55 protein-coding genes, 1 pseudogene and 1 riboswitch (1 of these 57 only partly in view) are annotated in these 56106 nt (G+C 69.8%); of the genes and pseudogenes, 33 read left to right on the forward strand and 23 right to left on the reverse strand.

Going from position 1 to position 56106, the window contains the following annotated elements; genetic code table 11:
* Positions 1-109: 109 nt before the first annotated feature.
* From AQJ46_RS44805 to AQJ46_RS44850, 10 genes are all read left to right on the forward strand, one after another.
* Positions 110-718 carry a CDP-alcohol phosphatidyltransferase family protein gene (locus tag AQJ46_RS44805; RefSeq protein WP_057610497.1) on the forward strand — a complete coding sequence of 203 codons (609 nt, stop codon included), beginning with the start codon at positions 110-112 and terminating at the stop codon, positions 716-718.
* A gap of 115 nt (positions 719-833) precedes the next feature.
* A complete protein-coding gene (locus AQJ46_RS44810; protein WP_059211127.1) occupies positions 834-3329 on the forward strand; it encodes a mannose-1-phosphate guanyltransferase in 2496 nt (831 codons plus the stop codon).
* Between the two features lie 96 nt (positions 3330-3425).
* Positions 3426-4331, forward strand: a complete 906-nt coding sequence (locus tag AQJ46_RS44815; protein ID WP_107117453.1) for a DUF881 domain-containing protein — start codon at positions 3426-3428, stop codon at positions 4329-4331.
* Positions 4328-4660, forward strand: a complete 333-nt coding sequence (locus tag AQJ46_RS44820; RefSeq protein WP_003988855.1) for a small basic family protein — start codon at positions 4328-4330, stop codon at positions 4658-4660. Before AQJ46_RS44815 ends, AQJ46_RS44820 begins: the two co-directional genes overlap by 4 nt.
* 5 nt (positions 4661-4665) lie before the next feature.
* Positions 4666-5496, forward strand: a complete 831-nt coding sequence (locus tag AQJ46_RS44825; protein WP_059211128.1) for a DUF881 domain-containing protein — start codon at positions 4666-4668, stop codon at positions 5494-5496.
* Positions 5497-5557: 61 nt separating this feature from the next.
* Positions 5558-6463: an FHA domain-containing protein gene (locus AQJ46_RS53315; protein ID WP_079072730.1), complete on the forward strand. Its 906-nt coding sequence runs from the start codon at positions 5558-5560 to the stop codon at positions 6461-6463.
* An 18-nt stretch (positions 6464-6481) separates the two neighbouring features.
* Entirely contained in the window at positions 6482-7219 is a 738-nt protein-coding gene (gene ftsR / locus AQJ46_RS44835) for a transcriptional regulator FtsR (RefSeq protein WP_057610501.1), read from the forward strand.
* 77 nt (positions 7220-7296) lie between these two features.
* Positions 7297-7770 carry a bifunctional nuclease family protein gene (locus AQJ46_RS44840; RefSeq protein WP_004002801.1) on the forward strand — a complete coding sequence of 158 codons (474 nt, stop codon included), beginning with the start codon at positions 7297-7299 and terminating at the stop codon, positions 7768-7770.
* 263 nt (positions 7771-8033) lie between these two features.
* Positions 8034-8693 (forward strand): MerR family transcriptional regulator, encoded by a 660-nt coding sequence (locus AQJ46_RS44845; RefSeq protein ID WP_079072731.1) that lies wholly within the window; start codon positions 8034-8036, stop codon positions 8691-8693.
* A 58-nt stretch (positions 8694-8751) separates the two neighbouring features.
* On the forward strand, positions 8752-10179 hold the full coding sequence (locus tag AQJ46_RS44850; RefSeq protein WP_059211129.1) for a DNA polymerase IV: 1428 nt from the start codon (positions 8752-8754) through the stop codon (positions 10177-10179).
* On the opposite strand, the gene AQJ46_RS44855 is transcribed toward AQJ46_RS44850, so the two are convergent.
* The gene (locus AQJ46_RS44855; RefSeq protein WP_057610504.1) at positions 10095-10472 is read right to left on the reverse strand and encodes a PRC-barrel domain-containing protein; all 378 of its coding nucleotides are present in this window, start codon (positions 10470-10472) and stop codon (positions 10095-10097) included. The two genes, AQJ46_RS44850 and AQJ46_RS44855, sit on opposite strands and share 85 nt — an antisense overlap.
* A gap of 123 nt (positions 10473-10595) precedes the next feature.
* A riboswitch (glycine riboswitch) is annotated at positions 10596-10691 on the forward strand.
* A gap of 176 nt (positions 10692-10867) precedes the next feature.
* Here AQJ46_RS44855 and gcvP point away from each other — a divergent pair.
* Positions 10868-13753, forward strand: a complete 2886-nt coding sequence (gcvP, locus tag AQJ46_RS44860) for an aminomethyl-transferring glycine dehydrogenase (RefSeq protein ID WP_059211130.1) — start codon at positions 10868-10870, stop codon at positions 13751-13753.
* Between the two features lie 42 nt (positions 13754-13795).
* Here gcvP and AQJ46_RS44865 read toward each other — a convergent pair whose 3' ends face one another.
* Together AQJ46_RS44865 and AQJ46_RS44870 are read right to left on the reverse strand one after the other, a co-directional pair.
* Positions 13796-14215 (reverse strand): TOBE domain-containing protein, encoded by a 420-nt coding sequence (locus AQJ46_RS44865; protein ID WP_059211131.1) that lies wholly within the window; start codon positions 14213-14215, stop codon positions 13796-13798.
* A gap of 91 nt (positions 14216-14306) precedes the next feature.
* A complete protein-coding gene (locus AQJ46_RS44870; RefSeq protein ID WP_059211132.1) occupies positions 14307-16259 on the reverse strand; it encodes an APC family permease in 1953 nt (650 codons plus the stop codon).
* A 978-nt stretch (positions 16260-17237) separates the two neighbouring features.
* Here AQJ46_RS44870 and AQJ46_RS44875 point away from each other — a divergent pair.
* From AQJ46_RS44875 to AQJ46_RS44890, 4 genes are all read left to right on the forward strand, one after another.
* Positions 17238-18533 (forward strand): extracellular solute-binding protein, encoded by a 1296-nt coding sequence (locus AQJ46_RS44875; RefSeq protein ID WP_059211133.1) that lies wholly within the window; start codon positions 17238-17240, stop codon positions 18531-18533.
* A gap of 6 nt (positions 18534-18539) precedes the next feature.
* The gene (locus AQJ46_RS44880) at positions 18540-19538 is read left to right on the forward strand and encodes a carbohydrate ABC transporter permease (RefSeq protein ID WP_059211134.1); all 999 of its coding nucleotides are present in this window, start codon (positions 18540-18542) and stop codon (positions 19536-19538) included.
* A gap of 65 nt (positions 19539-19603) precedes the next feature.
* Positions 19604-20368, forward strand: a complete 765-nt coding sequence (locus AQJ46_RS44885) for a carbohydrate ABC transporter permease (protein ID WP_404828531.1) — start codon at positions 19604-19606, stop codon at positions 20366-20368.
* A gap of 54 nt (positions 20369-20422) precedes the next feature.
* On the forward strand, positions 20423-21457 hold the full coding sequence (locus AQJ46_RS44890) for an endo-1,4-beta-xylanase (RefSeq protein WP_059211136.1): 1035 nt from the start codon (positions 20423-20425) through the stop codon (positions 21455-21457).
* A gap of 707 nt (positions 21458-22164) precedes the next feature.
* Here the strand turns inward: AQJ46_RS44890 and AQJ46_RS44895 are convergent.
* From AQJ46_RS44895 to AQJ46_RS44905, 3 genes are all read right to left on the reverse strand, one after another.
* Entirely contained in the window at positions 22165-23202 is a 1038-nt protein-coding gene (locus tag AQJ46_RS44895) for a LacI family DNA-binding transcriptional regulator (protein ID WP_059211137.1), read from the reverse strand.
* 178 nt (positions 23203-23380) lie between these two features.
* On the reverse strand, positions 23381-23575 hold the full coding sequence (locus AQJ46_RS44900) for a DUF5999 family protein (RefSeq protein WP_057610513.1): 195 nt from the start codon (positions 23573-23575) through the stop codon (positions 23381-23383).
* A 389-nt stretch (positions 23576-23964) separates the two neighbouring features.
* Positions 23965-24531 (reverse strand): hypothetical protein, encoded by a 567-nt coding sequence (locus AQJ46_RS44905; protein WP_059211138.1) that lies wholly within the window; start codon positions 24529-24531, stop codon positions 23965-23967.
* Between the two features lie 526 nt (positions 24532-25057).
* On the opposite strand from AQJ46_RS44905, the gene AQJ46_RS44910 reads away from it, so the two are divergent.
* Positions 25058-26575 carry a glutamate-cysteine ligase family protein gene (locus AQJ46_RS44910; protein WP_059211139.1) on the forward strand — a complete coding sequence of 506 codons (1518 nt, stop codon included), beginning with the start codon at positions 25058-25060 and terminating at the stop codon, positions 26573-26575.
* A gap of 21 nt (positions 26576-26596) precedes the next feature.
* On the opposite strand, the gene AQJ46_RS44915 is transcribed toward AQJ46_RS44910, so the two are convergent.
* The gene (locus AQJ46_RS44915) at positions 26597-28378 is read right to left on the reverse strand and encodes a substrate-binding and VWA domain-containing protein (protein WP_059211140.1); all 1782 of its coding nucleotides are present in this window, start codon (positions 28376-28378) and stop codon (positions 26597-26599) included.
* Positions 28379-28565: 187 nt separating this feature from the next.
* On the opposite strand from AQJ46_RS44915, the gene AQJ46_RS44920 reads away from it, so the two are divergent.
* Entirely contained in the window at positions 28566-29366 is an 801-nt protein-coding gene (locus tag AQJ46_RS44920) for a CPBP family intramembrane glutamic endopeptidase (RefSeq protein ID WP_059211141.1), read from the forward strand.
* Here AQJ46_RS44920 and AQJ46_RS44925 read toward each other — a convergent pair whose 3' ends face one another.
* On the reverse strand, positions 29367-30179 hold the full coding sequence (locus AQJ46_RS44925) for a PhzF family phenazine biosynthesis protein (protein ID WP_059211142.1): 813 nt from the start codon (positions 30177-30179) through the stop codon (positions 29367-29369).
* Between the two features lie 285 nt (positions 30180-30464).
* On the opposite strand from AQJ46_RS44925, the gene AQJ46_RS44930 reads away from it, so the two are divergent.
* Both AQJ46_RS44930 and AQJ46_RS44935 read left to right on the forward strand, forming a co-directional pair.
* Positions 30465-31355 carry an alpha/beta hydrolase gene (locus tag AQJ46_RS44930; RefSeq protein ID WP_059211143.1) on the forward strand — a complete coding sequence of 297 codons (891 nt, stop codon included), beginning with the start codon at positions 30465-30467 and terminating at the stop codon, positions 31353-31355.
* Between the two features lie 401 nt (positions 31356-31756).
* Positions 31757-32389: a PadR family transcriptional regulator gene (locus AQJ46_RS44935; RefSeq protein ID WP_079072732.1), complete on the forward strand. Its 633-nt coding sequence runs from the start codon at positions 31757-31759 to the stop codon at positions 32387-32389.
* Between the two features lie 91 nt (positions 32390-32480).
* Here AQJ46_RS44935 and AQJ46_RS44940 read toward each other — a convergent pair whose 3' ends face one another.
* Positions 32481-32924 (reverse strand): type II toxin-antitoxin system Rv0910 family toxin, encoded by a 444-nt coding sequence (locus tag AQJ46_RS44940; protein ID WP_059211144.1) that lies wholly within the window; start codon positions 32922-32924, stop codon positions 32481-32483.
* Between the two features lie 275 nt (positions 32925-33199).
* Between AQJ46_RS44940 and AQJ46_RS44945 the strand changes: the two genes are divergently transcribed.
* The 3 genes from AQJ46_RS44945 to AQJ46_RS44955 all read left to right on the forward strand — a co-directional run bounded on the left by AQJ46_RS44945 (position 33200) and on the right by AQJ46_RS44955 (position 35918).
* Entirely contained in the window at positions 33200-33766 is a 567-nt protein-coding gene (locus tag AQJ46_RS44945) for a Clp protease N-terminal domain-containing protein (protein ID WP_059211145.1), read from the forward strand.
* 52 nt (positions 33767-33818) lie between these two features.
* Positions 33819-34814 (forward strand): EamA family transporter, encoded by a 996-nt coding sequence (locus AQJ46_RS44950; RefSeq protein WP_059211146.1) that lies wholly within the window; start codon positions 33819-33821, stop codon positions 34812-34814.
* 192 nt (positions 34815-35006) lie between these two features.
* The gene (locus AQJ46_RS44955) at positions 35007-35918 is read left to right on the forward strand and encodes a DMT family transporter (protein WP_059211147.1); all 912 of its coding nucleotides are present in this window, start codon (positions 35007-35009) and stop codon (positions 35916-35918) included.
* Positions 35919-35957: 39 nt separating this feature from the next.
* On the opposite strand, the gene AQJ46_RS44960 is transcribed toward AQJ46_RS44955, so the two are convergent.
* Positions 35958-36590, reverse strand: a complete 633-nt coding sequence (locus AQJ46_RS44960) for an FMN-binding negative transcriptional regulator (protein WP_059211148.1) — start codon at positions 36588-36590, stop codon at positions 35958-35960.
* Positions 36590-37273 (reverse strand): pyridoxamine 5'-phosphate oxidase family protein, encoded by a 684-nt coding sequence (locus AQJ46_RS44965; RefSeq protein ID WP_059211149.1) that lies wholly within the window; start codon positions 37271-37273, stop codon positions 36590-36592. Before AQJ46_RS44965 ends, AQJ46_RS44960 begins: the two co-directional genes overlap by 1 nt.
* A 35-nt stretch (positions 37274-37308) precedes the next feature.
* On the opposite strand from AQJ46_RS44965, the gene AQJ46_RS44970 reads away from it, so the two are divergent.
* Complete coding sequence (locus AQJ46_RS44970) at positions 37309-38640, forward strand: aminotransferase class I/II-fold pyridoxal phosphate-dependent enzyme (RefSeq protein WP_059211150.1); 1332 nt, start codon at positions 37309-37311, stop codon at positions 38638-38640.
* On the opposite strand, the gene AQJ46_RS44975 is transcribed toward AQJ46_RS44970, so the two are convergent.
* On the reverse strand, positions 38637-39590 hold the full coding sequence (locus AQJ46_RS44975) for a DMT family transporter (RefSeq protein ID WP_225887589.1): 954 nt from the start codon (positions 39588-39590) through the stop codon (positions 38637-38639). The two genes, AQJ46_RS44970 and AQJ46_RS44975, sit on opposite strands and share 4 nt — an antisense overlap.
* A gap of 74 nt (positions 39591-39664) precedes the next feature.
* On the opposite strand from AQJ46_RS44975, the gene AQJ46_RS44980 reads away from it, so the two are divergent.
* Positions 39665-40567, forward strand: a complete 903-nt coding sequence (locus AQJ46_RS44980) for a LysR family transcriptional regulator (protein WP_059211152.1) — start codon at positions 39665-39667, stop codon at positions 40565-40567.
* 46 nt (positions 40568-40613) lie between these two features.
* On the opposite strand, the gene AQJ46_RS44985 is transcribed toward AQJ46_RS44980, so the two are convergent.
* Positions 40614-41081, reverse strand: coding sequence for a pyridoxamine 5'-phosphate oxidase family protein (locus AQJ46_RS44985; RefSeq protein ID WP_057610529.1), 468 nt, complete (start codon positions 41079-41081; stop codon positions 40614-40616).
* A gap of 139 nt (positions 41082-41220) precedes the next feature.
* Between AQJ46_RS44985 and AQJ46_RS44990 the strand changes: the two genes are divergently transcribed.
* Positions 41221-41871, forward strand: coding sequence for a cysteine hydrolase family protein (locus AQJ46_RS44990; protein ID WP_059211153.1), 651 nt, complete (start codon positions 41221-41223; stop codon positions 41869-41871).
* Positions 41872-41875: 4 nt separating this feature from the next.
* Here AQJ46_RS44990 and AQJ46_RS44995 read toward each other — a convergent pair whose 3' ends face one another.
* Positions 41876-42316 (reverse strand): Rieske (2Fe-2S) protein, encoded by a 441-nt coding sequence (locus tag AQJ46_RS44995; RefSeq protein ID WP_059211154.1) that lies wholly within the window; start codon positions 42314-42316, stop codon positions 41876-41878.
* A 91-nt stretch (positions 42317-42407) separates the two neighbouring features.
* Here AQJ46_RS44995 and AQJ46_RS45000 point away from each other — a divergent pair, with 91 nt between their 5' ends.
* The 7 genes from AQJ46_RS45000 to AQJ46_RS45030 all read left to right on the forward strand — a co-directional run bounded on the left by AQJ46_RS45000 (position 42408) and on the right by AQJ46_RS45030 (position 48459).
* Positions 42408-43163, forward strand: a complete 756-nt coding sequence (locus tag AQJ46_RS45000; protein WP_059211155.1) for a HipA family kinase — start codon at positions 42408-42410, stop codon at positions 43161-43163.
* The gene (locus AQJ46_RS45005) at positions 43160-43576 is read left to right on the forward strand and encodes a DUF3037 domain-containing protein (RefSeq protein ID WP_059211156.1); all 417 of its coding nucleotides are present in this window, start codon (positions 43160-43162) and stop codon (positions 43574-43576) included. The genes AQJ46_RS45000 and AQJ46_RS45005 overlap by 4 nt, the downstream gene beginning before the upstream one ends.
* A 154-nt stretch (positions 43577-43730) precedes the next feature.
* Positions 43731-44492 carry a 3-oxoacyl-ACP reductase FabG gene (gene fabG, locus AQJ46_RS45010; RefSeq protein WP_057610534.1) on the forward strand — a complete coding sequence of 254 codons (762 nt, stop codon included), beginning with the start codon at positions 43731-43733 and terminating at the stop codon, positions 44490-44492.
* 12 nt (positions 44493-44504) lie between these two features.
* Positions 44505-45269 carry an SDR family oxidoreductase gene (locus tag AQJ46_RS45015; protein ID WP_059211157.1) on the forward strand — a complete coding sequence of 255 codons (765 nt, stop codon included), beginning with the start codon at positions 44505-44507 and terminating at the stop codon, positions 45267-45269.
* Positions 45270-45459: 190 nt separating this feature from the next.
* Complete coding sequence (locus tag AQJ46_RS45020; protein ID WP_059211158.1) at positions 45460-47040, forward strand: ABC transporter substrate-binding protein; 1581 nt, start codon at positions 45460-45462, stop codon at positions 47038-47040.
* A gap of 91 nt (positions 47041-47131) precedes the next feature.
* Positions 47132-47815 carry a uracil-DNA glycosylase gene (gene ung / locus AQJ46_RS45025; protein WP_059211159.1) on the forward strand — a complete coding sequence of 228 codons (684 nt, stop codon included), beginning with the start codon at positions 47132-47134 and terminating at the stop codon, positions 47813-47815.
* Positions 47816-47937: 122 nt separating this feature from the next.
* Positions 47938-48459 carry a hypothetical protein gene (locus tag AQJ46_RS45030; protein ID WP_059211160.1) on the forward strand — a complete coding sequence of 174 codons (522 nt, stop codon included), beginning with the start codon at positions 47938-47940 and terminating at the stop codon, positions 48457-48459.
* 12 nt (positions 48460-48471) lie between these two features.
* Here the strand turns inward: AQJ46_RS45030 and AQJ46_RS45035 are convergent, their stop codons facing one another.
* Together AQJ46_RS45035 and AQJ46_RS45040 are read right to left on the reverse strand one after the other, a co-directional pair.
* Positions 48472-48927: a hypothetical protein gene (locus AQJ46_RS45035; RefSeq protein WP_225887590.1), complete on the reverse strand. Its 456-nt coding sequence runs from the start codon at positions 48925-48927 to the stop codon at positions 48472-48474.
* Between the two features lie 199 nt (positions 48928-49126).
* Complete coding sequence (locus AQJ46_RS45040; RefSeq protein ID WP_057610539.1) at positions 49127-49639, reverse strand: DinB family protein; 513 nt, start codon at positions 49637-49639, stop codon at positions 49127-49129.
* Positions 49640-49760: 121 nt separating this feature from the next.
* Here AQJ46_RS45040 and AQJ46_RS45045 point away from each other — a divergent pair, with 121 nt between their 5' ends.
* Positions 49761-50666, forward strand: a complete 906-nt coding sequence (locus AQJ46_RS45045; RefSeq protein ID WP_059211162.1) for a Gfo/Idh/MocA family protein — start codon at positions 49761-49763, stop codon at positions 50664-50666.
* On the opposite strand, the gene lnt is transcribed toward AQJ46_RS45045, so the two are convergent.
* From lnt to AQJ46_RS57880, 7 genes and pseudogenes are all read right to left on the reverse strand, one after another.
* Complete coding sequence (lnt, locus tag AQJ46_RS45050) at positions 50590-52149, reverse strand: apolipoprotein N-acyltransferase (RefSeq protein ID WP_059211163.1); 1560 nt, start codon at positions 52147-52149, stop codon at positions 50590-50592. The two genes, AQJ46_RS45045 and lnt, sit on opposite strands and share 77 nt — an antisense overlap.
* Positions 52150-52214: 65 nt before the next feature.
* Complete coding sequence (locus tag AQJ46_RS45055) at positions 52215-52700, reverse strand: nuclear transport factor 2 family protein (protein WP_059211164.1); 486 nt, start codon at positions 52698-52700, stop codon at positions 52215-52217.
* A 137-nt stretch (positions 52701-52837) separates the two neighbouring features.
* Positions 52838-54010 carry an FAD-dependent monooxygenase gene (locus AQJ46_RS45060; protein WP_059211165.1) on the reverse strand — a complete coding sequence of 391 codons (1173 nt, stop codon included), beginning with the start codon at positions 54008-54010 and terminating at the stop codon, positions 52838-52840.
* Between the two features lie 50 nt (positions 54011-54060).
* Positions 54061-54240: a hypothetical protein gene (locus AQJ46_RS45065; protein ID WP_057610544.1), complete on the reverse strand. Its 180-nt coding sequence runs from the start codon at positions 54238-54240 to the stop codon at positions 54061-54063.
* Between the two features lie 45 nt (positions 54241-54285).
* On the reverse strand, positions 54286-54603 hold the full coding sequence (locus tag AQJ46_RS54850; RefSeq protein ID WP_208617095.1) for a hypothetical protein: 318 nt from the start codon (positions 54601-54603) through the stop codon (positions 54286-54288).
* Between the two features lie 57 nt (positions 54604-54660).
* Positions 54661-54789, reverse strand: a pseudogene (locus AQJ46_RS53320) (undecaprenyl-diphosphatase); the annotation flags it as partial.
* 978 nt (positions 54790-55767) lie between these two features.
* Positions 55768-56106: the 3' portion of an AAA domain-containing protein gene (locus tag AQJ46_RS57880; RefSeq protein WP_404828528.1), read on the reverse strand. 1374 nt of this gene lie beyond the right edge of the window; the window shows 339 of its 1713 coding nt (coding positions 1375-1713); its start codon lies beyond the right edge, outside the window — the gene reads right to left on this strand; it ends in the stop codon at positions 55768-55770.

Genomic DNA, 56106 nt, shown 5'->3' on the forward strand with positions numbered 1-56106 from the left:
TCCTTTTAGAGCTCTGGCTCTTGGGCACGCAGCCCAAGAGCCAGAGCTTTTTTGCGTTGAGGTAGGGTCAGGGAGCATCGTTGGCACGTTTCCCACAGGAGGCCCCCGGGTGGAGGTCCAGGAGACCCGCGTCCAGACGGACCGGGTCCTCACCATCCCCAACATCCTCAGCATGGCGAGGCTCGTTGGGGTGCCGCTCTTCCTGTGGCTGATCCTCAGGCCCGAGTTCGGAGGGCCGAAGAGTGACACCTGGGCGTTGCTGGTACTCGCTCTGAGCGGGATCAGCGACTACCTGGACGGCAAGCTCGCCCGACGGTGGAACCAGATCAGCAGCCTTGGCCGGCTGCTGGACCCCGCGGCCGACCGGCTCTACATTCTCTCGACTCTGGTCGGTCTCACCTGGCGCGAGATTCTGCCAATCTGGTTGACGGCTGCACTGCTCCTGCGAGAGCTGGTTCTCCTGGTGATGGTGGGCATCCTCAGGCGCCACGGTTATCCCCCACCGCAGGTGAACTTCCTTGGCAAGGCTGCCACCTTCAACCTGATGTACGCCTTCCCGCTGCTCCTGCTCAGTGACGGATCTGGATGGATCTCGTCACTCGCTGCTATTTTCGGATGGGCGTTCGCAGGATGGGGTACAACGCTGTACTGGTGGGCAGGAGTGCTCTACGTGGTACAAGTCCGCCGCCTGGTCCGTGCGGACGCCAAGGCCGACTGAACCCCGCCCATTGGCACGGCCGTGGCGGCTCGATGGCCCCCGGCAGAAAAGTGCGGGACAATCTGGACGGGTGAAGTCGGCTAGACCGTCGTCTCTTAAGGAGGACGCTTCCGACATGAAGGCCGTCGTGATGGCCGGAGGCGAAGGCACACGCCTTCGTCCCATGACCTCGAGCATGCCCAAGCCGCTCCTGCCGGTGGTAAACCGGCCGATCATGGAGCACGTGCTGCGGCTGCTCAAAAGGCATGGGCTCAACGAGACCGTCGTCACCGTCCAGTTCCTGGCCTCACTGGTCAAGAACTACTTCGGTGACGGTGAAGAGCTCGGAATGGAGCTCTCCTATGCCAATGAGGAGAAGCCACTCGGTACCGCCGGAAGCGTCAAGAACGCCGAAGAGGCGTTGAAGGACGACGCTTTTCTCGTCATCTCCGGTGATGCTCTGACCGACTTCGACCTCACCGAGCTCATCAACTTCCACAAGGAAAAGGGTGCGCTGGTCACCGTCTGTCTGACGCGTGTGCCCAATCCGCTCGAATTCGGCATCACCATCGTCGACGAGGAAGGCAAGGTCGAGCGCTTCCTGGAGAAGCCCACCTGGGGGCAGGTCTTCTCGGACACCGTGAACACGGGCATCTACGTCATGGAGCCCGAGGTCTTCGACTATGTCGAGCCCGATGTGCCCGTGGACTGGTCCGGCGATGTCTTCCCGCAGCTGATGAAGGAAGGCAAGCCGATCTACGGCTATATCGCAGAGGGCTACTGGGAGGACGTCGGCACGCACGAGAGCTATGTGAAGGCGCAGGCCGACGTCCTGGAGGGCAAGGTCGACGTCGAGATCGACGGCTTCGAGCTCTCCCCGGGCGTGTGGGTGGCCGAGGGTGCAGAGGTGCATCCCGACGCCGTTCTCCGTGGTCCGCTGTACATCGGGGACTACGCGAAGGTGGAGGCCGGCGCCGAGATCCGCGAGCACACCGTCGTGGGCTCGAACGTCGTCGTGAAGAGCGGCGCCTTTCTGCACAAGGCCGTCGTGCACGACAACGTGTACGTCGGGCAGCAGAGCAATCTGCGTGGCTGTGTCGTCGGGAAGAACACCGACATCATGCGCGCGGCTCGTATCGAGGACGGCGCGGTCATCGGTGACGAGTGCCTCGTCGGCGAGGAATCGATTATCCAGGGGAATGTGCGGGTCTACCCGTTCAAGACCATCGAAGCCGGTGCCTTCGTCAACACCTCGGTCATCTGGGAGTCCAGGGGCCAGGCGCATCTCTTCGGCGCCCGGGGAGTCTCCGGCATCCTGAACGTCGAGATCACCCCGGAGCTCGCGGTACGGCTCGCCGGCGCCTACGCGACGACCCTCAAGAAGGGGTCGACCGTCACCACCGCCCGTGACCACTCCCGTGGCGCGCGGGCACTGAAGCGGGCGGTCATCTCCGCTCTGCAGGCCAGCGCCATCGACGTACGCGACCTGGAAAACGTACCGCTGCCCGTGGCGCGGCAGCAGACCGCTCGCGGGAGCGCCGGCGGCATCATGATCCGGACCACGCCCGGGGTGCCCGACTCCGTCGACATCATGTTCTTCGACGGGCGGGGCGCGGACCTTTCTCAGGGCAGTCAGCGGAAGCTGGATCGGGTGTTCGCGCGACAGGAGTACCGGCGTGCGTTCCCTGGTGAGATCGGAGACCTGCACTTCCCGGCGAGTGTTTTCGATTCGTACACCGGTTCACTGTTGCGGAACGTCGACATCACCGGGATTTCCGAGTCGGGGCTGAAGGTCGTCGTCGACGCGTCCAACGGCAGTGCCGGTCTGGTGCTGCCCAGCCTGCTCGGGAAACTCGGCGTGGACTCGCTGACCATCAACCCGGGGCTCGACGAGTCCAGGCCGACGGAGACGGCCGACGCCCGCCGGTCGGGTCTGATGCGGCTGGGTGAGATCGTGGCGTCCGCGCGGGCCGCGTTCGGGGTGCGGTTCGACCCCGTCGGTGAGCGGCTGTCCCTCGTGGACGAGAAGGGGCGGATCATCGAGGATGACCGGGCGCTGCTCGTCATGCTCGATCTCGTCGCTGCCGAGCGGCGCAGCGGCCGTGTGGCGCTGCCCGTGACCACCACGCGGATCGCCGAGCAGGTGGCGGCGTACCACGGCACGCAGGTGGAGTGGACGACCACCTCGCCCGACGACCTCACCCGGGTCGGACGCGACGACTCGACGATCTTCGGTGGTGACGGCAAGGGCGCCTTCATCATCCCGGAGTTCAGCAGTGTCTTCGACGGTGCGGCGGCCTTCGTACGGTTGATCGGGCTGGTGGCGCGGACGCAGCTCACGCTCAGCCAGATCGACGCACGGATTCCGCGGGCGCATGTCCTCAAGCGGGACCTGGCGACCCCGTGGGCCGTCAAGGGACTGGTGATGCGCAGGGTCGTGGAGGCGGCGGGCGATCGCTTTGTCGACACGACCGACGGTGTCCGGGTCGTGGAGACCGACGGACGCTGGGTGATGGTGCTGCCGGACCCGGCGGAGGCGGTCACCCATCTGTGGGCCGAGGGGCCCGATGACGCGTCCGCGCAGGCCCTGCTGGACGAATGGTCGGCGGTCGTGGACAGCGCCGGCCGCTGAGGCCCGCACGCGCGCGTGCCGGACAGATGTCCCCAAGGGGGGCCTGTCCGGCACGCCGATGGGGCCATTCGGAGGTAGGGGTCGCGACGTGCGACGATGTGCGGCATGCCGCAGCAGCCCCCCATTCGGAGCACCCCCACGCGCCCCGCGCGCCCGGACGCCTCCATGTCGCTGCTCACCAACGTCATGGACCACAGCCTCGACGACGGGTACGCCGAGGCTGCGGCCCGCAAGAAGGCCGCCGGTGACGGCGGGCTGCCCAAGACCTTGCGGGCGAGGCTGGGGCTCGCTGTCGGCCTCGTCCTAGCCGCTCTTGTGGTCACCGTGGGTGCGGCGCAGGCGCGGGTGGCGGCTCCGGTCGTGGCCAAGGAGCGCGAGGAGCTCATCGACCGTATCGACCGCGAGACCGAGGCGGCGGACAAGCTCGAGGAGAGCGTCGACCAGCTGCGCGACGACGTGAGCACGCGGCAGCGCGAGGCGCTCAGGCAGAGTGGCGACAGCGGCCAGGCCGACCTCGTGGGCATCCTGTCGGGCGCGGTGGAGGTGCACGGCCCGGGCGTCAAACTGGTGGTGAACGACGCCAAGGAGGCCAGCACGGGCGGCGACGGGAATCCGCGTGAGACGTCGGGGTTCTCCGACACCGGCCGGGTGCGCGACCGTGACATGCAGCGGGTGGTGAACGGGCTGTGGGAGTCGGGCGCGGAGGCCGTCTCCATCAACGGGCAGCGGCTGACCGCGCTGTCGGCGATCAGGGCAGCGGGTGACGCGATACTGGTCGACAACAAGCCGCTGGTTCCGCCGTATACGGTGCTTGCGGTGGGGGACGGGCAGCGGCTGAGCACCAGGTTCCAGGACAGTGCCGACGGGCTGTATCTGCACGCCCTGCAGGAGAACTACGGCATCCGGACCGCCATCTCCGTGGAGGACGACCTCCGGCTGCCGGCCGCACCGAGTGTGATCGTACGTACAGCAGAGCCGAGAACTGAGAAGGGCACATCGTGATCGCCGTACTGGGCCTCGTCGTGGGAGTCGTGGCCGGCCTCTTGGTCCGGCCTGAGGTTCCGGCGGTCGTCGAGCCTTATTTGCCGATCGCCGTGGTGGCGGCGCTCGACGCCGTCTTCGGGGGCCTGCGGGCCATGCTCGACGGCATCTTCGACGACAAGGTCTTCGTCGTGTCGTTCCTGTCGAACGTGGTCGTGGCCGCGTTGATCGTGTTCCTGGGCGACAAGTTGGGCGTGGGCGCCCAGCTCTCGACCGGTGTCGTCGTCGTGCTCGGCATCCGGATCTTCTCGAACGCCGCGGCGATCCGTCGACACGTCTTCCGGGCGTGAGGCCGATGAGCGAGCAGGAAGAGACTCCCGGCAACAGGCTGCGCAAGGAACTGCCCGAGGAACTCCCGGAGACCCCGTCGGAGGAGGCGGAGACCACGGCGTCTGAGCCAGGGCTGACCGGCCGTCAGCGACTGGTGAAGGGGTTGTGGCCGCCGCGCGCGACCCGGGCCCAACTCATCGTCGCGGTGCTGTTGTTCGGCCTCGGATTCGGCCTCGCCGTCCAGGTGGCCTCGAACAGCGACAGCGACAGTGCGCTGCGGGGGGCGCGGCAGGAGGATCTCGTGCGCATCCTCGATGAACTGGGCGACCGTACTCAGCGTCTTCAAGACGAGAAGCAGGGCCTCGAGAACCAGCGGGACGAGCTGGAGAACAGCTCCGACCAGGCCGAGGAGGCCCGCAAGCAGACGGTCGAGAAGGAGCGGCAACTCGGCATCCTCGCGGGCACGGTGGCCGCGCAGGGGCCGGGCATCACGATGACGATCGACGACACCAGGGGGGCGGTCGAGGCGGACATGCTGCTCGACGCGATCCAGGAGCTGCGCGCGGCTGGCGCGGAGGCGATCCAGGTGAACGGTGTACGGGTCGTCGCCAACACCTTTCTGTCGGACTCGGGCAAGAGCGTGAGTGTCGACGGGAACAAGATCACCGCACCTTTTCGTTTCAAGGTCATCGGCAATCCGCAGGACCTCGAACCGGCGCTCAACATCCCTGGAGGCGTGGTGCAGACTCTTGAGAAGGAGCAGGCCACCGTTACCGTCGAGAGGTCGGACAAGATCGTCGTGGATGCCTTGCGAGCGGCGAAGCGGCCTGACTACGCTCGGTCGTCCCCCCGGTGAACCGGGGGTGCATGGGGGGCGTCCGGCCAGGGCATGAGGTTGCGGGGGGTCGCCGCACCGAATGGGTGGTGCGTGGTGGAAACTGTCTGGTGGAAACGGACGTTGTGAGGATGTCCGGGTCGACCGGTGTGTTCAATCAGGGTTCGTCCTGCCCCACGGGCGGGTCTGTTTCGGTCAAGGGGAATCGCCCGTGAAGTTGTTTGCGAAGTTGTTCGGCAAGAGCGCGCGAGAAGGTAGCGACAACGCGACCGCTCGTCACCGCGCACAGCCCGACGCCGAGGGCCAGCGCCCGCTGTTCCGGGACCAGGTGGGCGGCCCGGGTGGCGACGTTTCCGGAGGTCAGGGCGTGCCGTCTGTTGACCCTGCCCAGTCCGGCGGCATAGGTTTCGGGCAGCCGTCAACCTCAAGTACGGGTGGAGGGTTTTCCCCTATGTCGGCCCTGGTGTGTACGAGGTGCGGTAACCGCAACGCGGAGAACAGCCGCTTCTGCTCCAACTGCGGCGCCCCGCTGCGGGCGGGGGCCGTGCCCGAGCGTCCCTCGGAGACGACCTCCACCATCTCCATCTCGGGACTCGAGGCGTACGACTCCGAGGTCACCGGCCAGACGCAGATGCCGGCGCTCTCCCCGGAGGCGCAGGCTGCCGTCGACGCGCTGCCGCTGGGCTCGGCGCTCCTGGTCGTGCGTCGTGGGCCGAACTCGGGCAGTCGCTTCCTGCTGGACGGCGAGCTGACCACGGCCGGCCGTCACCCGCAGAGCGACATCTTCCTCGACGACGTCACGGTCTCGCGCCGGCATGTGGAGTTCCGCCGCGGCCAGGACGGCTCGTTCACGGTGTCGGACGTGGGCAGTCTCAACGGCACGTACGTCAACCGTGAGCGGATCGACTCGGTCGCTCTGAACAACGGCGACGAGGTGCAGATCGGCAAGTACCGGCTGGTCTTCTACGCGAGCCAGCAGGGCTACTGACCCTCCCAGGGAAGGTCCATGCTTCAAACACCGAGCGGCGGTGCCGGACACGGCACCGCCGCGACGGACAGTGGGCTGATGAGCATCGGCACGGTGCTGAACGTGCTGCGCGACGAGTTCCCCGAAGTCACGATCTCCAAGATCCGTTTTCTGGAGTCCGAGGGCCTCATAGAGCCGCAGCGGACCCCCTCCGGGTATCGCAAGTTCAGCGAGCGGGATGTCGAGCGCCTCGGTCATGTCCTGAGGATGCAGCGGGACCACTATCTGCCGCTCAAGGTGATCAGAGAGCATCTGGACGCCATGGAGCGGGGCGAGGCCGTCGCGCTGCCCACCGTCGGCCGCCAGCGGGACGGGGAGACGGTCCTGGAGGTCCCTGAAGGCCCCACAGCCGTCCGGATAGGCCGGGCCGAGTTGCTGGCCGCCGCCGAGATCGGCGAGTCGGAGCTGGCGGAGTGGGAGTCGTACGGGCTCATCACGCCTTTTCCGGACGGGGCCTACGACGCCGAGGCGGTCACCGTGGCCGCGCTTGTCGTCGAGCTCGGCAGATTCGGGATCGAGCCGCGGCATCTGCGTGCGATGAAGGCCGCCGCAGATCGTGAGGCCGGGCTGGTGGACCAGGTCGTGGCCCCGTTGAAACGCCACCGCAACCCGCAGACCCGCGCACACGCGGAAGCGCGCGCCAAGGAACTCGCCGGGCTGACGGTGAAGCTGCACGCGGCGCTCGTGCAGACCGCGCTCGGGGTACGCCTGCCCTGAGGGTGGCCGGGCACCGGATCGTCCCCCGTTTCCTGCCCGACTACCCAAACGTCCCGGGCACGGCCTAGGGTTGCTGTGTGAACGAGCTCGATGTCGTAGGTGTCCGGGTCGAAATGCCCTCCAACCAACCGATCGTGCTCCTGCGTGAAGTGGGAGGCGACCGCTACCTCCCCATCTGGATCGGGCCGGGGGAGGCGACTGCGATCGCCTTCGCGCAGCAGGGCATGGCCCCCGCACGACCGCTGACCCACGACCTGTTCAAGGACGTGCTGGAGGCGGTCGGCCAGGAGCTCACCGAAGTGCGCATCACGGATCTGCGTGAGGGCGTCTTCTACGCGGAGCTGGTGTTCGCCAGCGGGGTCGAGGTGAGCGCGCGGCCGTCCGACGCCATAGCGCTGGCCCTGCGCACCGGGACGCCGATCTACGGCAGCGACGGAGTGCTCGACGACGCCGGCATCGCGATTCCGGACGAGCAGGAGGACGAAGTGGAGAAGTTCCGCGAGTTCCTCGACCAGATCTCCCCCGAGGACTTCGGCACCAGCAGTCAGTGAGGCGGCCGCGGCCGATCCGGCGGATCAGTGGTCCGCGACGGGTCGGCCGTGTCCGGTCGTCACTGAAATGCTGGCATTTGCCACCGGCGCGTGAGAGCGTCCTGCGGCCCGCCAGGAGCGCATTCGGCTAGCCTTTCCCCGCGGTGGGGTACGGGAAACCACTCCTAGGGTGATTATCACTCGGCGTGCCGAGTGTGGCGATCGTTGACGCACCCCTGGTGACTGCCTACCGTCGAGAAGGCAGGTCAAGGACGGAGGTCGGCGTGAGAAGCAGCGGCGACGGTACGGCTGGGGGTGCCCCCGGACGGAGTCTCGGGGCAGGCGGCCCGTACCCGCTTCACGGCAGCCCGTTTCAGGGCAGCGCGGCCGATCACGCTCCGCAGCGACCGGCGGCCGTGCCGAGCAGCGGAGGGGCGACGTCCATGGCGTCCGAGCAGATCGGCTATCGCGGCCCTACGGCGTGCGCGGCGGCAGGCATCACCTACCGGCAACTCGACTACTGGGCGCGCACCGGCCTCGTCGAGCCGAGCGTGCGGCCCGCCCACGGGTCGGGGACGCAGCGGCTCTACAGCTTCAGGGACGTCGTCGTCCTGAAGATCGTCAAGCGGTTCCTCGACACCGGTGTGTCGCTGCAGAACATCCGCACCACGGTCCAGCACCTGCGTGAGCGGGGATTCCAGGACCTGGAGCGGATGACGCTCATGAGCGACGGCGCCACGGTCTACGAGTGCACCTCGCCCGATGAGGTCCACGCGCTGCTCCAGGGCGGCCAGGGCATCTTCGGGATCGCCGTGGGTGTCGTGTGGCGGGACGTCGAGAGCGCCCTTTCACAGCTGCACGGGGAGCGCATCGACACCGGGGAGACACTCGTCGGGCACAACCCCGCGGACGAGCTGGCGCGGCGGCGCAACCGGGCGGTCTGAAGCCTGCCCCGCTCGCTCGGGCGGAGCATTGTCAGTGGCGTAGGGCAGCATCGGACATGTGAGAAAAGCGCCCACGATCCTGCATCTCGACATGGATGCCTTCTACGCCTCGGCGGAGCAGGCGTCCAAGCCGAGTCTGCGCGGGAAGGCTGTCGTCGTGGGCGGGCTGGGGCCGCGGGGTGTGGTGGCCACCGCCTCCTACGAGGCCCGGGTGTTCGGGGTGCACTCGGCGATGCCCATGGGCCAGGCGAGGCGGCTCGCGCCGAATGCCGCGTATCTGGTGCCGCGCTTCGGTTTCTACAAGGCGATCAGCGAGCAGGTGATGCGGCTGCTGCGGGAGCTGTCGCCGCTGGTGGAGCCGCTGAGCCTGGACGAGGCGTTCGTGGATCTGGAGGCCGGGGGAACGGCCTGGGACGAGGCGTCGGCGCGGCTGGCCGGGGCGAAGCTGCGGGCCGACATACGGGCCGTCACGGGGCTCACGGGGTCGGTGGGGCTGGCCGCGTCCAAGATGCTCGCGAAGATCGGCTCCGAACAGGCCAAGCCGGACGGGCTGGTGGTGATCGAGCCGGGGACCGAGCGGGCGCTTCTCGGGCCGATGTCGGTGCGGATCCTGCCGGGTGTGGGGCCCGCGACCGGCGATCATCTGAGGCGTGCCGGGATCCATACGGTCGACGAGATCGTGGAGGCGGGCGAGGACGAGCTCGTACGACTGCTCGGCAAGGCCCATGGGCACGGGCTGTACGCCATGGCGCTGGCGTACGACGAGCGGCCCGTGGTGGCTGAGCGGGAGACCAAGTCCGTGTCGGTCGAGGACACGTACGACGTGGACATCCATGACCGCGTGCGGGTCAGCCTGGAGGTGCAGCGGCTGGCGGACCGCTGTGTGCGGAGGCTGCGGGGGGCCGGGCTGTCGGGGCGGACCATCGTGCTGAAGGTGCGGCGCTACGACTTCTCGACGTTGACGCGGTCCGAGACCTTGCGGGGACCCACCGATGACCCGGCGGTCGTGCGGGAGGCTGCCCTGCGGTTGCTGGAGGGCGTGGACTCCACGGGGGGTGTGCGGTTGCTGGGAGTGGGGGTGAGCGGACTCGCCGACTTCACTCAGGAGGATCTGTTCGCCCAGGCCGCGGGGGAGCGGGTGGAGTCGGCGGCCGAGGAGGAGGTCGACGAGGTGGCCGTTCCCGAGGTGACGGCGGCTGCTGAGCGGCGGTGGGTCGCCGGGCACGATGTGCGGCATGCCGAGTACGGGCACGGTTGGGTGCAGGGGAGCGGGCTGGGGCGGGTGACCGTGCGGTTCGAGACGCCGGATTCGGAGCCGGGGCGGGTGCGGACGTTTCTTGTCGAGGATCCTGCGCTGGAGCCCGCTGAGCCGTTGCCCCTGACAGAGGAGGTGCCGGGCGCTCAGGCCTCCGCGTCCTCCGTGCCCGCCAGCTTGCCGAAGTCCCGGTCGGGGAACGGGGGCGGTGCGGCCACGTCGAGACCGTAGTGGTGGTAGAGCTGGAGTTCCTGGTCGGGGGAGAGGTGGCGGCCCACGCCGAAGTCGGGGGCCTCTTTGATGAGGGCGCGGTCGAAGGGTACGTGCAGGGTGCCGTCGACCAGTTCGCTCGGGCCCAAGGGGACGAAGGCGTCCCGGGAGAAGAGGCCGGTGCGTATGGCAGCCCACTCCGGCACGCCGGTCGCGTCGTCGAGGTAGACCTCGTCGACGGTCCCGATCTTGGTGCCGTTGCGGTCGAACGCCTTGCGGCCGATCAGGTTGCGCGGATCGATGTCGGTCTGCACGGGCCCTCCACTTGGTCGCAACTCATCCGAAGCGGTCGTAAGCACTACGAAAGAGCACATCGGGGTGTGCGGCCACTCGAAGACCCGTGCGGTGAGCTCGCTGGTAGGCTTGCCAGCGGCTGCTGACCCCGCGCGGGAGAGTCCTCCAGACAACATCGGAGGCGCCGAAGGAGCAAATCCTCCCCGGAATCTCTCAGGCTCACGTACCGCGCGGACGAGGTCACTCTGGAAAGCAGAGCGGGTATCGACAGCTTCCGCTCTCACCGACGGTGCAAGCCGGCGGCCTTCGGGCGGCCCGGTGAAGCTCTCAGGTTGAGATGACAGAGGGGGAGGCCGTCGGGGTACCCGCGCCGGGGTACCCCTCGCAGGTCGTGTCAGACCAGGAGGCCTCCGCAATGACCGCCCCTCGCATTCCGCTCTCCGAGCTCGAACAGGGCATTCCGTTCGAGCAGCGTCACATCGGCCCTGATCATGAGGCGCGGGCGAAGATGCTCGCGCAGGTCGGCTACGGCTCGCTGGACGAGCTCACCGCCGCCGCGGTGCCGGATGTGATCAAGAACGCCGATGCCCTGGAGCTGCCCGGCGGACGGACCGAGGCCGAGGTGCTGGCCGAGCTGCGGTCGCTGGCCGACCGGAACCAGGTGCTCGATTCCATGATCGGACTCGGCTACTACGGCACCTTCACTCCGCCCGTCATCCTGCGCAACGTCATGGAGAACCCGGCCTGGTACACCGCCTACACGCCGTACCAGCCGGAGATCTCGCAGGGACGCCTCGAGGCACTGCTCAACTTCCAGACCATGGTCGCCGACCTCACCGGGCTGCCCACCTCCGGCGCCTCGCTGCTCGACGAGGGGACCGCGGCGGCCGAGGCCCTGGCTCTGTCCCGCCGCATGGGGAAGAACAAGAAGGGGCTCTTCCTCGTCGACGCCGACACCCTGCCGCAGACCATCGCCGTGATCGAGACCCGGGCCGAGCCGACCGGTGTCGAGGTCGTGGTCGCCGACCTCGGCGACGGGATCCCGGCCGAGGTCGCCGGACGTGAGATCAACGGGGTGCTCGTCCAGTACCCCGGCGCCTCCGGGGCCGTACGCGACATCAAGCCGCTCATCGACCAGGCTCATGAGCTCGGCGCGCTCGTGACCGTGGCCGCCGATCTGCTCGCGCTGACCCTGCTGAAGTCGCCGGGTGAGCTCGGGGCGGACATCGCGGTCGGTACCACGCAGCGGTTCGGTGTGCCGATGGGGTTCGGCGGGCCGCACGCCGGCTACATGGCCGTACACGAGAAGTTCGCCAGGAGCCTGCCCGGGCGGCTCGTCGGTGTGTCCGTGGACGCGGACGGGAACAAGGCCTACCGGCTCGCGCTGCAGACACGTGAGCAGCACATTCGTCGGGAGAAGGCGACCAGCAACATCTGCACCGCGCAGGTGCTGCTCGCGGTCATGGCCGGGATGTACGCCGTCTACCACGGGCCCGAGGGGCTCAAGGGCATCGCGCGGCGGACCCACCGGTACGCGACCATCCTTGCCGCGGGCCTGACGGCCGGTGGGGTCGAGGTCGTGCACGGTTCGTACTTCGACACGCTCACCGCGCGCGTGCCCGCGAGGGCCGCCGAGGTCGTCTCCGCCGCGCGGCGGAACGGCGTCAACCTGCACCTCGTCGACGCCGACCACGTGTCCGTCGCGTGCGACGAGACCACCGCGCGGGCCCAGGTGGGTGCCGTGTGGAACGCGTTCGGCGTCGAGGCCGACATCGAGGCGCTGGACGCGGCCTGCGAGGAGGCGCTGCCGGACGCGCTGCTGCGCGACGACGACTTCCTCACCCACCCCGTCTTCCACCAGTACCGCTCCGAGACCTCGATGCTGCGCTACCTGCGTCGGCTCGCCGACCGCGACTACGCGCTCGACCGCGGCATGATCCCGCTGGGCTCCTGCACCATGAAGCTCAACGCGACCACGGAGATGGAGCCGGTCACCTGGCCCGAGTTCGGGCAGATGCACCCCTTCGCGCCCGCCGAGCAGGCGCAGGGCTATCTGACGCTGATCCGGGAGCTGGAGGAGCGGCTCGCCGAGGTCACCGGGTATGACAACGTGTCGCTGCAGCCGAACGCCGGGTCGCAGGGCGAGCTGGCCGGGCTGCTCGCGGTACGCGCATATCACCGGGCGAACGGTGACGAGCAGCGGACCGTGTGTCTCATCCCGTCCTCGGCGCACGGGACCAACGCCGCGAGCGCCGTCATGGCCGGGATGAAGGTCGTCGTCGTGAAGACCGCTGGGGACGGCGAGATCGACGTCGACGACCTGCGCGCGAAGATCGAGCAGCACCGGGACGAGCTGTCCGTGCTCATGATCACGTATCCCTCGACGCACGGGGTGTTCGAGGAGCACGTCGCCGACATCTGCGCGCAGGTGCATGAGGCCGGCGGGCAGGTGTACGTCGACGGGGCCAACCTCAACGCGCTCGTGGGGCTGGCCAAGCCGGGGCACTTCGGCGGTGACGTCTCCCACCTGAATCTGCACAAGACGTTCTGCATTCCGCACGGCGGCGGTGGCCCGGGTGTGGGCCCTGTCGGCGTACGGGCGCACCTGGCGCCGTATCTGCCGAACCACCCGATGCAGCCCGCGGCCGGCCCGGAGACGGGCGTCGGGCCGATCTCGGCCGCGCCCTGGGGTTCCGCGGGGATCCTGCCGATCTCGTGGGCGTACGTCCGGCTCATGGGCGGTGAGGGGCTGAAGCGGGCCACGCAGGTGGCGGTGCTCTCCGCCAACTACATCGCCAAGCGGCTCGAGCCGCACTACCCGGTGCTCTACACCGGCCCCGGCGGGCTGGTCGCGCACGAGTGCATCATCGATCTGCGGCCGCTCACCAAGGCGACCGGGGTGAGCGTCGACGATGTGGCCAAGCGGCTCATCGACTACGGCTTCCACGCCCCGACCATGTCGTTCCCGGTGGCCGGGACGCTGATGATCGAGCCGACCGAGTCCGAGGACCTGACCGAACTCGACCGGTTCTGCGAGGCGATGATCGCCATCCGTGCGGAGATCGAGAAGGTCGGTTCCGGGGAGTGGGCCGCCGAGGACAACCCCCTGCGGAACGCTCCGCACACCGCCGGTGCGCTGGGCGGCGAGTGGGAGCACGCGTACACGCGCGAGGAGGCCGTGTTCCCGGCCGGGGTGTCGGTGGCGGACAAGTACTGGCCGCCGGTGCGGCGGATCGACCAGGCCTTCGGCGACCGGAACCTGGTGTGCTCGTGCCCGCCGCTGGACGCGTACGAGGACTGACCCGAGGTGATGAGGGCCCCGTTTCGGCGGGGCCCTTTTCCTTTACGCCGTGGCCAGTGACACCTCTGTCGACTTGATCAGGGCGACGACCGGGACACCGGCGACGAGGGCGAGGTCGGTCGCGGCGTCCGCGGTGATCGCGGAGGTGAGTACGCCTCCCTCGACAGCGATCTTGACGGTGGCCATGGCGGCTCCGGTGGCGACGGCGGTGACCGTGCCGGGGAGCTGGTTGCGGATGGACACGATCGGGACCGGGGCGGTGGCGAGGGAGACCTCCGTCGACTTCACCAGGGCGCGTACGGGCGAGCCCTGGGTGAGGCCGAGTTCGGCGACGGACTCGACGGTGATCGCGGCTGTGAGGTCCTGGCCGCCGTCGAGGCGGATCCTGACGGTTGCCATGGCCTCGCCCGGGGTGACGGCGGTGACGGTGCCGGGGAGCTGGTTGCGGATGCTCAGGGTCATGGGCAGCAACGTAGGGCGTGTGGTGGGCCGTGGCGGGGATGTGTACGGTCGCGCCGTTTGGGCGGATCACGAGCCTCGGTGGGCGACGGTGTCAGCCCGTGTGGACTCGGGGGCGGCGAGGGCGGTCCGGTTCTGCTTCTCGGAGGACCTCCCGGGTGACCGGGGCCACCTCGCCCTGGCCGAAGAGGAAGAAGCGGAGGAAGTTGGCGAAGGGGTTGCCCTCGGTCCACTCGAAGTAGATGTGGGGGGTGCAGCCGGTGGTGTCGCGGACGTGGAGGAGAAGGGCGGCGAGGGCGTTGGGGATGGAGGAGGACTCCAGGGTCAGTACGCGGTAGCGGTTGTGGAGGACCTCGCCCCGGACCGTCAGGCTCGCCTCGAATTCCGAGGGGTCCAGGACCGTGACCTCCACGAACACGAAGTCCTCGCCGGGGATGTCGTTGTCCTCGCGGATCTGCTCGATCTTGTCGCGGTACTCGGCCTTGTCGCGCTGGTCGGGCTCGTTGGCGATGAAGCGCATCTTGCGGCTGGCCATGTCCCGGATGAAACGTTCCGCCATGTCGTCGAGCGTCACGTCGGTCACGCGGAGTTCGAAGGCGCGGGCCAGGCGGGACAGGAGAGAGACCAGGATGATGCCGGCGATGAAGCAGGCGCCGATCTTCACGCCGTCGGGGCGTTCGATGACGTTGACGACGGTCGTGTAGAGGAACACGGCGGAGATGACGGCGAAGCCGACGGTCCAGTTGCGCTGCCCGGCCTTGCGGGCGGCGATGGTCACCGCGATCGCCGCCGAGCTGATCAGCACCAGCACGCCGGTGGCGTACGCGCCGCCCTGGGCGTCGACGTCGGCGTCGAAGATCCAGGTGACCAGGAAGGCGATCAGAGTGAAGACGACGACCATGGGGCGCACGGCGCGGGCCCAGTGCGGGGCCATGCCGTAGCGGGGCAGGTAGCGCGGCATCAGGTTGAGCAGGCCCGCCATCGCGGAGGCGCCGGCGAACCACAGGATGGCGATGGTCGAGACGTCGTAGACCGTGCCGAAGACGCCACCGAGGTAGTGGTGGGCGAGGTAGGCCAGGGCGCGGCCGTTGGCCGGGCCGCCCGACTCGAAGTCCTTCTCGGGGATGAGGAGGGTGGTGATGAAGCTGGTGGCGATCAGGAAGCAGCTCATCACGATGGCGGCGGTGGTGAGCAGCTTCTTGGTGTCGCGGATCCGGCCCTCGGGGTTCTCCTCGGTGTCGTCCGGGTCGCCCTTGACGTGTGGCATGACGGCGACGCCCGTCTCGAAGCCGGAGAGGCCGAGGGCGAGCTTGGGGAAGACGATCAGGGCCACGCCGATCATCACGAAGACGTTGCCGTGCTCGGCCGTCAGAGCGCTGGACCAGTCGGTGACGACATGGCCCGCGGTGATGATGTGCCACAGGCCGACGAGCACCACGACGACATTGAGGGCGAGGTAGATGCCCACCAGGGCGACGGCGACGCCGATCGCCTCCAGGAAGCCCTTGAGGAACACCGCCCCGAGCAGGGCGACCAGGAAGAGGGTGATCAGCATCTTGTGGTCGTGCAGGGTGCTGGTCAGGTGCGGGTTCTCGATCAGATGGGTGGAGGCGTCGGCCGCGGACAGGGTGATGGTGATCAGGAAGTCGGTGGCGGCGAAGCCGAGCAGGGTGAGGACGAAGAGCTTGCCCTGCCAGAACGACAGCAGCCGTTCCAGCATGGAGATCGAGCCCTCGCCGCGGGGGCTCTCCTCGGCCACCCGGCGGTACACGGGCAGGGCGCCCGCGAGGGTGACGATCACGAGGACGATCGTCGCGATGGGGGAGAGCAGGCCGGCCGCGAGGGCGGCGATGCCGGGCTGGTAGCCGAGGGTGGAGAAGTAGTCGACGCCGGTCAGGCACATGACCCGCCACCAGCGCTGGCCCTGGTGGGCGGGTTCCGGGGCGGCGTGGGGGCCCGTGTGGCCGCCGTCCCTGCCCATGTCGGACAGACCCTCCAGCATCCAGGAGCGCAGGCGACTGGAAGGAGGGTGTTCGGTGGTGGCCATCGGGGGCGCTCCTGCGGTGCGGTTCAGCGGGGTTCCGGCCGCCCGGCTGACGGCGGGACCAGCGTAAGCGGAGAGTGACGTCTTGGCCCACGGATGGAGGGTGCCAGGGCGTCAAGCTTCCGTTAAGACTCGCTCTGCGAAGGTCTGTGACGGGCGACGGTGCAGCTGTGGGGCTCTTACCTGGCCGGTGGGCCTGTGTGTGCGGGCGGGCGGGGGTGGACACGCAGCGTCATGGGGGGCGTAGCAGTTCAGGTGACAGGCCGTCTCCGTTGCCGTAAGGGGGCCGCCAAAGATTATCCTCGTACGGTCCTTCCGTAAGGTTCGCCCAATAGATCGAATGTTTCGGTGGAATGGAGGGACCGAAGCGCATACGGACGTAAGGCAGCCCGGTGATCGGCGGCTTCCACCCGGATCCCGGAATCTGCCAGTGGGCGGGGGTTGGAGGGGCGGCGGGCGGCAGCGTCCTCGGTCGGGCAGGGTGGCGCTGCGACAGGCTCCGTGAGGGCCCCGCACCGCGACGCCGAGATGCCGGGGAGAGGCGAGCGGGATCGCCCGGATCGGGCCGGTGCGGCAGTTCCTCGCGAGGCGTGCCCGTCGAGGAGGAGCCGCCCGCCCTGACCGTCAGATCGGCACCGGCCGTCTGCTGCCCTCAACGGGCCTGCAGCAGCCGTGCATTTGCGTCCCCGACCTGCTCGTCCTCGGCGCCGGCGGTGTCTCTTCAGCCGAGCGCGACGACCGCCGTCTCTCCCCGCAGGGGGTGGAGGGCTTCACCGGGCCGGGCGATCGGCATGGCGTCAGCGAGGGCGCCGTGGCCTTCGACTGGTTCGACTCCTCAACATTCCCTGTGCACAAGGGGTTGCCACCGTTTGGCAGCTGTCTCTAGGGTGCGGCAGCAGCGAAGCTTTCTGGATCAACTCCGAAACTTTCGGACCGCAGGACGGACAAGGACGGCTCCGTCCCGTACCCAAGGAGCGCATCATGGGCGACCCGGCACTGTCCCGCCGTGGCTTTCTGGCGGCATCCGCCGCGGCCGGTCTGGGCATGACGACACTGACCGGCTGTGGCGGCGACTCGGACGGAGGATCGTCCGACGGGACGACCACGGTGGAGTGGTGGAACATCTCCACCACCGAGCCGGCGAAGAGTGTCTGGGCGGCCCTCGCCAAGAAGTTCGAGGCCGCGAACCCCAAGGTCAAGATAAAGATCGTCCAGCTGGAGAACGACGCCTACAAGTCGAAGATGACGGCGCTGACCGCCTCCGGGAAGCTCCCCGACATCTTCCACACCTGGGGCGGCGGCGTCCTCAAGCAGCAGGTCGACGCGGGGCTCGTCGAGGACCTGACCGACCGGACCAAGCCGTGGGCCGACGGTCTGCTGAAGGTCACCAAGGAGCCGTACATCCTCGACGACAAGGTCTACGGCATCCCGTTCGACATGGGCATGATCGGGTTCTGGTACAACAAGGCGCTCTTCAAGCAGGCCGGCGTCAGCGAGCCGCCCACCACCTGGGGCGGGTTCCTGGAGGCCGTGAGCAAGCTGAAGTCCAAGAACATCACGCCCATCGCCCTCGCGGGCAAGGAGAAGTGGCCCGGCATGTACTACTGGGCGTACCTCGCGATGCGCACCGCCGGCATCGACGCCCTCCAAAAGGCCAGTGAGGACAAGGACTTCACCGCTGCCGGGTTCGTCCAGGCAGGCCGGCACCTCAAGGAACTCGTGGACCTCCAGCCCTTCCAGAAGGGGTTCCTCAACGCCGCCTACTCCACCCCCACCGGCCAGGCGGCCGCCGTCGGCAACGGCAAGGCGGCCATGGAACTCATGGGCCAGTGGGCGCCGGCCGTTCAGGCCGACTCCGGCAAGGGCCTCGGCAACGACCTGGGCTTCTTCCCCTTCCCTGCGGTCGAGGGCGGCAAGGGTGCCATCACCGAGGTGTTCGGCGGAGGCGGCGGACACGCCCTGCGCCGGGGTGCCCCGCAGGCGGCGGTCGACTTCCTGAAGTTCTTCGCCTCCGAGGCCACCGAGCTGGAACTGGTCAAGAAGACCAGCATCCTTCCCGTGCTCCCGAACGCGGAGAAGGCCATGACCGACCCCAACCTCAAGCTCGTACAGGCGCAGTTGAAGGCCGCCACCGGCTTCCAGCTCTATCTCGACCAGGCGTACGCGCCCGCCGTGGGCCAGGAGGTCAACGACAGCGTGGCCGCGCTGATCGCCGGCTCCAAGTCCCCGGAACAGGTCGCCCAGTCGATCACGCAGACCGCGAAGGAAGAGCAGTAGCCCGCGATGACCTCCACGTTCCTCGCAGACAAGCGGAGCGGTCCGGGCACCGATCTCCCGCCCCCGGAATCGGTCAGGGCCCGGGGGCGGGGCCGGCGGCGCGTCATGCACTGGCTGACCGCGGTCAGTTTCCAACTGCCCGCCCTGGTGCTGTTCATCGGCATGGTCCTGCTGCCGATGCTGTTCGCGCTGTACGCCGCCTTCTTCCGCTGGGGCGGCTTCGGCATGCCCTCCGACTACGTCGGCACGGACAACTTCACCCAGCTCTTCGACAACCCCGTTTTCCTGGGCGACCTGTGGCGCTGCCTCGTCCTGGTCGTGCTGTCCCTCGCGTTCCAACTGCCGTTCGCGCTCGCCATGGCGGTCCTGCTCAACCAGAAACTGCGCGGCAGAGCCGTCTACCGGATGCTGTTCTTCGCGCCCTACGTCCTGTCCGAGGCGATCACCGGCGTGCTGTTCAGCATGGTCTTCGCCCCGGACTCCGGACTCGCCGACCACATCTTCGGCGCGGTCGGCCTGGACGGCGTGGGCGGGCTGTGGTTCGCCGATCCCTCCTACGTCATGGCGACGCTCTTCCTGGTCATGATGTGGAAGTACTTCGGCTTCCACATGATGCTCTACCTGGCCGGACTCCAGTCCATCCCACGGGAGTTGACCGAGGCGGCCCTCATCGACGGTGCCGGCGCCTGGCAGCGGTTCCGCAACGTCACCCTGCCGCTCCTCGCGCCCACCCTGCGGATCAGCATCTTCCTGTCCGTCATCGGTTCGATCCAGCTCTTCGACCTGGTGTGGGTGGTCACCCAGGGCGGCCCCGACCACCACTCCGAGACCATGGCCGTGACCATGTTCCAGTACGGCTTCAAGCGCTACCAGGTCGGCTACGCCAGCGCGATCAGCGTCGTCATGTTCGGCATCTGCCTCGTCTTCGCCCTCGCCTACCAGCGGTTCGTGCTCCGCCGCGACCTCGAAGGGGCCACCACGACGATGAGGGGGGACGGCAAGTGACCGCCCGCAAGACCACCGCACGGACCCTGCCCCTGCACGTGATCCTCGTCGCCGTCGGCGCGGTGATGGTCGTACCCCTGGTGTACGCCGTCCTGTCCGGGTTCAAGTCCACCGACGAGCTCTCCAGCAACCCCTTCGGACTGCCGGACCACTGGCGGACGGGCAACTACACCGACATCCTGGCCGGCGGGGACTTCTGGCGGCTGCTCGGCAGCAGCACGCTGATCGCCGTCGGTACGACCGTGTTGGTGGTCGCCGCCTCCGCGCTGGCCGCGTTCTCCTTCGCGCGGTTCGCCTTCCGGGGACGGGAGGCGCTGTTCACACTCTTCACGATGGGGCTGATGTTCCCCTTCGCGGTGGCGGTGCTGCCGCTGTTCCTGTTGCTGCGCTCGCTCGGTCTGCTGGACAACCCGCTGGGCGTGATCCTGCCGCAGGCCGCCTTCGGGCTGCCGATGACGATCATCATCCTGCGCGCCTTCTTCCGGGAGATCCCCGGGGAGTTGGAGGAGGCGGCCACTCTCGACGGGTGCAGCCCGTTCGGGTTCTTCTGGCGCGTCCTGCTGCCGATGGCACGGCCCGCGCTCGGCACCGTCTCGGTGCTGGCGGTCGTCACCAGCTGGAACAACTTCATGCTGCCGCTGCTGGTGTTCACCGACAACACGTGGTGGACGCTCCCCATCGGTGTGCAGCAGTTCCAGGGCCAGTACTCCGCGGAGTACGCCCGCGTCTTCGCCTATCTCGTCCTGGCGATGGTTCCCGCCCTCGCCTTCTACTCGGTCGCCGAGCGCCAGCTCGTCGGCGGCCTCACCGCCGGTGCCACGAAGGGCTGACCCCGGCGCTTCGAAAAGTACGGCTCACCCCGCCCGCACGTGAGGAGTCGCACCATGCGCAAGAACCGTCTCAGACTCGCCGGAGTCCTGGCCGCAGTGGTGGTCGCGGCCACCGCTCCCACCGCCCAGGCCCACGGCAAACCGGCCACCCTCGCCGACCTCGCCCAGCGTCACGGCCGCTACTTCGGCAGCGCCACCGACAATCCCGAACTCGTCGACGAGCCGTACAAGAAGATCCTCGGCAGCGAGTTCGACCAGATCACGCCGGGCAACGGCATGAAGTGGTATGCCACCGAACCCGAGCAGGGGGTCTTCGACTGGACCAACGGCGACGAGATCGTGAACCTCGCCCGCGCGAACCACCAGAAGGTGCGCGGCCACACCCTCGTGTGGCACAGCCAGTTGCCCGACTGGATCACCTCGCGCGAGTGGACGGCGGCCGAGCTGCGGCCCGTCCTGAAGAAGCACATCCAGACCGAGGTGCGGCACTACCGGGGCAAGGTCTTCGCCTGGGACGTCGTCAACGAGGCCTTCAACGAGGACGGCACCTACCGCGAGACCGTCTTCTACAAGACCCTCGGCCCCGGCTACATCGCCGACGCCCTGCGCTGGGCCCGACAGGCCGACCCCAAGGTCAAGCTCTACCTCAACGACTACAACATCGAGGGGATCGGGGCGAAGAGCGACGCCTACTACACCCTGGCCAAGGAGCTGAAGGCGCAGGGCGTCCCGCTCGACGGCATCGGTCTCCAGGCCCACCTGGCGCTCCAGTACGGCTATCCGACCACGCTGGAGGACAACCTCCGCCGCTTCTCCAAGCTGGGCCTCGACACCGCGCTCACCGAGGTCGACATCCGGATGATCCTGCCCGCGACCGAGGAGAAACTGGCCCAACAGGCACAGTGGTACGCCGACTTGACCGATGCCTGTCTCGCGGTGCGCCGGTGTGTCGGGATCACCATCTGGGACTACACCGACAAGTACAGCTGGATACCCGCCTTCTTCGAGGGCCAGGGGGCCGCGCTGCCCTGGGACGAGCAGCTCCAGCCGAAGCCGGCGTACTACGCGATCCGGGCGGCGCTGAAGTAGGGGGCGGCGGGGACTGCGGCGACTCCCGTCGGCTCGTCGACGGCCGCTGCAGCCGGGCCCTGACCGGAGAACCCCGCTCCGGGCGACTCGGATCGGCCGCGCTGGTGGCCGACTTGGGGAGCCAGGGCGCCACCTGCCGGGGCCGCGGTGGGCCGGCCACCGGGGCGCCGTCGACAGGGACGGCGGGACACGCTCCCGGCCCACCTCCCTGGGGGCCTCTCTCCGAGACCGGGACCGCTTCGCCGGCGGGAGGGTCGCCTCTGACGGTGCACCCGAGGGCCTGACCTGCGGGTCCGGCCGGTGGTGCGGGTCAGCGGGCGTGCTCGAGCCCGGGTGGGCGACCTGATCCACCGGCGGGTGGCCCGGTGGTGCGGGGTCCAACGGGCGTGCTCGCGTCTGCCGGGTGGGCGGCCTGATCCACCGGCGGGCTGTGGTCCGTCAAGGGATGGCCCGGTGGTGCGTGCTCGCGGTAGGTGATCTCGCGTCTGCTGGGAGGGCGCCTGATCCACCGGCGGGCTGTGGGTCGTCAGCGGGTGGCCCGGTGGTGCGGGGTCCAACGGGCGTGCTCGCGTCTGCCGCGAGGAAAGGCCTGACCCCACGCACGGGCCGTGGGTCGTCAGCGGGTGGTGGCCCGGTGGTGCGGGTCCGGCGGGCGTGCGCGCGTCTGTCGGGTGGGCGGCTTGACCCACCTGACGGGCCGTGGTCCGTCAGCGGATGACCGGTGGTGCGGTGCTCGATCGCACCACCAGTTCCGTGCCCAGCTCCACGCGCGGTGAGTCCGGGCGTTCACCGCGGGCCAGTTCGAGGACCGTGCGGGCGGCCAGCTTGCCCATGTCGGCGAGCGGCTGGCGGACGGTCGTCAGCGGAGGTGCCGACCAGCGGACTTCCGGAAGGTCGTCGAAGCCCACCAGACTCATGTCCTCCGGCACCCTCAGCCCGCGTCTCCTCAGCGCCTCGATCGCGCCGAGGGCCATCTGGTCGCTGGCCGCGAAGACGGCGGTCGGCGGCTCGGGCAGCTCCAGGAGCTTCTCGCAGCCGGCGAAGCCGGACTCCGGGTGGAAGTCGCCGGGTACGACCAGGGACTCGTCGAGGGTGAGCCCCGCACCCTCGAGAGCGGCGCGGTAGCCGTCGTAGCGCGCCCGCGAGCACAGCAGCCGGGGCGGCCCTGCGATCAGGCCGATCCTGAGGTGGCCCAGCGACAGCAGATGCTCGGTGGCCGCGAGCCCTCCCGACCAGTTGGCGGCGCCGATGGTGGGCGCGTCCAGTGCGGGGGAGCCGGCCGGGTCGACGACCACCAGCGGGACGCCCAGGGCGCGCAGCTCGTCGTGGAGGACCATGTCCAGCGCCGAGGTGACGAGAACGACCCCGTCGGAGGCGCGGGCGCGCAGATTGCGCATCCACTCGCGTGCAGCGCCCGAGCGGCCGTGGATCGCGGAGACGACGGTGCCGACGCCCTCCGCGTGGGCGACCTCCTCGACACCGCGGATGATCTCCACGGCCCAGGGGCTGTCGAGGTCGTTGAAGACCAGGTCGAGCAGGGCGGCGCGGGTGCCGGGGGCCGCGGGGCGCTTGCGGTAGCCGTACTTCTGGAGCAGCTCCTCGACGCGGGCGCGGGTGCGCGGGGACACGTCCGACCGGCCGTTGACCACCCGGGACACCGTCGGCACCGAGACTCCGGCCTGCCGGGCGATCTCCGTGATGGTGACCTTGCCCCGGGGCTCGGCGCCGGCCTTGCCTGCTGTCACTTGCCCACCTCCGCGTACAAGCCTCGAAACTTCCAGGAGTCTTCCGGAAAAGTGGGGTCATATACAAGGCGTCACAGGGAGTGATCGCCGTGGGACATGCGTCGGGGCCGGTGCACAGACAGCCGCTGCGAGCCGGCCCCTCAGATCTCCGGGCGATACGGCGACCGCCCGGGCGTTTTCAGGCGGCCGCCACCGCGAGCGGGCGGTGCGGGGCGATGACCCGGCCGTCGGGCAGGAGCTCACCGGTGTCCTCGAAGAGCAGAACGCCGTTGCACAGCAGGCTCCAGCCCTGCTCCGGGTGGTGCGCCACGAGGCGGGCGGACTCCCGGTCGGCGGAGGCGGCGGTGGGACACGGTGGCTGGTGCTGGCACATTGGTGGGATCTTTCGCTGTGTTGTGGTCATGACGTCCCCCGTTGCGATAACTCAGTCGGAACCCAGTGTTGCCCTACGGGCGTCAATCCGCAGGTATTTCGCATCACCACTTCTTCACAGGTTGGAGACGCGTCACCCGGCCGGACGGTTCATCCCAACTGCACTGTCCCTTCGGATGGTTCGCAGTGGCCGGAAAGGGCTAGTCCACCTGGAGTCCGGCCCGGGTTCGGCTCGTCCGAGCAATTGTGCGCTCGTACGAGCAAATGGTCTTCTGTGCGATCCCTGGGGATTGTGTACGACCCTAATGGCACCGGAAACAAAGCCGTACCCCGCTACCCGGAATTCGGGGCGGGGTACGAGGGGCGTGGGCGATACGCGCGGACGAGGTTTCAGGCGGGCGAGCCCAGCAGTGGGGCCGGAGTCACCCGGTGGGCCAGTACCGGGAGCAGCTCGGCTGCCCGGTGCGGGCGGTGGGCGGCGATGCCGGGCGGAGCCGGTGCCAGGGGGACGAGCAGGTCGGTGGCGGCGAGGCGGCCGGTGGCGGCGTCCGCCGCGCAGTCGCCGTGCAGCCAGAGCGCGAGCATGTACAGGCCCGGGATCGACAGCAGACGCGGCTGGTACGGCTGCTGCATCACCTCGGCCTGACGCAGTGCCCGCTCGGTGGACGCGATGTAGGGGCCCTCGAAGAAGTGCGAGAACGCCCAGCCGTCCGGGGTCAGCATGGTCTCGGCCGCGGCCACCGAGCGATCGCCGCAGCGGATCAGGAAACGCCACCCGGTCAGCCGGGTGGCGTTCCCGTCCAGGACGTGTACGGGTAGCGGGAGCTCGGGTGTGACGGGTCCCTGGGCGCGGAGCAGGGAGGGGGTCCGGGCCTCGCGTACCGCGGTGGGCGAGGCGAGTGCGGTGAGGACGGAGCGAAGTGCTGGGGCGGGAGCCGGGGGGACATGCAGCGGCATGGTGGGTCGCCTCTCATTCGACAGGCACGGTGGCGCGAGGGCGGGGGCGGACGGCGCTGTCAGCTCACGAAGGTCAGAGAGGCGGGGGCCGGGGTCCGGTGACGCGGATGCGGATGAGGACTGCGGTACGTCACCTGACGGCAGGATCCAGGACCGCGGGTGCCAACCCTCTGCCTTGTTCGCGAAGTTTATACGACATGTGTTCAGACAGTGTTTCGTCTAGCCGCTTCCAGCGCGCGGGGCAAGGGGCCATTCGGTCGGTGATACGCGAGAATGATCCCGATACCGTGACTCTTCGCGGGCGGTGACCTCGGGAAATGCTCGGGAAGTGGTCGGCCAATTTTCGTCGGCGTTTTTCACGAGTTCTTCGGGGCACTCGAAACTGCTGAGTGCTCCATGCCGAGTGAATGTGCCACCGGTCACTTCCGACAGGGTAGCGCGCTCGGGGCCGACGCGGGACGTTACCGATCGTTCCGGCTGGGCATCATCCCACCTGACTCATGACGCATCGAGGAGGGACCCTTCGATGGGGGAGAAGGTCGTGGCAGGCCGGTTCGACCTGTCCGATCGCCAGCGCTACCGCGACAAGCTCCGCAGGTGCCTGACGGGGCTGGAGCGGCTCCTGGCGGAGCAGCGGTTCGATCGTCCCCAGAACCTGATGGGGCTGGAGATCGAATTGAATCTGGTCGGCGCCGACGGTATGCCGAGAATGCTGAATGGAGAGGTCCTCGAACGCATCGCAAGCCGAGATTTCCAAACAGAACTCGCCATGTTCAACCTGGAAGTCAACATAGCCCCACACAGGTTGGGTGGCAGGGTATTCGACCGGCTCGCCGAGGAACTGCGGACCTCGCTGGCGTATGCCGACCGCAAAGCGGGCGAGGTCGACGCGGGAATCGTGATGATCGGCATTCTGCCCACCCTCGACCGGGACGACCTGGTCTCCTCCAACCTGTCCGACGTCGACCGCTACACCCTCCTCAACGACCAGATCGTGGCCGCCCGCGGTGAGGACTTCATCCTCGACATCGACGGGGTGGAACGCCTCACCTGCACGTCGAAGTCGATCGCCCCGGAGGCCGCCTGCACCTCCGTGCAACTGCACCTCCAGGTCACGCCGGGGCGTTTCGCCGACGTGTGGAACGCCGCGCAGGCGGTGGCCGGCGTGCAGATAGCCGTCGGTGCCAACTCGCCCTTCCTCTTCGGGCGTGAGCTGTGGTGCGAGTCCCGCCCGCCGCTCTTCCAGCAGTCCACGGACACCCGTCCGCCCGAGCTGCAGGCCCAGGGGGTGCGGCCGCGCACCTGGTTCGGCGAGCGGTGGATCTCCTCGGCGTACGACCTCTTCGAGGAGAACCTGCGCTACTTCCCGGCCCTGCTGCCGATCTGCGACGAGGAGGACCCGCTGGAGGTCCTCGACCAGGGCGGAGTGCCCTCCCTCGCCGAGCTCGTCCTGCACAACGGCACGGTGTACCGCTGGAACCGGCCCGTCTACGGCATCGCCGACGGCGTCCCGCACCTGCGCGTCGAGAACCGCGTGCTGCCCGCCGGCCCCACCATCACGGACGTCATCGCCAACGCGGCCTTCTACTACGGCCTCGTCCGCGCCCTCGCCGAGGAGCCGCGGCCGGTGTGGACCAGGCTGCCCTTCGAGGCGGCCGCGGCCAACTTCGACGCGGCCTGCCGGTACGGCATCGACGCGCGCATGGTCTGGCCCCGGCGCGGTCGCCACGGCGGCACGGTCGAGGTCGACGCGGTGACCCTCGTACGCGACGAACTGCTGCCGCTCGCCGACGCGGGCCTCGCCGGGTGGGGCGTCGAGCCCGCCGACCGGGACCTCTACCTCGGGGTGATCGAGGAGCGGTGCCGGCGCCGGGCCAACGGGGCGTCCTGGCAGACCGCGACGTTCCACCGGGCACTGGAGGCGGGACTGTCGCGGGACGCGGCACTGGCGGCCACGACACGGCGGTACGGCGAGCTCATGCACCAGGGAGAGCCGGTGCACACCTGGCCGGTGGGGCTGCCGGAGCCGGTGCCGCTGGGGTGAGGGCCTGGGTGAGGCGCGGAGTCAGTCGCCGGCGCTGCCGCCCTGGGCGCCCGCGGCCACGATCGCCTTCAGGATCACCGTGTGGATCTGGGCGGGGTCGTTGACCTGTTGGCCGGAGCCGCCGGTGGCCTCGGCGAGCTGTTCGGCCTCCGCGCGGTCGGCGTCGGGGCCCACCGCGATCACGATCAGGGGGACCGGACGTTCGGGGCTGGAGAGTTTCTCCAGTTCGGAGACCAACGCTCCGCGCGAGATGCTGCCGGGGTCCTGGTTGACGCCGTCGGTCAGGACGACCAGCGCGTTGAACTTGCCCTCGGCGTAGGAGGAGGTCGCCGACTTGTAAGCGGCGAGCGTGGTGTCGTACAACCCCGTCGCTCCGCCCGGCACCGGCTCCAGACCGCCGAACGCCGCGGACAGCCGCTCTCGTTGGGTGCCGGTCCCGTCCGCGCTGTCGCCCAGACGGTCCGTCGGCACCAGGACCTTGTAGTCCTTGTCGCCGTCGAGCTTGGTGGAGAACTCCCACAGGCCGATCTCGTCCTCCTGGGTGAAGGTCGCGAGCGCCTGGAGGAGGGACGCCTTGGTGACGTCCATCCGGGAGCGGCCGGTGCCCGGCACGGCCTCCGACATGGAGGACGACGCGTCCACGACCGTGGTGATCCGCGCACTCTGCACGGTGATCGTCCAGGTGCCGAGGGCCTCCTGGAGCGCCGCCGCAGAGGCGGGCTCCCCGGCGGGTTCCGCATACGGCTGCGGCACCTCGCCACCGGCCTTCGCGACCAGCGTCTTCGACACCTGGTCGTCGGAGGTGCGGAACCCCCGGTCCGTCAGCAGCTGTTCCTGCTCGGGCTTGCGCAGGTATGTCATGAACCGGATCGCCGCGCGGCTCTCGTCGGTGGTCAGCCGTGTCTCGTCGACCAGCGCGTAGGGATAGTCCAGGCGCGGTGAGCCATCCTTGGGATAGAAGAAGTCCAGGCCGTGCCCGGACTCCGCCGAGGAGTTGTGGGCGAAGGCCGCCTGCTCGGACAGGACCAGCGCCTGATTGCGCTTCGGATTGCCCTGCTCGGTGCCCGAGGCGTCCCGCGGCAGGGTCTCCACGAGCTGGCCGTCGCTGTCGGAGATGCGCTGGGAGAGCGTCTTCATCATGGCCGCGGCCTGCGTCTCCCCGCCCGCGGCCTTCCCCGCCGCACTCGTGAGCCGGGTGAGGGCGAGCAGCCCGGTCGCGCTGCGCGCGGGGTCGGCGGCGCCCAGCTTGAGGGAGTCGTCCCGCAGGGTGGCGCCCGCCAGTTCGAGCCAGCCGTACGTCTTCTTCGGCCAGCCCAGTGACTTCGCGGCGGCCGGCACCATCGCCATCCCGACCGGGCTGGAGGCCACGTTGCCGACCCGGGCCACCTCCGTCGCGTCGCTGTCCGCGGAGATCTGCTCCACCCACACGTCCGAGTCCGGCACCCATACCTGCACGCCGGGGTCCTTGCCGGCCGCGAGCGTGTCCCTGACCTTGTACGACTCGCGCGCGGTCACGGTGATGTCGACGCAGCGTCCGTCGGAGGTGAGGCTCTCGTCGCGGGCCCGCTCGGCAGCGCTGCGCAGGGCGGGGGCGACGTCGGGGGAGGCGGCGAGCTCGAGCCGTACCGCATCGTCCCGGCAGGAGGAGCCGAAGGAGAGCAGACCGCCCTGGACGGCGGCGGCCGTCCCGCCGGCGACGGTCAGGACGAGGGCCGTCGCGATGGCCACGGTACGGCGGCGCGCGCGTGGGCGGGGGTCGCTGCCGCCCGCCCCATACTGATCGGGCAAGCTGTGACGTCCCATGGCGGTGGTGCCCTCCCCTGTCGATTTCCGTGCCGGCACGGCCGTATACGGCAGGAAAGAGGGAGGCACGCCCCCGTACGGCGTCCGTCCCCCCGACGGCCTTGCGCACGATCTTCGTCATTTCTTTCGAAGGACCCTAGCGGGGCGGGGATGGGGATGAGGCTGGATTACTCAACTGGAGGCAGGTGTGCAGGCGGAGGAAGGGGCAGTGGCCGATTCTTTTCCGCAGAGGGCGCTCTCACGGAGATTTTTCCGTGACGAGACGCTGCTCGTACTGGGGCTTTCGCTCGGTGCGAGTGGTGTGTCCGCCCTGATCAGTTTTGTCGGGTCGGTCACCAAACCAGGGGGGCTCAAGGACCAGGCCGCGACTCTCAACGCCTCGGCCGCGCCGGGCCGTCCCTGGCTGGATCTCGCCTGGCAGCTCTTCGGGATCGCGTCGGCCCTGGTGCCCGTGCTGCTCGTCGCGCACCTCCTGCTGCGCGAGGGGCAGAGCCTGAGAACCCTCGGCTTCGACCGCACCCGGCCCGGGCCCGACCTCGCCCGCGGGGCCGGGATCGCGGCCGTGATCGGCAGCACCGGTATCGCTTTCTACCTGGCCGCGCGTGGTCTGGGCTTCAACCTCACCGTGGTGCCCGAGGCGCTGCCGGACGTGTGGTGGAAGTACCCCGTGCTGATCCTCTCGGCGATGCAGAACGCGATCCTCGAAGAGGTGATCGTCGTCGGTTATCTGCTGCGCCGGCTCCACCAGTTGGGCTGGAGCCCGGGCACCGCGCTGGTGGCCAGTTCCGTACTGCGGGGCAGCTACCACCTCTACCAGGGCATCGGCGGCTTCATCGGCAACATGGTGATGGGCGTGGTGTTCGTCTACCTGTACCGCCGGTGGGGGCGCGTGGGCCCCCTGGTGGTGGCGCATTCCCTGCTCGACATCGGGGCGTTCGTGGGCTACGCGCTCCTCGCGGGGAAGGTGGGCTGGCTGCCCACCGCGTGATCAGGCGAGCAGCTCGCCCTCGATGACCGTGACCGCGCTGCCGGTCAGCAGCGTGCGCCCGCCGCGAAGCCCGGTGCGGACCCGGCCGGAGCGCGGCGAGGCCTGCAGTCCGGTGAGATCCGTACGGCCGAGACGCTCGGACCAGTAGGGGGCCAGAGCGGTGTGGGCGCTGCCGGTGACCGGGTCCTCGTCGATGCCGACGTTCGGGAAGAAGCAGCGGGAGACGAAGTCGTAGCCCAGGTCCGGGTTCTCGGCGCGGGCCGTGGCGATGACGCCGCGCTCCGAATAGGCGGCCAGGGCCTTGAGGTCCGGGCGCAGGGCGTGGACGGATTTCTCGTCGGGCAGTTCGAGCAGCAGGTCACCGATGTTCGGGCCGGTGTCGAAGGCGGTGAGCGGCTCGGCGCCCAGCGCCTCGGCGACCCCTTCGGGGAGTTCGACCGGGGTCAGCGGGGCTGTCGGGAAGTCGAGGGTGATCGAGCCGTCCTCGCCCGGTGTCGCGATGAGGACACCGCTGCGGGTGGCGAACCGCACCGGGCCCTCGTGGGCGCCGGTGCTGTACAGGACGTGGGCCGTGGCGAGCGTCGCGTGTCCGCACATGTTCACCTCGGTGGCGGGCGTGAACCAACGCAGCGCCCAGTCGGCCTCGCCGTCCCCGGGGAGCCGGTGCGCGAAGGCCGTCTCGGCGTGGTTGACCTCCAGGGCGATGTTCTGGAGCCGGTTGTCGTCCGGGAAGGCGTTCTCCAGGAGCAGGACGCCGGCCGGGTTGCCGGTGAAGGGGCGGGCGGTGAAGGCGTCGACGATTCGGATACGCATGCTCCGACGGTACGAGGTGATCTTGCGGCCTGGACAAGGCCAATCCGGGGTCGCTGGACCGTTTTCCGTGCCGGGATCCGGGTCGTGGAGGGAGGCACCCTGAACGCCGAGGTCCTCGTGACGACTGCTCGACGTGCTTGCTCCGGACGTCGTCCCGGTGAGCGACGGCGGCGGCGTCAAGAGGCCGCGCCGGGGGAGTGTCCGTCTGCCCATTGCGCTCTCGGCGGCGAGCATCCATTATCAGGAATCCTGTTAGTTTAACCTTGCAGCGATGGGTGTTCAGTCATGGCGTTCAGCCCCCGAATCCAGGCCAGAGGGATCCAGCTCCTGCTCGGTCGCGTGATGTCCCGTGTACACAAGGACCTGCACTTCACCGACATCCCGGCGCGCACCGAGAGCCTCCGGGTGGAGACCGGTGCCGGACCGGTGACGTGCACCGTCTACCGTCCGCCGGCCACCACGGACACCCCCGCGCCCGTGTACGTCAACTTCCACGGCGGCGGGTTCGTGGTCGCCCGGCCCGAGCAGGACGACCACATCTGCCGCTACATAGCCGCCACGGCCGGTTGCGTCGTGATCAACGTCGACTACGCGGTCTCGCCGCAGCGGCCGTTCCCCGCACCTGTCACCCAGGCCTACGACGTCACTGCGTGGGTCGCCGAGAACGGCGCCGCCGGTGGCTGGGACGGTTCGCGGCTCGCCGTGGGCGGACACAGTGCCGGGGCCAACCTGACCGCCGCGGTCTGCCGGCTGGCCAGGGAACGCGGCACCTTCTCGCCCCGGCTCCAGATCCTCGACTCAGCGCCGCTTGACCAGGTCGCCGATCCGGCCACCAAGCGGTCTCTCATCGCCAAGCCGCTGCTCACTCCGCAGATCATGCGGATCTTCACCGCCGCCTATGTCCCCGATCCCGCCGACCGCGCCCACCCCCTCGCCTCGCCCGCCCTCGCCGACGACCTTGCGGGTCTTCCTCCCGCCCTGGTCATCACGGCGGAGAACGACCGCCTGCGTGACGAGGGGGACGCCTACGCCAAGGCTCTGGAGGCCGCCGGGGTCCCGGTCACCCACCGCGTCTTCGAGGGCGTGGACCACTACTTCACCCACACGGGCCCGGCGCCGGCCGGAAAGGAAGCCATCGACCTGATGGCCACCGCGTTGCGCGACGCCTTGGGGTGAGCTTCCCGTCCCCTTTGAGACTCAGGCGCGGGCGACTGAACCTCCTGTGACCCGCGCGGGGGCGGCGCCCCAGGCCGCCCGGTCGTCCCGCTCCCAAGCTCCACTCCTCGCCAGTCCCGTGCCGACCATCGCCGAGCGGTCGAGGTGCGCACGAACCCCCCTTCGCGCCGTGGCGCCCGCGACGAGCGTCGATCCGGCTCGCGGGCGTCGGTGCCGCCCTGCAGGCAGCCGCAGGGTCGTGCAGACACCAGCCCCGGAGTGACGCTCACCGCGTGACCAGCCGCGTGACCAGCGGAGCAGCCATCCCGTACTCGGTTCACCGAAGGGGCCTTGCCATGCGATCGGTTCCGATATATCGTTGAAGCATCGCGACAGATCAACGATGGAATGGAGTGATTGCGATGCGTTCCCACGGATTCGAGCGTGGACATGGTGGAGCCGGTCGTCGGGGCCGCGGTGGTCCCGAGAGCCTGCGAGGTGCCTTCGGGCCCTTCGGTCCCGGTGGCCCTGGTGGCCCTGGTGGCCCCGGCTTCGGAGGGCCGGGCTTCGGCCCCGGGCCCTGGGGGCCGAGGGGGCGGGGCGGACCCAGGGGGAGGGCGCGGCGCGGAGACGTGCGGGCCTCGATCCTGGCCCTGCTCAAGGACCGGCCCATGCACGGTTACGAGATGATCCAGGAGATCGCCGAGCGCAGCGGCGGGGCGTGGAAGCCCAGCCCCGGCTCGGTGTACCCCACCCTCCAGTTGCTGGAGGACGAGGGACTGATCGCCAGTGAGAGCGAGGGCGGCAAGAAGCTGTTCGCGCTCACCGAGGCCGGCCGTACCGCGGCCGACGAGGGCCCCGACGCGCCGTGGGAGGAAGCCTCCCGTGGCATCGACTTCGAGGCGCTCGGCGAGATCCGGCAGGCCGGCTTCGGTCTGATGGAGGCCTTCGGTCAGGTCTGGAAGACCGGCAGCAAGGAACAGCGCGAGAAGGCGCTGGCCGTCATCAACGAGGCCCGCAAGAAGCTGTACCTCATCCTCGCCGACGAGGACTGAGCCGAGGCCGGGCAGTCGTACGGCGATCAGAAGGCGCCCCGTGGAGCGATCCGCGGGGCGCCTTCCTGTGTGCGGCTCACATGTGCAGCGCTCACTTGTGCGGTGCTCGCTCCACCAGCCCGGCCAGCTTCCGCAGCGACTCGTTCAGTGCGGCGGTCCCCGAGTCCTTCAGCTTGCCCGCCATCAGCGAGACGGCGGCGCCCGTGAACTCGCCGTCGATGCGGACCGTGGTGGCGTCGCCGTCGGGGGTCAGGGTGTAGCGCGTGGCGACGCTCACCGCCATCGGACCCTTGCCCCGGATGGCGAACAGCCGGGCGGGCTCCACCTGGTCGATCGTCCACTCGACCTCGGCGGGGAAGCCCATCAGCTTCATGTTCTCCTGGAAGGTTCCGCCCGGTTCCAGAACCGTCGGGCCGCCCTTGGGGAAACTGGTGTGGGTCGCGTTCCACTCCCCGTACGCGGACCAGTCGGTGAGCTGGGCCCAGACCTTCTCCGCGGGTGCCGGGATGCGTGCCTCCGCGCTGATTTCCGCCATGCGGCCACCTCTTCGTGTCGGGCTGTGGTGTCGCGGAAAGTAGCCGCAGGGGGCGCAACATTCAATACTGATGAACCGTCAGAAAGCGTTGAGGTGCGTTCAGCCCACCTGCCGTATCCCCGCCGCGTCGTGGGCGGCGCACGCCCACCGGGGCGGAAAGGCTTGATCTCATCCGTAAGGAGGAGATTCCGGCCCCGGCGTCCGCTCTCCGTGGGACGCGAAGATGCTTCCCCTCGGGGATGACCCCATTCGGTGGGGCTGATGAGGTGGGGGATGTGCACCCCCGTATCCCCCGGCAGTCGGCCCGCGAACAGACCGGCCCGCCGCCCGTCAGTCCGGACGGCGCTGTCAGGCTCAGCGCGGAACTGACAGCGGTGGTGTCCGGTGCCCGCAGGCGCGCGCTGCGGGACGGGGACCGGCAGATCGACACGGCCCATCTGCTGCACTCACTGCTGGACGCCGACGCCGAGGCGTACGCCGTCTTCGACGCGGAACCCCAGTTGCCGAGGCTCCTCGGTTATCTCGTGCAGCGCAGCATCGGCTACGGACTGCGCTGGCAGGGCAGCATCGAGGACTCCGGCGCCGTCCCCGCGGTCACGACGACCGAGGGCCTCTCGCCGCTCGCCGCGGGCGCGATGGAATACGCCCGCGCCCGGGCCGAGCGCCGCGCCGACGGACCCGCCCGCGGGATCGATCTGCTCGCGGCGATCCTGGTGGACCCCGAGTCCCGGGCCGTCGAGGTGCTGACCCGGGCGGGAATCGACGCCCGTGCCGTGTCCGCGCGGATCGACGACCGTCTGCCCGGCGGCCTGTGGGGCGGCCCGCCACGGTCCAGCCGCTGAGACAGGAGTCATCGAGGGTGACGCTCATGTCCTGCCCTGTCATCATGGGTCGGTGCATACGTCTGAGAGCAGCAGGGCCAGTGAGGGCAAGGGCGTCGGACTCGGTCTCGCGCTGGTGTCCGCGCTCGCCTTCGGCGGGTCCGGGGTGGCGGCCAAGCCGTTGATCGAGGCGGGCCTCGATCCGCTGCACGTGGTGTGGCTGAGGGTGGCGGGTGCCGCCCTGGTGATGCTGCCGCTCGCCGTCCGCCACCGCGCGCTGCTGCGCAGCCGTCCCGCCCTGCTCGCCGGCTTCGGGCTGCTCGGCGTGGCCGGCGTGCAGGCTTTCTACTTCGCCTCGATCTCCCGCATCCCCGTCGGTGTCGCCCTGCTCGTCGAGTACCTCGCCCCCGCCCTGGTGCTCGGCTGGGTGCGGTTCGTGCAGCGACGGCCCGTCACCCGTGCCGCCGCGCTCGGCGTGGTCCTCGCCGTCGGCGGGCTCGCGTGTGTCGTCGAGGTCTGGTCGGGTCTGAGTTTCGACGCCCTCGGACTGCTCCTCGCGCTGGGCGCCGCCTGCTGCCAGGTCGGCTACTTCGTCCTGTCCGACCAGGGCAGCGACTCCGGCGAAGTCCCCGATCCGCTCGGCGTGATCGCGTACGGCCTTCTCGTCGGAACCGCCGTCCTGACCGTCGTGGCCCGCCCCTGGACGATGGACTTCTCCGTCCTCGCGCAGCGCGCCGACATGAACGGCACCCCGGTCGCGGCCGGCCTGCTGCTCGGCTGGATCGTGCTGATCGCCACCGTCCTCGCCTACGTCACCGGCGTGGTGTCGGTGCGCAGGCTCTCACCGGCGATAGCCGGGGTCGTGGCCTGTCTCGAAGCGGTCGTCGCGACCGTCCTCGCCTGGGTGCTGCTCGGTGAACACCTCTCGGCGCCGCAGATCGTGGGCGGCGCGGTGGTCCTGCTCGGCGCCTTCATCGCGCAGTCCTCGACCCCGGCCAAGGGCTCCGTGGAACCGGTCGCGACCGGTGGCGCCGAAAGTCGGTTGTCCACCCGGGAGAACGCCGCCTAGGCTCCCGGCTCATGCACACGCGCACGTTCATCGTTTCTCCGCCGGCCGCCTGAGGCGGGCCCTCCGGAGACCACGCCCGGCCATGCCGCCGGGCTGAACGGTGCTGCCCGCAGACGAAGTCCGCGGACCCCGCCACCGAGCGGGTGTCCTCTTCCGAACTTCCGCGCCTCGGCGCATCTGCGGAGAGAACACGTGTCGCATGCTTCTTCAGGCCTGCCCGTCGGGCGAGGCCTCATCTATCTGATCGTCGCCGGCACCACCTGGGGCACCGCGGGAGCGGTCGCCTCGCTGGCCTACCGGACCAGTGACCTGGGCCCGGTGTCCCTGTCCTTCTGGCGCTGCACGGCCGGACTTGCGGTGCTGCTCGCCGTCCGTCCCGTACGGCCACGCGCGCGTACGGCCGTCTCGGAACCGCTCGGCCGCAAGACCCTGCGGGTCGGCGCGTCGGGCGTGGGTCTCGCGGTGTTCCAGACCGCCTACTTCGCCGCCGTACGGTCCACCGGGCTCGCCGTGGCCACCGTCATCACCCTCGGCGCCGGCCCCGTACTCATCGCGATCGGGGCACGATTCGCCCTGGGGGAGCGGCTCGGGCGCAGCGGAGTCGTGGCCGTCGGCGGAGCCCTCGCCGGACTCGTGGTGCTGGTGCTGGGCGGCGCGGAGGCTTCCGTACGTCCCCTGGGCGTACTGCTCGGGCTGCTCTCGGCGGCCGGCTGCTGTGTGATGACCCTGATCACGCGCGCGGCCCGGGCGGAGTCCTCCGGAACGTCCGTGGGGGTGTTCGCGATCGCCGGCCTCTGCCTGCTGCCCCTCGCGCAGGCCGAGGGCCTGGTGCCGCACACGGCCCGACCAGGCCTGCTCCTCCTCCTGTTGGTCTACCTGGCGACCGTCCCCACGGCACTCGCCTACGCCCTCTACTTCGCGGCCGCCGCGGTCGTCCGCTCCACCACCGTCTCCGTGATCATGCTGCTCGAACCGGTGAGCGCGGCGGTGCTGGCCGTCCTGCTGTTCGGCGAGCGCCTCACTTGGACCACCGTGCTCGGCACCTTGCTGATGCTGGGCGCGGTCGCGGGGCTCGCGGTGACGGAGGCGCGTGTGCCCGCATGACGAACCGAGGGGGTCCTTCTGTCCGGAAGGGCCCCCGGCTCAGACCCGCTGCCGCCGGAGCAGATGCTCGCGCGCTGCCGCGTCCCCGGGGCCGTCCCGGTCCGCCAGCCCGTCCGCGATCCGGTCCTGCACCTGAGCCGTCCGCTTGCCGGCGTACTTGAACTTCGCCCGCACACCGGTCACTTCGAGCCGCAGCCCGCGAATCCCCGACAGCTGCCTCCCGAACGGCACCTCGCCCGCCGCCACCGGCGCGGTGCCGCCCTCCGGCTGGAAGTGACCGACCTGATGGTTCAGGAGTACGGCCTTCTCGTCCGGGTCGTCCACCACATGGGCCCGGCAACGCAGTTGGACCGCCGCGTAGAGGCTCGTGGGCGTGCCGTGTTCGGACGGAACGTCCGGGTCGGCCTGCCACGGGCCCGGGACGTACGCGTAGTCGTCGACCACGCTCAGCACGACGTCCGGGCTCGTCTCCAGTGCGCCCCACAGCGGGTTGGGCCGCGCGAGGTGTGTCAGGACCTCGCCCCGCGAGGGGTCGTAGGCGAAATGCAGCGGCTGGACGAACGGGGGCTCGCCCGCAGGGCCGTTGACGGCGAGCTGCCCGAAGTCGTGCACGGACAGCCACTGCTGCCACTCGGCGTCGTCGCGGGCCGCGTCCCAGGGATGGATCAGCATCACAGCACCGCCAGGTAGTCCGGGACCTCGGTGCCGGGGGCCAGGCCGTCGTCGGCGACCGGGGTGCCGTAGCCCTTGCTCAGCGGGACCACACCGGCCCAGTGGGGGAGTGCGAGGTCCTCCGGCTCGTCGTTGACCCCGCCGGTGCGGAGCTTGGCGGAGACCTCGTCGAGGTCGAGGCGGATGACGGCGGTGGCGGCAAGTTCCTTCTTGTTGGCGGGGCGGGAGTCGAGAGCGCGGCCCGGCACCACATGGTCGACCAGCGCGTCGAGGGCGAGGCGCTTCTCCTCGGGGTCCGTGACGTCGTACGCGAGTCCGTGCACCACCACGGACCGGTAGTTCATCGAGTGGTGGAAGGCCGAGCGGGCCAGGATCAGCGCGTCGACGTGCGTGACCGTCAGGCAGACCGGCAGTCCCGGGTCGGCCTGGCCGGTCATCCGCAGCGGGCGCGAACCCGTCGAGCCGTGGACGTAGAGCCGCTCGCCCACCCGGCCGTACAGCGTGGGCAGGACCACCGGGGCGCCGTCCCGGACGAAGCCGAGGTGGCAGACGTAGCCCTCGTCGAGTATCGAGTGCACCAGTTCCCTGTCGTACGAGGCGCGGCCGGGGGAGCGCGTCGGGACGGTGCGGTCGGTCGGCGCGTAGGCGGTCGGCTCCGGCGTGGTCGCGGTGGTCCCCTGCATTGCGTTCTCCATTGCACTAGTGCATAATTCGCTTTGTGCTAGGAGAATATCGGATCGAAGGTCGACGCGCATCGGAGATCGCCGCGAGCGTCGAGAGCGCGGTGGGTGCCGGAGAGCTGACGCCGGGGCAACTGCTGCCTCCCATGCGGGAGTTGGCGCTGCAGCTCGGGGTGAATCCCAATACGGTCGCGGCCGCCTACCGCACCCTGCGTGAGCGCGGGGTCATCGAGACCGCCGGGCGAAGGGGCAGCCGGGTCCGGTCGAAGCCGGCCACCACGGGACGCGACTACATCAGGGTGGAGGTCCCGGCGGGGGTGCGGGACGTGGCGAACGGCAACCCGGACCCGGCGCTGCTGCCCCCGCTGGCGCCGGCCTTCGCCGCCGCCGCGGAACAGGGCGACCGGGAGCCGGTCCTGTACGGAGAGGCGACCGTGGACCCTGAGCTCGCGCGCCTGGCGCGGGAGGCGCTGGATGCGGACGGCGTTCCGGAGGGTCCTCTCGCCGTCGCCTCCGGCTCCCTGGACGTGATCGAGCGCGTCCTGGCCGCCCACCTCAAGCCGGGCGACACGGTCGCGGTGGAGGACCCCGGCTGGGGCAGCCTCCTCGACCTGGTCCCGGCACTCGGCCTGCGCGTCGCCCCGGTGGGCGTGGACGACGAGGGCCCGCGCGCCGACGACGTACGCAAGGCCCTGGAGTCGGGCGCCCGCGCCCTGATCATCACCGACCGGGCCCAGAACCCGACCGGTGCCTCGGTGACCGCCACGCGTGCGCGTGCCCTGCGCGCCGTCCTCGAGGACCACCCGGACATCCTCCTCATCGAGGACGACCACGGCCACGGCATCGTCGACCTGCCCCTGCACCCGCTGGCCGGAGTCACCCGCCACTGGGCCTTCGTCCGCTCGGTGGCCAAGGCCTACGGCCCCGATCTGCGCCTGGCCGTCCTCACCGGCGACGAGGTCACCGTCGACCGCGTCCACGGCCGCCATCGGCTGGGCCCCGGCTGGGTCAGCCGCATCACCCAGCGGGCAGTGGTGCAGCTGTGGGCCGAGGGCGTACTGGACACGGCGGAGGTGGCGGCGGCGTACCGCGAGCGCCGCGACCGGCTGATCGGCGCACTCGCGGAACGCGGAGTCGAGGCGTACGGCCGCAGCGGCCTCAACGTATGGATCCCGGTCCCGGACGAGACGGGCGCGGTGTCCCGCCTGCTGCACGCGGGGTGGGCCGTGGCCCCCGGCGCCCGCTTCAGAATGAGCGCACCGCAGGGGATCCGCGTGACGGTGTCGGCGTTGGTGACGACGGAGGTGCCCCACCTGGCGGACGCGATCGCGAGGGCCTTGGGTCCGTCGCCGACCCGGAGCCATGTTTAAGGGGAAGGTGAGCTGCCTGCAGGGGCGGGTGCGGGGAACCGCATCTGAGTGAGCGCTGCCCCCGCGAGCACGATCACCGCGCCCACGGGCGTCGACCAGCTCAATGACTCGCCGAGCACCGCGACCCCCGCTCCCGTGGCGATGACCGGAATGAAGTACGTGACCATCTGCGCGGTGGTCGGCCCCACTTCGGCGACCAGGCCGTACTGGAGCAGCAGCGCCAGCCCCGTCCCCAGCGCACCCAGCGCCGCGATCGCCAGCAGCGGCAGCACATCGACATGGGTGGGTATCCCGGAGAACAGCGAAGTGACGACCGCCAGTTGAACCGTGGCCAACAGCAACTGCGCCCCCATCAGGGATATGTGGGAGTACCCCGCGCCGGCCAGAGTCCGACGAACGTAGATCCACCCGATCGGATAGCTGAGCGAGGCCAGCAGAGCCATCGCCGTCCCCCTGCCGTCCAGCCCGCTGAACCCCTGCCAGGCCCCGAGGACCGTCAGCACCCCCAGGAACCCGAGCCCGAGCCCGGCGACCCGCACGCGCGTGGGCCGGTCCTCGGACAGCGCGACCACGGACAGAACCATCCCCCACAGCGGCGAGGTCGCGTTGCAGATCCCCGCCAGCGTGGACGGGATCGTCAACTCCGCGTAGGCGAAGAGCGAGAACGGCAGCGCGTTGAGCAGGAACCCCGCGACCGCCAGATGAGCCCATGTCCGCACCCCGCGAGGGAGCCGCTCCCGCCGCACCGTCATCGCCGCCGCGAGCACCAGCGTCCCGAACACCAGTCGCCCGAGCGTGACCTGGAAGGGCGCGTACCCCTCGGTGCCCACCTTGATGAGAAGAAAGCTGAACCCCCAGATCAGTGAGAGGACGCCGAAGCGCAGACGCCAGTCGAGGGCGGGGCGGCGGATGGCCCGCGGCGGGGCTCCGGTGACGGTCGCGGTGGTCATGCCGGCCACGATCCGGCACATGATCTCGTAGCGCAAGCGAGTTTTTGAGCGAGATATCTCGTAGTATTGCTTACATGTTGAACCTGGAGCGCCTGCGCACCCTCGACGCCCTCGCCCGGCACGGCTCGGTCAGCGGCGCCGCCGAGGGCCTGCACATCACGACCTCGGCCGTCTCGCAGCAGATGTCGAAGCTGGAGCGCGAGGTCGGCCAGCAGCTCCTCGCCAAGAACGGCCGGGGGGTGCGGCTCACCGACGCCGGCCGGCTCCTCGCCGACCACGCGGCACGCATCCTGTCCCAGGTGGAACTCGCCCAGTCCGACCTGGAGGCCCAACGTGGCCAGGTGGTGGGGGAGTTGAGGCTTGCCGCGTTCCCGACCGCCGCACGCGGACTGTTCCCCGGCGCGCTCGCGGGCCTGCGCTCGGCGCATCCGGGCCTGCGGATCAGCTCGAGCGAGATGGAGCCGGAATCGGCGGTCCTCGCCGTGATCCGCGGTGACTACGACCTCGCGGTCGTCCTGGACTGGTACAACAAGCCGCTGCCCATGCCCGACGGGCTGGTGAAGGCCTCGATCGTCGACGACACGGCCGACGTGGCGATGCCCGCGACCCACCGCCACGCGCACCGGAGCGAGGTCGACCTGGAGGACTTCGCCGACGACGACTGGGTCACCTGGGGGGAGAGCGAGTTCTGCCACGAGTGGTTGATGCACACCCTCCGCTCCAAGGGCATCGAACCCCGTGTCGCGCACCGCGCGGAGGAGCATCCGACCCAACTCGCCCTGGTCGGCGCCGGACTCGGCGTGTGCGTGGCGCCCCGGCTCGGGCGCGGGCCGATCCCGGAGGGCGTTCGGACCGTGCCCGTGCGGCAGTCGGTCAGCCGGCACATCTACGCGGTGTGGCGCGCGGACGCCGACCGCCGCCCGTCGATCCGGGCGGCGGTCGAGGCACTGAAGTCGGCGGCGGTGAAGGCCGTTTGAGCGCCGTTTCTCTCCTCCCGCAGTCGGTCTCGTCCGCCGGACAGCCCTACGCCGGGCCCAGCTTGCGGAAGTCCCAGGAGACGATCTTCTCGGGGGTCAGCCGTATCCAGGCGTGCCGGCCGTCGTGCGGCATCTCCTCCAGGCGGAAGTTCTTGCGGGCGAACAGCGTTTCCGGGACGTCGAGTTCCGCGCGCAGCTCTCCGGTGCGCGGAGCCTCGCCCACGAAGTCCACCGTCCCGGACAACTCCACGCCCTGCAGCTCGTCGTACTCCTCACCCGTGTCGACCACGATCGCGACCCGTGGATCGCGGCGCAGATCGGTCCAGCGCTTGCTGCGCACGACGGAGTACAGCCACAACGAGGTGCCGTCCCAGGCGAACCAGAGCGTGCTCACATGCGGAGCGCCATCGGCGGAGACCGTGGCGACCCGGCAGGTGCGCTGGCTGGTCAGGAACTCGTCCAGCTCGCCCGGCGTCATCATGATCTTCCGGCCGCGGCGCTGAGTGACGGTCATGCGTCCCCCCTCTTTCTCTCACGTCGTGTCAGAGGAGAGATCCTCTGACATCACGTCAGAAAAGGATGGGTCGTCTTCCGTCCCGACGCAATGGTGGCTACTGTCACCGGCTCCGGGCCGTCGGCGACCAGGGGGAACCGTGCCGTCGTACGAACAACTCAGCGAACTCCTCGCTCCCGAGAGCACCGTCCTGCTCACCGTCGAATGCCAGCAGGGCGTCGTCGGACCGGAGAGCGCGCTGCCCGAACTCGCCCGTGAGGCGCGGACCTCGGGTGTGCTCGCCAACGTCGCCCGACTGGTCGACGCCGCGCACGGGAACGGGGTCCAGGTGATCCACGCGATCGCCGAACGCCGTCCGGACGGGCGCGGCGCCAACCATAACGCCCGCCTCTTCCGAGCCGCCGAACGCATGCCCGTCCAGCAGCTGGCCGGGACCACCGCGGTGCGGGTGGCGGCCCCGATCGAGGTGAGCGAGGAGGACTTCGTCGTACGACGGCTGCACGGCCTGTCGCCGATCCAGGGCACCGAGGTCGACGCGCTCCTGCGCAACCTCGGCTGCCGCACCCTGGTGGTGACCGGAGTCTCCGCCAACGTGGCCGTCCCGAACGCGGTGTTCGACGCCGTGAACCGCGGTTACACCGCCGTGGTGGTGACGGACGCCATCGCCGGGGTGCCCTCCGACTACACCCCGGCGATGATCCGTCACACGCTCGCCCTCGTGGCCACCCTCGCCACCACGGACGAGGTGCTGACCTGTCTGGGACGACCCCGCCGCCCCGGGCGGGTCTGACCCCTCATGCGAGTGAGATCGAGTCGCCGCTGACGGTGATCTTCTCCTCGGGCAGCGGCTGGGTCGCCGGCCCCTTCTTCACGCTGCCGTCGCTCACCGAGAACTCGCTCTTGTGGCACGGACAGGTGATGACCCCGTTGGTGATGCCCGTCACCGCACACCCCTGGTGGGTGCACTTCGACGAGAACGCCTTGAACTCGCCCGCCGTGGGCTGGGTGACCACCACGCCCGAGTCCTTGAAGATCTTGCCGCCGCCCTCGGGGATGTCCGAGGTCTTCGCGAGGACACTGCCGCCGGCGGCAGAATCCGACGACGACGAGGAGGATGAGGAGTCGTCCTCCGACCCGCACGCGTTCAGGGTGAGGGCGAGTCCTGCCGCGCCGACCGCCGCCACGACGACCCGGCGACTGGGGGCCGATGCGGGATGAATCGATTCGCTGGCCATTCTGACGTCCCCTTCCACGGAATCCTTGAACTGTCCTGAGGTACGGCCCCGGAGTGCCCGTTGTTCAGACACCCCCCAGTAACCTGGGGCGATGCTCAAGGAAGCCATCGCGACCCGCTACATCACGCCTCTGCGCGAGGGCGGCTCGCTGCCGGGGCTCGTCGAGGCCGACGACCGAGGGACGTACGTCATCAAGTTCACCGGTGCAGGTCAGGGACGTAAGACGCTGGTCGCCGAGGTGGTGGCCGGGGAGCTCGCCCGCAGGCTGGGCTTCCGGGTGCCGCGGCTCGTGACGCTCGACCTCGACCCTGACCTGGGGCTCGGTGAGCCCGACGAGCGGGTGCAGGAGCTGCTGAAGTCCAGCGGCGGCACCAACCTCGGCATGGACTTCCTCTCCGGAGCGCTCGGCTTCGACCCGCTGGCCTTCCCGGTCGGCCCGGAGGAGGCCGGCCGGATCGTCTGGTTCGACGCGCTGGTCAACAACGTCGACCGCTCCTGGCGCAACCCCAACCTGCTGTGGTGGCGGGGCGAGGTGTGGCTCATCGACCACGGCGCGACCATGATCTGGCAGCACAACTGGCCCGGCGCCGAGAAGTCCGCCGCCCGTCCCTACGACGCCTCGGACCACGTCCTGAAGCCCTTCGCCCCGGATGTCGCCGCGGCCACCGCCGAACTGGCCCCCCGCGTCACCGAGGACCTCCTCGCCGAGGTCACCGCCGAGATCCCGGACGCCTGGCTGGCCGGCGAACCCGGCTTCGAGTCGCCGGACGACCTCCGGCGGACCTACGCACGGCCGCTGCTTGCGCGCGCGGCCGTCGTCCATGAGCGGATCGAGGGGATCAAGTGACCGAGCGCCACATCATCAGGGGCGGCCGCACCGACGACCGCGAGGTCTTCGAATACGCCCTGCTGCGGGTCGTGCCCCGCGTCGAACGCGGCGAGTGCATGAACGCGGGAGTGCTCGTGTACTGCCGCGCGAAGGCCTACGTCGGCGTGCGCACTCATCTCGACGAGGCCCGGCTGCGGGCGCTCGACCCGGACGCGGACGTGGCCGGTGTCCGAGCCGCGCTGCACGCCGTCGAGGGGGTCTGCGCCGGCGGTGAGGGGGCCGGGCAGGCCGCCCGCGACGACGCCGGACGGCGCTTCCGGTGGCTGATCGCGCCCCGCTCCACCGTGGTCCAGCCGGGCCCCGTGCACACCGGGCTCACCGCCGATCCGGCCGCCGAACCGGAGCGTCTGCTCGATCTGCTGGTCAGGTAATGGATCACACCCGGCTCGTGGGACGTTGACACCGCGTGCCATGGCTTCTAGCGTCACGTCTGCTGAAGGTACTAAGCGGTCGCTCACCGAATGGGCCGTACATTCTCAGGTCGATTTCCCCAGGTCGATTTCTCAAGGGCGAGGAGAACCAGCAATGTCCACCACAGAGCAGCGGGTAGCCGTGGTCACGGGTGCCGCACGCGGCATCGGCGCCGCCACCGCCGTACGACTGGCGGCCGAGGGGCGCGCGGTCGCCGTGATCGATCTCGACGAGGCCGCCTGCAAGGACACCGTGGAGAAGATCACCGCGGCCGGCGGCCGGGCGATCGCGGTCGGCGCGGACGTCTCCGACGAGGCCCAGGTGCAGGCCGCCATCGCGCGCGTGGCCGAGGAGCTCGGCGCGCCGACGATCCTCGTGAACAACGCGGGCGTGCTGCGCGACAACCTGCTGTTCAAGATGAGCGTCTCCGACTGGGACACCGTCCTGAACGTGCACCTCAGGGGCTCGTTCCTGGTCACCAAGGCCATCCAGAAGCACATGGTGGACGCGGGCTTCGGCCGGATCGTCAACCTGTCCTCGTCCTCCGCCCTCGGCAACCGCGGCCAGGCCAACTACTCCGCCGCCAAGGCCGGTCTCCAGGGCTTCACCAAGACGCTCGCCATCGAGCTCGGCAAGTTCGGCATCACCGCCAACGCCGTCGCCCCCGGCTTCATCGCCACCGACATGACCGCCGCGACCGCCGCGCGTGTCGGCATGGGCTTCGAGGAGTTCAAGGCCGCGGCCGCCACCCAGATCCCGGTCGCGCGCGTGGGCGAGCCCGACGACATCGCCAACGCCATCGCCTTCTTCACGGGCGAGGCGGCCGGATTCGTCTCCGGCCAGGTCCTGTACGTCGCCGGCGGACCGCTCGACTAGGGAAACGGGACCATGACTTCGCAACTCCCCGAGCTTTCGGGCAAGGTCGCGCTCATCACGGGCGCCAGCCGCGGCATCGGCTACGGCATCGCCGAGGCGCTCGTCGCACGCGGTGACCGGGTGGTCATCACCGGCCGCACCGAGGACTCCCTCAAGGAGGCCGTCGAGCAGCTCGGCGCCGAGCGTGCCGTCTACGTGGCGGGCAAGGCGCACGACGAGGCGCACCAGTCCGCCGCCGTCGAGCGCGCCATGGAGGCCTTCGGGCGCGTCGACTACCTGGTCAACAACGCCGGAACCAACCCGGTGTTCGGGCCGATCGCCGACCTCGACCTGAATGTGGCGCGCAAGGTCTTCGAGACCAACGTGATCTCCGCGCTCGGCTTCGCCCAGAAGACCTGGTACGCCTGGCAGAAGGACAACGGCGGCGCGATCGTCAACATCGCCTCGGTCGCGGGCATCGCGCCCTCGCCCTTCATCGCCGCGTACGGCGTCAGCAAGGCCGCGCTGATCAACCTCACCCAGCAGCTCGCGCACGAGTTCGCGCCGGGGGTGCGGGTCAACGCGATCGCCCCCGCCGTCGTGAAGACCAAGTTCGCGTCGGCCCTGTACGAGGGCCGGGAGGCGGAGGCCGCCGCGTCCTACCCGCTGGCCCGGCTCGGCGTGCCCTCCGACATCGGCGGCGCCGCGGCCTTCCTCACCTCGGCGCAGTCCGACTGGGTCACCGGCCAGACGCTGGTCGTCGACGGCGGCATCTTCCTCAACGCGGGAGTGAGCTGACCCTCGTCGTCTCGGCACGGGCGCCCGTTGACACCGACGGCGCCCGTGTCGACACACAAAAGCCTCACAGGGGATTTACAGGGTCATCACGCTGAGGTGATCAAGCTCCCTGTGGACGAACCGGTTGAGTGTGCGTGGCGCTGCGGTATGTTTTGCCGACTCTCGGCACGGCATTTCGAGGAGCAAGCGCGTGTTCAAGCGGAACCGATACCTGCCGCCCCTCGCGGCCCTCGTGTCCATATCCACGGTGGCCGGATGTGGGGTGTTCTCCTCGGACTCCTCCGACGGCGGGAAGGCGATCATCGTGGGGACCACCAGTGCCCCGGCCACGCTGGACCCCGCGGCCTCCTGGGACAACTCCTGGGAACTGTTCCGCAACGTCTATCAGACGCTCCTGAACTACTCCCCCGGTGCCTCCGACCCCGAACCCGACGCGGCCGAGAGCTGTGAGTTCACGGACACGTCGAGCACCGTGTACAGCTGCACCCTGCGCGAGGGTCTGAAGTTCTCCAACGGGCACACACTGGACGCCAAGGCCGTCAAGTACTCCATCGACCGGATCAAGAAGATCAACCTCAACGGCGGCCCCGCCGGCCTGCTGGGAACGCTCTCCCGGGTGCAGGTGAAGGGCGACCGCGAGGTCGTCTTCCACCTCAGCCAGCCCGACGCCACCTTCCCCCTGGTGCTCACCACGCCGGCCATGTCGATCGTGGACCCCGAGGAGTACTCCGCGACCGCGATCCGCAAGGACGGGAAGATCAGCGGCTCGGGGCCCTACAGCCTCGACTCCTTCAAGGAGGGCGAGAAGGCCGAGCTCGTCCGCAACGACAACTACAAGGGCATAGCGGACCTCAAGAACGACGCCGTCACCATCCGCTACTTCCAGCGGTCGGACGAGATGGTCAAGGCCCTCAAGGACAAGGAGATCTCGGTCGTGTACCGCGGTCTCGGGGCCTCCGACACCGTCGACATCGAGACCAACCAGCAGAAGGAGGGGCTCCAGCTTGTGGAGAACCCCACCACCGAGATCAGCTACCTGGTGTTCAACCCCAGCGACCCGTGGTCCGCGAAGCCCGCGGTCCGCAAGGCCGTCGCCCAGGTCGTCGACCGCCCGGCGCTCGTGCACTTCGTCTACAAGGACACCGTCGAGCCGCTGTACTCGATGGTGCCGGCCGGTCTCACCGGCCACACCACGGGCTTCTTCGACGACTTCGGGGACCCCAGCGTGGCCAAGGCCAAACGTTTCCTCAGGGACGCGGGGATCACCGAGCGCGTCCCGCTGACCCTCTGGTACACCAGCGACCGCTACGGCTCGACGACCAAGCCCGCCTTCCAGGAGCTGAAGCGGCAGCTGGAGGCCTCCGGGCTCTTCAAGATCACCTTGAAGAGCCGCCCGTGGAAGACCTACGTCGAGGGCTACCAGAAGGGCGAGTACCCGGTGTTCGGGCGCGGCTGGTTCCCCGACTTCCACGACGCCGACAACTTCATCGCGCCCTTCGTGGGTCAGCAGAACGCGCTCGGCACCCCCTACGACGCCCCCGAGATCACCGGCAAGCTGCTGCCCGAGTCGCGCGCGGAGAGCGACCGCGGGGCGGTGGGGCCGCAGATCGAGGAAGCCCAGCAGGTCTTCGTGGACGACACCCGGCTGGTGCCGCTGTGGCAGGGCAAGCAGTACGTGGCCGCGAACGAGGAGATCGCCGGTCTCGAGAAGGTCATCGACCCGGCGACCATGATGACGATGTGGGAGCTGTACTGGAAGACCAGCTGGTAGGACTCGGGCCCGGCCCTCACGGCACGGACTGTCAGTGGTCGCCTGTAGGTTCTGAAGCCTGCAAGTGACCGCACATCGTGAGGACGTTGACGTGACCGACACCGCCATGCTGCCCGAGTCCTGGCGCGGGGTTCTGGGCGACGAACTGCAGCAGCCGTACTTCAAGGAGCTGACGGAGTTCGTCGAGGACGAGCGGGCGAAGGGTCCCGTCTACCCGCCGCGCGAGGAGGTCTTCGCCGCCCTCGACGCGACACCGTACGACCAGGTGAAGGTCCTGATCCTCGGTCAGGACCCGTACCACGGCGAGGGCCAGGGCCACGGCCTGTGCTTCTCGGTCCGCCCGGGCGTCAGGACCCCGCCCTCCCTCCGGAACATCTACAAGGAGATGAAGGAGGAGCTGGGCCTGGAGATCCCGGACAACGGCTACCTCATGCCGTGGGCCCAGCAGGGCGTTCTGCTGCTCAACGCGGTCCTCACGGTCCGCGCAGGCGAGGCCAACTCGCACAAGGGCAAGGGCTGGGAGAAGTTCACCGACGCGGTGATCCGCGCGGTGGCCGAGCGGCCCGACCCGGCCGTCTTCGTGCTGTGGGGCAACTACGCGCAGAAGAAGCTCCCCCTGATCGACGAGAGCCGGCACGTCGTGGTCAAGGGCGCGCACCCCTCGCCGCTGTCGGCGAAGAAGTTCTTCGGCTCCCGCCCGTTCACGCAGATCGACGAGGCGGTCGCCCGGCAGGGCCACGAGCCCATCGACTGGACGATCCCGAACCTCGGCTGACCCGTCCGCCGGGCCGGTGCCGCACGGCCCCGGTCCGGTCCCGCCTGACCTCGATCGTCGGTGGCGGCGGCTAGCGTCGGCAGGGACAGGGGACGACAGCCGACAAGGGCCCGGAGGACGCTTTGACGGAGCGACAGGAGCAGGCGGCGCCGGACACCGTGATGACCCGGATCGGGCAGGTCGTCATGCTGTGTCACGCGGGGGACCGCGAGGAGGCCCGGCACCGCTTCCTGGCCCTGTGGGCGGAGATCGGCGAGGACGGCGACGCGTTGCACCGCTGCACCCTGGCGCACTACATGGCCGACGCCCAGGACGATCCTTGCGACGAACTCGCCTGGGACCTCAGGGCGTTGACGGCCGCCGAGGAACTCACCGAGGACCGGCCGGCCCGGCACGAGGGCGCGCTCGCCGTGCGCGCCCTCTACCCCTCCTTGCACCTCAACCTGGCCGCCGACTATGTGCGGCTCGCCCGCACGGACGCCGCCCGCACCCATCTGCGCCGGGCTCGAAGAGCGGCGGACGCCCTGGGGGAGGACAGCTACAGCGACGGTGTGCGGGCGGCGATCAACAGGCTGGAGCTACGGCTCGGCGAGGGCGGATCCGCCGCTGACGGACGGTGGGGTCCGCCGAGGCAGCGGCCCTGAGACCGGGATGCCTCAACGCCCGTACGTCTGGTCGCAGATGACCGACTCGGGGCTGCCCGCCTGCCAGCCGCCGTACTTCCTGCCGAGCGCACAGACGTCCTTCGGGCCCTTGGGAACCGACTTGGGGACCGACCTGGCCACGTCCGGGATCTCGACCCGGGGCGGCCGGTAGTGTCCGACGTCCGGGTGCCGAGGCGCAGGATGTGCCGGGTGCGCGGGATGCCGTGAATGTCCCGGACGCGCCTGTGCGGGCTGTCGGGGCTGCGGCGGCGCGGGAGCCGCCGCGGTCCCCGTGGCGCTGTCGCGCGGCGCGGCTCCCTCCGGTTTCGCGGACCGGGACGGGTCGATCATGGACAGTGCCTCCTGGGCCGGGGCCTGCACGATCTGCGGCTGCGCCTGACCGTCCGGTCGGGCGTCCACCGGTTCCGGCAGCCGTGACGGTGCCGCCGTCGGCGGCGGCCCGGACACAGGTGGACGCTGGACCGTCACACAGCCGGTGAGGGCCGAGACAGCCACGGTGACCAGGAGCGTTGCGGTAGTCGTGGTTCGATGCACCCGCGCCACTCTGCTGGTTGGGGCGACCGCGGCGACAGCGGACGAGCGGAGGATGCCCCGCACGAGTGATCTCCGCCCCCGTACGGTGTGCTCCGGCCTCCCGATGCTGACGTCAATCGCCGGTGACGCCGTCGATACGCTCGCGGATCAGGTCGGCATGGCCGTTGTGGCGGGCGTACTCCTCGATCATGTGGGTGTAGAGCCAGCGCAGGTTGAACCGCTCTCCGGTCCGGCGGTGCTTGCCCACGGTGATGTCGTCCAGACCGAAGCGGGCCGCGTTCTGCCGGCTCTTCTCGATCTCGGCCTGCCAGGTGCCGTGCGCCTCCTGCCAGGTGTCGGCCTCCGTGAGACGGAACTCGCCGTCCGGGTCGGCCTCGGTGTAGTAGATCGGCGCCGCGTCCTCGTCGGTCAGGACCCGGCGGAACCAGCTGCGCTCCACCTCCGCCATGTGCCGCACCAGGCCCATCAGGGAGAGCGTGGACGGTTCCACCGAGGCGGTCCTGAGCTGGGCGTCGGTCAGGCCTTCGCACTTCCAGGCGAGGGTCTGCCGGTGGTAGTCCAGCCAGCCCTCCAGCATGCTGCGTTCGTCGGCGGTGGTCGCGGGTTCGGCGCGCTGAGTCGTCATACTCGCATCCTGACCCAGCTCACCCCTCACCACCAGCGAATTCCCGGTCGCCGACCGGGGCCCGCCGCGGCCGCCGTATGCTTCCGGAAAGGCTTGGGCCGGACAAACTGGAGGGGTCCACGTGAAGGTCGGCTGCATCGGACTCGGTGACATCGCGCAGAAGGCGTATCTGCCGGTGCTCGGCGGCCGGCCCGGCGTCGAACTGCACGTGCAGACGCGGACGCCGGCCACGCTGACCCGGGTCGCGGACGGTCTCCACCTTCCCGACGGGCAACGGCACCAGGACCTCGACTCGCTGCTCGCCCAGGACCTCGACGCCGCCTTCGTGCACGCGCCCACGAGCGTGCACCCCGACATCGTCGCGCGGCTGCTGGAGGCGGGCGTACCGACGTACGTCGACAAGCCGCTCGCCTACGAACTCGCCGACTCCGAACGGCTGGTGGCGCTCGCCGAGCAGCGGAACACGAGTCTGGCCGTCGGGTTCAACCGGCGGTTCGCCCCCGGATACGCGCAGTGCGCCGAGCATCCGCGCGAGCTGATCCTCATGCAGAAGAACCGGATCGGGCTCCCGGAGGAGCCGCGCGCGATGATCCTCGACGACTTCATCCACGTCGTCGACACCCTGCGGTTCCTGGTGCCGGGGCCGGTCGACGACGTGACGGTACGCGCGCGCGTGGAGGACGGACTGCTGCACCACGTCGTGCTCCAGCTCGCCGGGGACGGCTTCACCGCGCTCGGGGTGATGAACCGGCTCAGCGGCTCGGCCGAGGAGATCCTGGAGGTGTCCGGACAGGACACCAAGCGGCAGGTGCTCAATCTGGCCGAGGTGATCGACCACAAGGGCCAGCCGACCGTGCGGCGGCGCGGCGACTGGGTGCCGGTGGCCCGGCAGCGCGGCATCGAGCAGGCGGTGCTCGCCTTCCTCGACGCCGTGCGCGCGGGAAAGGTGCTCAGCGCCCGGGACGCGCTGGCGACCCATGAGCTGTGCGAGCGGGTGGTACACGCGGTTCAGGAGCGGTCCGCCTGAATCGCCGGCCCAGCTGGGCGGCGCACCACGCGGCGAGGATCAGCAGGGCCGCGTGCACCGGCCAGTCGCCGAAGCGGACGTACGGCGTCGTCCCGGTCGCCAGCGGTACGTCGTACACGCGCGAGGTGCTGGAGTCGGTGCCGATCCACCGGCCGACGCGCTGTCCGCTCGCGTCGTAGACGGCGGAGACGCCGGTCAGGGTCGAGTGCACCATCGGGCGGCCCGTCTCGGCGGCGCGCAGGGCGGCGAGCGAGGCGTGCTGCTCGGGAGCCCAGCTCTGCTGGAAGGACGAGGTCGCCGACTGGGCGATCAGCAACTGGGCGCCGTCCTCGGCGAGATGGCGGCTCATGTCGGGGAACGCCGACTCGAAGCACACCATCGGCCCGACCTTCAGACCGTGACCGACGTCCATCACGACCTGCTCGGAACCGTGCCTGCGGTTCTCGCCCGCCGCCTTGCCGACCGAGGTGGCCCAGCCGAGCAGCGAGCGGGCCGGGATGTACTCGCCGAAGGGGACGAGCCGCATCTTGTCGTAGCGGTCGCCGGTGAGTCCGCCGGGGCCCACGAGCACCGAACTCTTGTAGATGCCAGGCTTGTCGGAGCGGCGGGCGTCCACGTTGACGAGGATGTCGGCGCCGGTCTCCTCGGAGAGCGCCGCGATCCGCTTCGCCAGGTCGGGCCGGTCGCCGAGGTCGAAGCCGACACTGCTCTCACCCCACACGACCAGGTCGACGTCCTGCGCGGCGAGGTCGCGGGTCAGCTGTTCCTGGCGGGCGAAGCGCCGGTCGGGGCCGTCGATGACACCGGGCTGGACGACCGCGATCCGTGTCGTCCCCCCGGTGTCGGGGCGCGGTGACCACATCCAGGCCGCCGAGGTCACGGCGGCCGTGGCGACCAGACCCGCCACCGCGGGGACCCTGGACTCACGGACCGTCGCCAACACGGCGACCGCCACATTGACGGCCACGATCAGGAAGCTGAGCAGCCACACCCCGCCCACCGAGGCCAGCCGCAGCGCCGGTTCCACCTCCCACTGGCTGGAGCCGAGTACGCCCCACGGGCCGCCGAGCCCCTGCCAGGAGCGGACGAGTTCGATACCGAGCCAGCCCGACGGCAGCACGGCGAGCGCCGCCGCGGTCCGGCCGCGCGAGGGCGTCCCGGCCAGGAAGTGCCGCACCAGCGCGCCCCACGGCGCCCACAGCGCGCCGAGCAGGGCGCCGATGACGAAGATGAACACACTCAGGCTCGGCAGCAGCCAGTGGTGCATCCCCACCATGAACCCGAAACCGCCGGCCCAGCCGTCGTACGCCGCCCGTCTCGCCGTGGGAGCCGAGCGGATCAGCACGATCCAGGGGACGAGGGCGACGTAGGCGAACCACCACAGGGACGGTGCCGGGAACGCGAGTACGGGGAGAGCGCCTGCCACCGTGGCGACGATCGAGCGCCGCCACGGGGAGGCGAGCCAGTGGCCGAACGTGTTCATACGGCGCCTCCTACCCCGTGGGTGACTCCAGTGTGCGTGTGGTGGACCACCCCGAGGGCGTCGGCTCAGTTGATCACAGGTGCGGGCCGAGGTTCCGGCAGTCGCCGCCATTTCTCCTGTACGACGACCTCGCGCAGCCGCCAGCCGTCGTCCGTGCGCAGCAGAGCGAAGGCGTAGCGGCCGCCGCAGACGAAGTCGGGGGCGGTGGAGGCGGTGCCGTCGTCGGCGAGGCGCATCGGGTTGATGTAGTCGGCCTGGACGCGGGCCGTGTCGCCGGTGTCCTGGTCCAGGGTGCCGAACCGGACGCGGCGGTTGACGATCAGATGCTGGCGCATCGAGAACAGCCGCAGGCTCTCCGCGAGCCATGCGGCGACCTTGCGCGCGTCTCCCTCCACGCCGCCCGCCGAGCGGTAGTCGGCCCGCCCGTCGGGGGTGAACAGTCCTCGGTACGCCTCCCAGTCGCCGTCGTCCACGGCCACGGCGTAGTCGGTGACGAGAGCGTCCACGGTCAGCCGGTCCATCACGGTCGCGAGCTCCACACGCTGCGTCATCGGCTCAGTGTTGGGCATGGGGCGGGCCGCGCCAAGGGGCGTGCGATGACATTCGGAGGGCGGGTCGGGGGTGATCGGGGGGAGGGGTGGTCGAGGGACGGGGTGATCGGGGGAGGGGATGGGTCGAGGGTGGGGGGTCAGCCGTCGGCCAGGACGTCCTCCGGCCAGGCGGCCGAGTGCGGGCCGAACTTGTTCTCCGCCGCGAGGGCGACCAGGCGGGCGTTGCGCGCCTCGGCCTCGGGGCCGTCCGGGAGGTGGTAGTCGTGGCCGGCGCGGGCGGAACCGGCCTGCACGGACGTGGCGGCCGGGACCCGCCTGCGGACGTACCGGTCGAGCGCTTCGGGCACCTCGTCGGGCGCCGCGCCGGTGAGGCAGTCGCCGAGCACGGCCGCGTCCATGATGGCCTGGGCCGCGCCCTGTGCCTGGAACGGCACCATCGCGTGCGCGCTGTCGCCGAGCAGGGTCACTCGGCCGACGTGCCAGCGGGTGAGCGGGGCGCGCGTGTAGATGCCGTAGCGCAGGACCTGCCCCGCGCGGTCGAGGACGGTCAGCAACCGGGGGTCCCAGCCGGAGAACGTGCGCAGCTGCTCGCCGGGTTCCGCCCGGGCGGTCCACGACTCCTGGGCCGCCTGGTCCGTCACGAACACGGCGACGACGTTGAGCAGTTCGCCACGGCGCAGCCAGTAGTGGACGACGTGACGGCCCGGGCCGAGCCAGCCCGCGTACTCCGGGAGGTCCAGGTCGGCGACCTCGGCGGCGGGGAGCAGGGCCCGGTAGGCGACGGTGTGCGAGAACACCGCCTCGTCCGCGCCGAAGAGCCACTGGCGGGCGGCCGAGCGGATGCCGTCGGCGGCCACGACGAGGTCGGCGTCCAGACGGTCACCGCTCGCCGTGGTCACGTGGGCCGCGGTGTCGTCCTGGTCGATCCCCACGACGGCGGTGCCCAGGCGCAGCGACGCGGGCGGTACGGCGGCGGCCAGGGCCTGTTGGAGGTCGGCCCGGTGGACCTGGAGGTACGGCGCCCCGAACTCCTCCTCGGCCGCACGGCCGATGACATAGCGGCAGATCTCGCGGCCGTCGGACCAGGTGCGGAAGCTCACGTGGGCCGGGCGCGTGGACTGCTCCGCGACGGCGTCGAGCAGGTCCAGGCGGCGTAGTACGCGCGTGGCGTTGGGGGCGAGCTGGATGCCGGCGCCGATCTCGGTGAGCCGGCGCGCCTGCTCGACGAGCGTCACCTCATGTCCTGCCCGGCGCAGGCTCAGTGTCGCGGTCAGTCCACCGATGCCCGCGCCCACGACGATCGCTCTCATGGCATGACCTCACTTCGACGGTCGTACCGGCCGGCTCGGGGGACGTGGGCTCAGGCGGCCTCGATGACGTCACTGCGGATCGCGGCCGCCCACTCGACCACCAACAGCTCGTATTCCGCGCGTTCCTGTGCCGACAGCGTGCCTCCGGCGCGCATCCAGAGCGCCCGGATCTGCTCGTTCACCTCGGCAGCAGACCGCACGGAACCACGGGTCAGGGAATCGGGGGACATGCGCACAAGCCTAGGCGCAAGCACTGACAGTCCGCTACCGGACGGCTACGCAGAACGTATGCGATTGGTCACGGCTTTTCGGGGCGCGCGCCCCGGTGCCGGGGCCGGGTCAGCCGACCCAGACGACCACACACCAACCGCGATGGGCGGCCTCCCGGTAGAACCGCCGCATCGCAGCCAGGTGTTCGACCAGGTGGGCGCGCCCACGTCGATGGCGTCGAGCCCCTGCGCGATGTCGGCGACGGCAGTGGGCCCGAGCAGGCGCGGCGGGTCCGCGAAACCGTCGTACACCTTCTCGTGGTCGAGGAAGCTGACATCGCCGTCCGGATCGCCGGAAACCGCGCGTTCGAGCGGGGCAGCCACCGTGCCCGGGGCAGTGGCGGACGAGGCCCCACACCGCCCAGCCCGCGTCGGTGTGTGTCAGCCCGCGGACTCCGCCGCATGCGGGCTCAGGGCGCCCATCGTGACCAGGGCGATGATGACGACGCCCAGGGCGATGCGGTACCAGACGAAGGGCATGAAGCTCTTGGTCGAGATGAACTTCATGAACGAGTTCATGTCGAGGTTCTGAGCGGCTCTGACCTGCTGTTTCCACCACTCGTCAAGATTGAATGGGAGAGCAGTAGGAGATGGCACTTTCCAGTGCTCTCCCTCGCCGGCCATGAAGCGCAGCCACCTGGTTTGCAGCGGGAATCAATCATGGAGATACAGCACGCGCTTGAAGGCAGCATGGCGGCGAACGAGCTGCCGCCCGGGGTCAGGATGAGTGAGCAATTCCGGGCAGCGGCAACGGAATCCGCATTGCAGCTCCGTGCCCACATTGCGCGACTCGAAGACGCGAACTGGCCGCCAGCGTGTTGGAGTGGCTGGAGCCACACCGAAGCGCGGCAGCAGCCCGGACGGAGCTCGACGCCCTTCAGGACCGCCTGAGCCGCCATCTCCGAGGGCTCTACGCGGATCGGTAGGCAGTAGGACTGCCACGATCAGACAAGCAACAATCGCCTGTAGTCGGTGAGTACTTCGCGTACCTCGGGCACGTCCTACGTGCGCTCCGAGGAGAGTTCCCCGGATGCGTCGATGACGTTCCTGGCCTCTTCGGCGGCCTGCTCGGGCTCGTTCGCGTCGGCCAGGGCACCGTGAGCCACGACCGGAACGGGGCGACCTCTGGGCGTGGGTGGCGCCGTAGCGTCCCAGCACGTTCTGGAGCAGCGGCACCGCGCGGAGCGGACGGTGCGACTCGGTGGAAACGCGGGTGTCCATGACCTCCAGCTCCTTGCGGTTCACCCAGTACGCCCGCGAGGGCGCCGGAGGGCCGTCAGTGGCGTCGAGGGCGGCGTGCAGCCCGAAACGGCGTGCGTGCGCGTCGGCGTCGTGGACTTCTCCTGGGTGCCCCCGGTGCGAAGAGAGCCGGACTTGGAGCGTGAGAGTGGACGTGGCGTCGCGCTCGTTACAGCTCTCGGAGGACTGGGGGAACCGATCCGCTACCGTGGGGGAAAATGTGATCGGTCCGACGATGCTGGCATCCGGCTATAGCCGGATGTCGCGGGTCCAGGCTGTGGAGCGGCCCGGCGAACTGGTCTTGCATGCAGTGGCGTAGCACCGCCAGACCCAGGCGTTCTTCCAGCGTCGAATTTCGATCTCTGCTCCCTTGCACCGCCCGCACTTCGGGGGCCGGGCGAAAGTCTCCGCGTGTTCATGGGCGAGTAGCTTTCGGGCGAAGTAGCCGCCGCGCATCGTTAGCATGACTTCGCGTGTGTTGCTTTGTGAGAGTGCGTTGAGGCTGCCGAGCATGACGGTGTGTTCGTCGATCACTGCGATTTTCTGGTGCATGACATGGATGGGGACAACGGTCTGGGCGACGGTGCG

Source organism: Streptomyces canus, from assembly GCF_001514145.1.
Taxonomy (GTDB): domain Bacteria; phylum Actinomycetota; class Actinomycetes; order Streptomycetales; family Streptomycetaceae; genus Streptomyces; species Streptomyces canus.

Bases quoted from the DNA above. Each gene is read 5' to 3' on its own strand.
- AQJ46_RS44810 (WP_059211127.1), top strand. From the start codon at position 834: ATGAAGGCCGTCGTGATGGCCGGAGGCGAAGGCACACGCCTTCGTCCC.
- AQJ46_RS44815 (WP_107117453.1), top strand. From the start codon at position 3,426: ATGTGCGGCATGCCGCAGCAGCCCCCCATTCGGAGCACCCCCACGCGC.
- AQJ46_RS44825 (WP_059211128.1), top strand. From the start codon at position 4,666: ATGAGCGAGCAGGAAGAGACTCCCGGCAACAGGCTGCGCAAGGAACTG.
- AQJ46_RS53315 (WP_079072730.1), top strand. From the start codon at position 5,558: ATGGGTGGTGCGTGGTGGAAACTGTCTGGTGGAAACGGACGTTGTGAG.
- ftsR (WP_057610501.1), top strand. From the start codon at position 6,482: ATGCTTCAAACACCGAGCGGCGGTGCCGGACACGGCACCGCCGCGACG.
- gcvP (WP_059211130.1), top strand. From the start codon at position 10,868: ATGACCGCCCCTCGCATTCCGCTCTCCGAGCTCGAACAGGGCATTCCG.
- AQJ46_RS44865 (WP_059211131.1), bottom strand. From the start codon at position 14,215: ATGACCCTGAGCATCCGCAACCAGCTCCCCGGCACCGTCACCGCCGTC.
- AQJ46_RS44870 (WP_059211132.1), bottom strand. From the start codon at position 16,259: ATGGCCACCACCGAACACCCTCCTTCCAGTCGCCTGCGCTCCTGGATG.
- AQJ46_RS44875 (WP_059211133.1), top strand. From the start codon at position 17,238: ATGGGCGACCCGGCACTGTCCCGCCGTGGCTTTCTGGCGGCATCCGCC.
- AQJ46_RS44880 (WP_059211134.1), top strand. From the start codon at position 18,540: ATGACCTCCACGTTCCTCGCAGACAAGCGGAGCGGTCCGGGCACCGAT.
- AQJ46_RS44885 (WP_404828531.1), top strand. From the start codon at position 19,604: ATGGTCGTACCCCTGGTGTACGCCGTCCTGTCCGGGTTCAAGTCCACC.
- AQJ46_RS44890 (WP_059211136.1), top strand. From the start codon at position 20,423: ATGCGCAAGAACCGTCTCAGACTCGCCGGAGTCCTGGCCGCAGTGGTG.
- AQJ46_RS44900 (WP_057610513.1), bottom strand. From the start codon at position 23,575: ATGTGCCAGCACCAGCCACCGTGTCCCACCGCCGCCTCCGCCGACCGG.
- AQJ46_RS44905 (WP_059211138.1), bottom strand. From the start codon at position 24,531: ATGCCGCTGCATGTCCCCCCGGCTCCCGCCCCAGCACTTCGCTCCGTC.
- AQJ46_RS44910 (WP_059211139.1), top strand. From the start codon at position 25,058: ATGGGGGAGAAGGTCGTGGCAGGCCGGTTCGACCTGTCCGATCGCCAG.
- AQJ46_RS44915 (WP_059211140.1), bottom strand. From the start codon at position 28,378: ATGGGACGTCACAGCTTGCCCGATCAGTATGGGGCGGGCGGCAGCGAC.
- AQJ46_RS44925 (WP_059211142.1), bottom strand. From the start codon at position 30,179: ATGCGTATCCGAATCGTCGACGCCTTCACCGCCCGCCCCTTCACCGGC.
- AQJ46_RS44930 (WP_059211143.1), top strand. From the start codon at position 30,465: ATGGCGTTCAGCCCCCGAATCCAGGCCAGAGGGATCCAGCTCCTGCTC.
- AQJ46_RS44935 (WP_079072732.1), top strand. From the start codon at position 31,757: ATGCGTTCCCACGGATTCGAGCGTGGACATGGTGGAGCCGGTCGTCGG.
- AQJ46_RS44940 (WP_059211144.1), bottom strand. From the start codon at position 32,924: ATGGCGGAAATCAGCGCGGAGGCACGCATCCCGGCACCCGCGGAGAAG.
- AQJ46_RS44960 (WP_059211148.1), bottom strand. From the start codon at position 36,590: ATGCTGATCCATCCCTGGGACGCGGCCCGCGACGACGCCGAGTGGCAG.
- AQJ46_RS44965 (WP_059211149.1), bottom strand. From the start codon at position 37,273: ATGCAGGGGACCACCGCGACCACGCCGGAGCCGACCGCCTACGCGCCG.
- AQJ46_RS44975 (WP_225887589.1), bottom strand. From the start codon at position 39,590: ATGACCACCGCGACCGTCACCGGAGCCCCGCCGCGGGCCATCCGCCGC.
- AQJ46_RS44980 (WP_059211152.1), top strand. From the start codon at position 39,665: ATGTTGAACCTGGAGCGCCTGCGCACCCTCGACGCCCTCGCCCGGCAC.
- AQJ46_RS44985 (WP_057610529.1), bottom strand. From the start codon at position 41,081: ATGACCGTCACTCAGCGCCGCGGCCGGAAGATCATGATGACGCCGGGC.
- AQJ46_RS44995 (WP_059211154.1), bottom strand. From the start codon at position 42,316: ATGGCCAGCGAATCGATTCATCCCGCATCGGCCCCCAGTCGCCGGGTC.
- AQJ46_RS45000 (WP_059211155.1), top strand. From the start codon at position 42,408: ATGCTCAAGGAAGCCATCGCGACCCGCTACATCACGCCTCTGCGCGAG.
- fabG (WP_057610534.1), top strand. From the start codon at position 43,731: ATGTCCACCACAGAGCAGCGGGTAGCCGTGGTCACGGGTGCCGCACGC.
- AQJ46_RS45015 (WP_059211157.1), top strand. From the start codon at position 44,505: ATGACTTCGCAACTCCCCGAGCTTTCGGGCAAGGTCGCGCTCATCACG.
- AQJ46_RS45040 (WP_057610539.1), bottom strand. From the start codon at position 49,639: ATGACGACTCAGCGCGCCGAACCCGCGACCACCGCCGACGAACGCAGC.
- lnt (WP_059211163.1), bottom strand. From the start codon at position 52,149: ATGAACACGTTCGGCCACTGGCTCGCCTCCCCGTGGCGGCGCTCGATC.
- AQJ46_RS45055 (WP_059211164.1), bottom strand. From the start codon at position 52,700: ATGACGCAGCGTGTGGAGCTCGCGACCGTGATGGACCGGCTGACCGTG.
- AQJ46_RS45060 (WP_059211165.1), bottom strand. From the start codon at position 54,010: ATGAGAGCGATCGTCGTGGGCGCGGGCATCGGTGGACTGACCGCGACA.
- AQJ46_RS45065 (WP_057610544.1), bottom strand. From the start codon at position 54,240: ATGTCCCCCGATTCCCTGACCCGTGGTTCCGTGCGGTCTGCTGCCGAG.